This window comes from Pseudomonas sp. NPDC089407 (genome assembly GCF_044900445.1).
In the GTDB taxonomy this organism is placed as follows: Bacteria; Pseudomonadota; Gammaproteobacteria; order Pseudomonadales; family Pseudomonadaceae; genus Aquipseudomonas.
This window is the reverse complement of record NZ_JBJDNB010000051.1, coordinates 1-41927: the sequence shown is the minus strand read 5'-3', so window position 1 is coordinate 41927 and position 41927 is coordinate 1. Positions and strand designations below refer to the sequence as shown.

Here is a 41927-nt window from a genome sequence, read left to right as displayed (position 1 = left end):
ATTTTGGGCAGGTCACGCAAGGTTTTCTTTTTGGTTGGCATACATGCACCTCTTACTCATGTTATGCCCGAACACAAAATTTCTGACACCCTCGGTTTACCCGCCGCCCCAGCAGCACCACCGCAAACACCCCACGTTCGAACCCGCTGAACACCTGCCGCTGCTGCTCCATCCGCGCCTTGATATACAGCACCGTGCCCGGCCCGTAGATGACCGCTGACAGCAGCAGGTATTTCATGCCGCCCGCCCACACCATCAGTACCGCATACGCCGTGGCCAGCAGCGCCACCAGCAGGTCCTTGCCACGCTCGGGCGCACCTTGCACGGGTTTCTTCAACGATGTTCAGGGAGTAACCTCGGTACACTCAATCCCTCTGGCAAATCAGGTTATCAACCCTGTGCAAGCACCAGAGAGGCAAAAAAATCATCCAATCCAATAGAATCTCCATTGCCATGTCAGACGGTTTCACTGATTTACCTTCGCTAAATGCGTTGCGTGTTTTTGAAGTGGTAGCTCGTCACCTGAACTTCCGTGTGGCGGCCGAGGAACTGGGTGTGACCCAGGCGGCAGTTGCGCAGCAGATACGCGGGCTGGAAGCGAGCCTGGATCTGCGCTTGTTCGAGCGCTTACCCCGTGGCCTGGCGTTGACCGATGCAGGGCACAGCTACAGCGGCAGCATTCGCAGTGCACTCGCCATGATCGACGAGGCAACACGCCTGCTCAGGCCACAGGCTGCTCACCTGACGGTCAGCGTGACGCCTACCTTTGCTTCGAAATGGCTGATTCCCAGGCTCGGCAGCTTTGCACAGCGTTATCCAGATATCGATTTGCGTGTGCTGGCAACCGATCGGCTCTCTCACTTCAGTACCGATGGCGTAGACATCGCTGTTCGCTACGGCAAGCCCGATTTCGGCGCGGGTTTGAACAGCGAGTTGTTGATGGAGCAGCGCATCGTTGCGGTAGCCAGCCCACGGGTGTTAGAAGGAAGCGAAATGCCTGCCAGCTTTGAGCAGCTTCAGGATTTCATCATGCTTCACGATGCCCATAACTTCTGGCCTCAGTTTCTTGCAGAACTGTTCCCGCAGCACGCGCAACCTACGGCCAGGAACCTGCGCTTCAATCAGACCTCTCTGGCCATTGACGCAGCAATAAGTGGTCAAGGCATTGCGCTGGCCAGCCTTGCGTTTGTCGGTGATGACATTGCTGCAGGCCGGCTGATTCAGGTTTTTAACCAGCAACTCAAGCTCGACAAGTCGTTTTACCTGGTGTGGCCGCGCAAGATGAAACAGTCTGATTCATTAAGCATTGTCCAGAATTGGCTCAAGCATCAAGCTGTCGCGCGTTGATCTGCTGGAATATAGTGGCTTGTCATTTGCCCAGGCTTGAGGCAGGGTCGATACCACAGACATCCTTGGCGAAGGAATCACCCCATGTCGAAGCTCTATCCCGGTATTGATCCTGAGGGTTTGATCGAGTACTCGGTGGTCTACACCGACCGCTCGCTCAACCACATGTCGCAGGCATTTCAGGGGGTGATGAAGAACATCTCCAGCACCCTGAAACAGGTCTACAACGCCCAGGCTGTTGCGGTGGTGCCTGGCAGCGGTACGTTCGGCATGGAGGCGGTGGCGCGGCAGTTTGCCACCGCCCAGCAATGCCTGGTGATCCGCAACGGCTGGTTCAGTTACCGCTGGAGCCAGATTCTCGAGATGGGCCATATCCCGGCGGCCACTACGGTGCTGAAAGCCCGACCGGTCGAAGCGGGGCACCAGGCGGCCTACGCGCCACCCCCTCTGGATGAAGTACTGGCGGCCATTGAGGCGCACAAACCGCAGATCGTCTTCGCCCCCCATGTGGAAACTTCATCCGGGATCATCCTGCCCGACGATTACCTGCGCGCTGTGGGCGACGCCGTGCATGCAGTGGGCGGCCTGTTCGTACTCGACTGCATCGCCTCGGGCACGCTGTGGGTCGACATGCACAAGTGCGCGGTCGACCTGCTGATCAGCGCACCACAGAAAGGCTGGAGCGCGTCCCCTTGCTGCGCCCTGGTGATGTTCAGTGCCCTGGCCCTGGAGCGCATCGAGAACACGCAAAGCAGCAGCTTTGCCTGCGACCTGAAGAAGTGGCTGCAGATCATGCAGGCCTACGAACAGGGCGGGCATGCCTACCATGCGACCATGCCCAGCGATTCTCTTGCGCGTTTCAACGACGTGATGAACGAGATGCAGGCCTACGGCTTCGACAAGGTCCGCAGCGAACAACAGGCCCTGGGCGACCGGGTGCGCGCCATGCTGAGTGGCAAAGGCATCAAGAGCGTGGCCGCCGCCGGCTTCCAGGCCCCGGGCGTCGTGGTGAGCTACACCGATGATGCCGACATCAAGAACGGCAAGAAATTTGCCGAACACGGCCTGCAGATAGCCGCCGGCGTGCCGTTGCAATGTGACGAACCGGCCGACTTCCAGACGTTCCGCATCGGTCTGTTCGGGCTCGAGAAACTGCACAACATCGAGCGCACGGTCAGTACGCTCGAGCAGGCACTGGATGAAGTGATGGAGCAGCACTAACCTGGCCCATTGTAGGAGCGGGTTCACCCGCGAATGCGATGGTGATTCAACCGCCGCATTCGCGGGTGAACCCGCTCCTACAACGGTCACGCGGCCTTGGCTTTTCCGATCAGGATGTCTTCGAAAAACGCCCCGACCGGCTCGGTCGGGTGGCACAGCTGTACTTCCAGCACCCACACCACCTCGCTCGGAACAAACTCCACCTCGGCCAGTTCTCCTGGCTGTACAGCACATGCGGGAAATCGGCGATGCGATGCCCGGCCAGGTTACGCTCCAGCTGCCAGGCCTTGCCCCCGCGCTGGGCTTCAGGGGCGGCTGGTGTTTCATATTCGCACGGTCAGTGGCGTCCTGTGTCGGCAGGTTGGCAACGGAGAAGCAGCGGCTGTCACCCTTGTCGAGCAAAAACCGGACATATTGCCCGGCGCGTACATCCAGCGGCTGGGCAGGCTGCAGCACCAGTTCGACGATGTCCGCACTCAGCGCGCGCTTGCTGTGTACCTGTGCTTCGAACTGCAGGTCCGGGGCATCCAGTGACCAGCCGGGTATCTCCAGGCGCATGTCGCTGCAGGCGTGGCTCTGGCACAGCAGCATTTCATCGGCGGCCAAGGGATAGGAGGGCGCTGGCGTGTCGGCATCGCGCTGCTTGTCCTGGTAGTGCCCCGACACCACCTTGACCTTGCACGAACCGCAAGCGCCGCGGCGGCAAGAGAACGGAACCGGCAGGCCACTGGCGAGCATGGCATCGAGTAGCAATTCCTGGCTGGCGGAGAAGGTTTCGCCCGAAGGCGATAACTCAATGACATGGCGGCTTTGCATGAACACCTCGGGGCGATGGGAGGTTCGATTGTTGCTATAGTCCAGGACCAGCAGAACCTCCAGTTTTGGATACTTCACATGGTCCAGTTACGCAAAATGGCAACCGCTGCTCAGGCTTGAGGGCGCGCAGGCGTCGTACCGGCAGATTGTCGAAGGGTTGGTGGCGGCGATCAGCGAGGGCCGCCTGCGCCGCGAGACCTTGCTGGCGTGTTTGCATGAGGCGTTTGGCGAGCAGATCAGCGTGCGTGAGCCGGAAGGGGGGCTGGCGTTGTGGGTGAGGTTTGCCGGCTCGATCGATGTCGATCAGTTGGTCGACAACGCCTTGGCGCTGGACCTGGTAGTGCGCAGCGGGCGGCAGTCCAGCGCCTGGCGAAGGCGGCGAAATCTAAAAGCCAGGCGCGGTCCGTGTAGGAGCGGCCTTGCGTCGCGAAAGGGGTGCGAAGCGCCCCCGCAATCTCAGCTTTGTCGCATGAATTGCCGGGGCCGCGCCGCGGCCCTTTCGCGACGCAAGGCCGCGCCTACATGGACTGCGCTGGCTGTTGGGCCATTTACTACTGGCGGCGCCACACCAGGCCTTGCTCGCTGACCACCCAAGGCCTGTCAGCCGCATCGACCAGCACCCCGCCCACCCAACGCTGTGCCGGGCTGTGATCAAGCCAGTGCTGCTTGCCTGCCAACACCTGTTCAGCCAGTGCGGTCAGCCGCAATGGCCGTTGCGCCCAGGCCTCACCTGCGCCTTCCAGCAGCAGCGGTTGCGGCGCATGGATCAACGGCTGCAGCAGGGCACGGAACATCATGTCGCCCAGATAAGGCAGCGGGTCGTCCTGCATCATCAACTGGCCAAACACGCGCCCGGCGGGCAGCTCACCGCGTGACGCCAGCACGCGCATCAGCAGGCGTTCGGTCAGGCTCAAGCCATCGTTTGCCCCAGGCAATTCCTGCAACTGACGCGCCAGTGCCCGCCCCAGCAGCGGCAACGCCGGGTGCTGGCGGCCAGCAAGGTCGGCCCAGGCCTGCGGATCGGCGGCGGTGTAGGCTGCCCATGCCTGGCGTGCCAGGGCCAGTGCATCCTCACCCAGTGCGCGACGCTGCGGCCACAGCCACGCCAGCAGGTCGGGGGCCAGCTGGCCGATGCCGATGAAGCGCTCGATACCGGGCACCTGGTCAATTTCGATCAGCTCCAGCCGACGCGGGAGGCAGGGCAGGCTGGCGAGCACGCGGATCAGGAACAACTGGTCGTAAGCGTCGGCCTCGCACCACAGCACCAGTTGGCTGTCGCCGTTCAATCCGGCCAGTGCCGCCTGCTGTGCCGTCTGGCGAGCGGCAACCTCGGCGGCGTCGAGGTTGAACGCCTGTTGTACATAGGCGCCGCGCACTTGCCAGTACGGTTGCTCGGGCAGCGCTGGTACCGGGCCCATGACCATGGGGTCGTCGAACATCTGGAAGGCGCCGGCAAAGCCGGCAGTGCGCAAGCTGTGGGCGATGTCGTTGCCGCAACGCCAATGCTGCACGGCAGCCTCATCATCGGCGGCGAAACCGGGGTGGCGTGCGGCAAACGCCACGGCATCGGCATGCGCCTTCAGCCTGGGCCAGCTGGCAAAGCCGGCCTCGCGAGCTACCAGCCATTGGGTATCGGCAAGCCGGTAGTCGGGGCCGGGCAGGCCAAGGATGCGCAGTTGTTCGCGGGCGTCGTCGGCCTGGTGGTTTTTCAGGGCACTCAGCAAGCGCTTGGCGCGTTTGCGCAAAGCGGGCAGGTCGAGCAGGCCGTGGTGGCGGGATGAATTAGTGGCGGGCATGCCAACTCCTTTGGGGCTCGGTCCGCCGACAAGCCGGGAGCTGGTATGAGAATGTGTTGTCGCATGGCTCGGGTAACCCCTTCGCGCGGACCGCAGGCGCAGCCGGCGCCCAGGCCCCGACTGTAACGGTGCTGCGCCCCGGGTTGCAAACGATAGTTTTCCCAGGGGCTGCCCGGCACCTTATAGTGGCGGGCTTTTCTCCGTTGAAAGTCAAAGGAATGACCCGCATGCGTGTGCGTACCCTGCTTGCAGCCATCAGTACCAGCTTGTCGCTGACGGCGGCCTTAGCCGCGCCAAGCCAGCCCGCGCCAGTGGCGAATGAACGCATTTCGGTAACGGTCGAGGGCACTGGGCCGGACGTTATCCTGATCCCCGGGCTGGCCTCATCACCTGAGGTATGGGCCGGGCTTGCCAGCACCCTACGCCAGCAGCACCGCCTGCACCTGGTGCAGGTCGCCGGTTTTGCCGGAGCACCTGCCGTGCCCGCAGTCGACGGGCGCGTGGTTGCCCCGGTGGCCGAGGCGGTCGCGGACTACATCCGTAGCCAGCACCTGCAGGCGCCGGCCATCATCGGCCACTCGCTGGGGGGCGAGGTGGCGCTGATGCTGGGGGCACGCCATCCGCAGCAGGCAGGGCGGCTGATGGTGGTCGATGCGCTGCCGTTCTACACCTTGCTGATCAACCCTGCGGCCACCGCCGAAGCCGCGGCGCCGCACGCTGTGCAGTTCCGTGATGCGATGCTGGCAGCGCCGGCCGAGCAGGCCGAAGCGATGCAGCGCACGGCCATTGACCGGCTGGCCAAGACCGCGGCGGCCAGGCCTGCAGTGGTAGAGGCGGCGCTGCGCTCGGACCGCAGGACGGTAGCGGATGCCACCTATGAGCTGATGACCACCGACCTGCGCCCGGAGCTTGGCCGTATCCAGGTGCCGGTAGAGGTCGTGTATGCCTATGACCCTTCGTATGGCATGCCCGCTGCAAGCGTTGATGCGACCTTCCGTAGCGCTTATACCGGTACGCCGGATATCCGGTTCAAGCGTATCGATGGCAGCTTCCATTTCGTCATGCTGGACCAGCCGCAGGCATTCACCGAGGCTGTTACCGAGTTTCTCGGTCGGCATAAGCTGTGACCACACTGGCCCTGTAGGAGCGGCCTTGTGTCGCGATAGGGCCGCAGCGCGGCCCCGGCAATTTTGCATGATGCAAAAAGCGTGGGGGCGCTTCGCACCCCGATCGCGACACGAGGCCGCTCCTACAATCCAGCGCGTCTCATTCGGCAACATCCGTGCGGTTACCGCCCACAAGCATCATCCGCCACCTCAAGCCTGCGCCAGCCCCTCCGATAGCAGCACACCCACCGTCGAATCATCGACCAGAAGTGGTGCCAACAAGGAGTACTGCCCGCATGCTCGCCAACCTGAAGATCCGCACCGGAATGTTCTGGGTGTTGTCGCTGTTCAGCCTGACCCTGCTGTTTTCCACCCTCAGTGCCTGGCGGGCAGCCGTGGGCAGCGACCAGCAGATCACCGAACTGGACCAGACCGCGCACCAGTCGGACCGGTTGAACAATGCGTTGCTGATGGCGATTCGTGCCAGCGCCAACGTGTCGTCGGGCTTTATCGAACAACTGGGCGGCCATGACGACAGCGCAGCCAAGCGCATGGCGCTGTCGGTCGAGCTGAACGACAAGAGCCAGCAACTGGTCGCCGAGTTTGTCGAAAACGCCCGCACCACCTCGCAGACCACCAGCGAGTCCAACGAGCTGGCCGCGCAAAGCCGTCGCCAGGTCAACGACAACATCGATGGCACCGAGGCCATGACCCGCGAGATCCAGACCAGCAGTACCCACCTGGAGCAACTGGTGGGGCAGGTGCGGGATATCGGCAAGGTGCTGGAAGTGATCCGCTCGGTGTCCGAACAGACCAACCTGCTGGCACTCAATGCCGCCATCGAGGCTGCCCGTGCCGGTGAGGCCGGGCGCGGCTTTGCGGTAGTAGCCGATGAGGTGCGCACGCTGGCTTACCGCACGCAACAATCGACCCAGGAGATCGAACAGATGATCGGCCGTGTGCAGGCCGGTACCGAAGCAGCAGTAGCTTCGATGCAAGCCAGCACCAACCGCGCCCAGTCGACCCTGGATGTGACCCTGGCCTCGGGGCAGGTGCTGGAGGGCATCTACAGTGCGATCGGCGAAATCAACGAGCGCAACCTGGTCATCGCCAGTGCGGCCGAAGAGCAGGCACAGGTGGCACGGGAGGTGGATCGCAATCTGTTGAACATTCGCGAATTGTCGAACCAATCGGCGGCCGGGGCGCAGCAGACCACTGAGGCGAGCAAGGCATTGTCGGGGTTGGTGGGCGAGATGACGGCGTTAGTCGGGCGGTTCAGGGCCTGAGCTGCAAGGCCGCCATAACATTTTGATTTGACGCGGACTTTGTGGGAGCCGCGCTTGCCGGCGATGGGCTGCGAAGCAGCCCCAATACAGGCGACGCCATTCTGACCGATTGTAATTGACTTGAGACTTTGGGGCCGCTGCGCAGCCCATCGCCGGCAAGCGCGGCTCCCACAGCGAATGCGTCGGGCTTGCGGGCAGAGTTCTCTGCGCGATCTCCTACAGGTATTAAAACGCCTTTGCCGTGGGCAACCTCAGCCCGGCTGCGCCGCCAGGCTGTTGCTGACGTTGCGCCCCAGCACCAGCACCGTGACAAAGCCGCAGCCCACCAGCGCCGTGGCCAGGCTCAGCAGCACCGCCGTGCCCATATGGTCGACTACTTGCCCGCCAAAGAACGAGCCCACGGCAATGATCACCTGGAACAAGGCCACGAACAGCGGCATGCCCCGCTCGACATCCTTGGGCGCCACGACAAACATCCAGATATTGGCGCAGGCCGGGAACGCACCAAAGGCAAAGCCCCACAGCGCAATCAGCATTGCGGCGCCGGTCATGCCGGTGGCGAAGTGCGGGAACAGGGCGGTGCTGACAGCGATCATCAGCGCGACCAGCATCAGGGTATGCCGCACGCTGCGGTTGGCCGCATAACCGGCAAAAATGTTACCCATGAACCCGGCCACGCCATACAACAGCAACAGCGAGCCAATGGTTGGCCCATCAAAGCCTGCGTTCTGCTTGAAGAACGGCGCCACATAGGTATATGCGGCAAAGTGCGCCAGGCCGATTAACAGCACGGCAATCAGCCCGACCCGCGCCTGCGGGTTGATGAACAAGGCCGGCAGGTCGCGCACGCGAATGGCCTTCTCCGGCATCAGCCGTGGTAGCAGGAACACTTGGGCCAGCAGGACCGGGATACCCACCAGTGCCGTTACCAGAAAGGTCATGCGCCAGCCCATCAGGCCACTCAGCCAGGTACCCACCGGCACGCCCACCACCGTCGCCAGGGTGACCCCGGCCATGATGATCGAGTTGGCCTTGGCCACGCCAACCCCATCCGGTGCCAGGCGCCCGCTGAGGGCGATGGCGGTGGCCCAGAAGCCGCCGATACTCACGCCCAGCAGCACACGGCCGAGCAACAGCAGGTTGAAGTCGCCAGCGTAGGCGACGATGGCGTTGGCGATGATCATGATCAGGGTCAGGCCGATCAGCAGGTAACGCCGGTCCAGCGCACCAACGCCCACGGAAATGAGCGGCGCAGCCAGTGCGGCCATGATGCCGGGCAGGGTCACCATCAGCCCGGCGAGGCCGGCACTGATGCCGAGGTCGCTGGCCACATCGTTAAGTACGCCCACCGGCAGGAACTCGCTGGTGACCAGGGCGAAGGCGCCGACGGCGACCGAGAGAATCGCCAGCCACTGCTGGGCGACGCTCTGTTGATTATGTTCGGGACGGCCCCGTGGGGCCTGGCTGGCACTTGGCATGGTGTCGGATTCCAAGGAGGGATGTCGCCTGTAGCAGGCGCAAGAGGGGGGAATTTGCCGGCGATTATAGGCGGCGAGCTTGCCGGGCCGACAGGCGGCCCGCTTGATAGTAAACATCAGCGCAATCGATGAAAGGCCTTGTGCAGAGCGGCCGCTATCGACCGCGCCCCACCAGTGCCGCCCCTGCGCAGGCCAGGGCGATAGCGGCAATGCCCAGCCACTGGGTCACAGCCAGCACTTCATCGAGGATCAGCCAGCCGGCGATTGCCCCGGCAGCCGGCGAAGCACTGAGCAATACGCCGAAAATACTCGGCGGCAAGTGGCGCATTGCATACATGTCGAGCAGGAACGGGATGGTGCTGGACAGCAGGGCGACGCCCAGGCCTGCCATGAGCACCCAGGGTGCCAGCAAATCGACCCCGGCATGGCTGACGCCCAGTGGAACACCCAGCAACGCAGCGAACAGCATTCCACTGGCGACTGCCTGTTTGCCGTGCACCGCCACCTTGCTGCCGAGCAACACATACAGCCCCCAGGCCAAGGCTGCGGCGAGCGAATACATCACCCCGCGCGGGTCCAGGCCCTGGTTGTCCGTGCCCCACGGCAGCAACGTCAGGCCGGCAAGTGCCAGGGCGATCCACAGCAGGTCGATACGCCGCCGCGAAGTCAGCAACGCGGCGCCCAGCGGGCCGATGACTTCGATGGAAACCGCGATACCCACCGGGATGTACAGGAAGGCACGATAAATCAGGATGTTCATCAGCCCCATCATCAGGCCATAGCCCAACAGGTGCAGCCTGTTGGCCTGGCGCCAGATACGCCACGGCCGCAGAAGCACCAGCAAAATTACCGCAGACAGGCCCAGCCGCAAGGCAACCACACCTTCGGGGCCAACCAGTGGAAACAGGGTCTTGGCCAAGGCGGCACCGGTCTGTACCGACACCAGTGCGGCGATGGCAGCACCGACCGGGGCGAAGGTTCCAGCATTTTTTGCGTCCACACGTGGCTCCAGCAACAGTCAAGGCGCCATTTTAGTGCTCGGCGTGCGAAGCATTTGCTGTGAAAATGGCCTTCTGATGAGTGAACTGCTTGCTTTGGAAACCAAAAATGAGTGACTCCACCAATCGGCCGCTGGACGGCTTCGATCATGCGATCCTGCGGCTGCTGCAGCAAGACAACAAGACCTCGCAGCGCGCCATCGCCGAAGACATCGGCTTGTCTACGCCCGCCGTGCAGCGGCGCGTTGCGCAAATGGAGGCAAGCGGGGTGATTGCGGCAAACACCGCGGTGGTTGCCCCGGAAAGCGTCGGCCAGATGATTACCGCCATCGTCGAATCGCGCCTGCGCGACGACCGCTCGCAGGTGATGGACCGGGCCAAGCGCTATTTTGCCAATGTGCCGGAGATCCAGCAGTGCTACTTCGTCAACGGTGGGGTGTCATTCATCATCGTCATGCTGGCGCGTGACGTGGCGCATTTCGAAAAACTGGTCAGGCTGCACTTTGCCGATAACGAAGACATTCTTACCTACCGCACACTGATTGTGCTGGACAAGGTTAAGGTGGGCCTGGGTGTACCAGTCTAGCGGCTTGCAGATTTGAGGCGTTCCCTCTGTGGGAGCCGCGCTTGCCGGCGAGGGGCTGCGAAGCAGCCCTAATGCAGGCGACACCATGCTGACGGATTGTGAGTGATTAAGACTTTGGGGCCGCTGCGCAGCCCATCGCCGGCAAGCGCGGCTCCCACACCGTTTGCGGAGTTGCAGCAGAGTTTTCTGCCCGACCTCCTACAAGGCATCGCGTCAGGCGGGTTTATAACGAATTGTGATGCCAGGCATCATGACAATATATTTATCCTTATCAATGCCAGGCCCTAGCATCTGACACCCGCCATTGCCCATCACCATGAGGTCTTGATGAACAGTTCGCTCTTTGTGCCCCAACGTACCGCAGCCCTGTTATTGCAGCATTGGCGCAGTGGTGAGCTACTGACGGAACTGCCCGCCAGCCTCAAGCCCGAGACTTTGAAGCAAGGCTACGACAGCCAGGACCAGCTGTTTGCTGCCGCCGCCGGCCAGCGCGCCGGGTGGAAGCTTGGGGTCGGCAGCCCGGCAGGCATGCGAGCGGCCAATCTGTCCCGGCCGCTGATCGGCCAGTTGGAAGAAAAGCGCTGCCACGCAGACGGTGTGCACATACAGCTGCCTGCTGTGACGCCAGTGACCATCGAATGCGAAGTCGCCTTCGTGCTCGACCGTGATATCCCTCCCCAAGCCGGGCGGCAGCCGGTCAGCGAAGACATCCGCGCCACCTGCGTCACCTTCGAAGTGGTGCGCTCGCGTTTCGTCGACCGCAAGGCTGTCGGCTGGCCGAGCTTTGTCGCCGACAACGTCGGCTTCGAGGCACTGGTCGTCAGCCCCAGCCTGGGCGCAGGCATCGATATACCGTTGTTGGCCACCTTGGCCGAGACGACCGAGGTCTATGTAGACGGCGAATTACGGGCGCGTGGTCTGTCGGGTGATGCGGCAACCGACCCGCTGGTGTCACTGGCCCACTTGTATGCGCACGCTGCCGAGCGCGGGCAAACCCTGAAGGCCGGCGACGTGGTGACCACGGGCGCCATGTGTCAGCCGTTCGACCTGAGCGAGGCCGGGCACAACGTCTGCGCCAGGTACCTCGGCCATGCGTTAGGGTTCATGCTGTAACACCACGGCCTTGTTCACATCAAGCAGGCGCCAGCTCATTTGCAGGCAGTAGCGTTCAAGCCGTGACAGTGACCAGCCCGACGCGTTGCAACGCAGCGCGTCGGCAGTTTTAGTCAACGCCATGATCGCGAGCGCGGCGGGCTCGGCTTCGAACTCACCGAAAACACCTTGCTTCTGGCCTTTTTCCAGCAGTTTTTGCAGCTGCACGTGCAGGTTGCCCGGGCGGCGCGCAAGCCAGTCCTGCACAGGTGCTTGCAGATGACGCTGCTCATGCTCCAGCACCTTGGCTTCGAGGGGGTGCGAGGCCTGCCATGCCAGACAAAACCGTATGAAAGCCTGCAACTCACCGAGCACGCCCCTTCGCCGCGGGAAAGCCCGCCAGGCATTGTCGCGTGACGTCAGCAGGTCCATCAGCACGCATGACAGCAAGTCCTGTTTACTCGCAACGTGGTGATAGAGGCTGCCTGGCAACACGCCGGCGCGGCTTGCCAGCTGGCGCATCGACATGGCGCCATAACCCACTTCGCCAAGCAGCTCGGTGGCGGCAACAAGAATGTACCTTGCGCAGTCGGGGTTGACTGCAAGCGTGCCTGCCTCAGGCATAGGCGTCCACCCTTGCAAGGCCGTTCAAGTGCCGATAGGTGCGCCAGAGCAAGGCCATCGGTATGACGAGGGTGCTGCTGATCAACAGCAAGGCGTAGCGCAGTGATTCATCAGCAAACCATGGCATCAGCGCATCACTGAGCAAACCCGTTGCCAGCGGGCCGATACCTACGCCACAAAGGGTGGAGACGATGGTTTGCAAGGCCACGGCGGTTGCGCGGCGGCAGGCAGGCACCAATTGCGTCAACAGGGAGTATGACGGGCCAACCCACCACACCGAGAAGAAACTGGTCAGCGCGCACCAGAGCATCGCGCTGGGTACCGGCACGCCTTTCACCTGCATCAGGACATCGCCGGGCCACAGCAGGTAGAGGATGAGTGTGCTACCGCCAAGCAAGTGGCCAACGAGCGGAATGCCGATCTGCCAGCGTGGGTTCTTGCCGGCCAGGTGGTCGGTAAGCCAGCCACTGAACAGGGCCCCGACGCCTGCGCAAATGCCACCCACCAGGCCGGCAAGGAAACCGGCGTACTGCAACGGCATACCATGCGAGCGAACCAGAAAGCTGGCGTTCCACATCGCATAGGCGTAGGCACTGAACGTGGTGATACCGCAAGCCAGTACCAGGCAGCGGTACGCCGGTTGCGCCCAGAGCTCGCCAGCACTGGCCAGCAGGCCCACTGTCGGCTGCGGCGCGCGCGGCGGGGTCAGGTCAAAACGCCCTCGCGGCGGATCGCGCACGATGAACGCACACAGTGCACTGATCAGCAGGGCGGGCACGGCAACGGCGAAGAAGGCGCTGCGCCAGCCATATTCGTTAACCACCCAGGCACCGACGCACAGCGCGATGATCGTGGAAAAGGTGGGGGCAGCGGTGTAACAGGCTATGGCGAACGACCGCCGCTGCGGTGGGTAGATGTCGGCAATGATCGACATCGAGGTCGAAGTGCTGGGCGATTCAAACACCGCCACGGCCATGCGCGCGACCACCAGCATCGCAAAGCTGCCGGCCAGCCCGCAGGCCACGGTGGCCAGCGCCCACAACAATGAAGAAACTGCCAGCAGGCGGGTGCGTGGCAGGTGGTCGGCCAGGCGCCCGGCAGGTAGCCCGAGCAGCACATACACCGCCGCAAACGCCAGACCTGACACTAGCCCCATGGCGGTATCGCTGACGGCGAATTCCTGCTTGAGGGGCTCGATCATGACCGCGATGACCTGTCGCCCGACAAAGTTGTCGGCATACATCATTGCAAGCAGAAACAGCAGACCATGGCTGCGCCAACCAATGGGCGAAACAGGCGGAGTACGCATGCAGGGCTCCTGCAGGTGCCGGGGGCGAGGGCCCAGGCCATGCCTGGGCTTGCGAGGACGATCAGGCGAGGGCCTGGCGTTGTCTGGCCAGTGTCATGGCGGTGTCTTCAATCATGTCTTCCTGGCCGCCTACCATGCCGCGGCGGCCCATCTCGACGAGGATTTCCCGTGCAGATACCCCGTACTTCTGCTCGGCCCGTTTGGCAAACAGCAAGAATGAGCCGTACACACCGGCGTAGCCCATGGTCAGGGCATCCCGGTCGCTGCGAATGGGGAAGTCCATGATGGGCACCACCAGGTCTTCGGCGACGTCCTGGATGCCGAACACACTGACACCCGTCTGTATGCCCATGCGATCACACACGGCAACCAGCACTTCCATCGGCGTGTTGCCTGCGCCTGCACCCAGGCCGGCGCAGGCGGCATCGATGCGCGTGGCGCCTGCGGCGATGGCCGCGATGGAGTTGGACACACCCATCGACAGGTTGTGGTGCCCATGGAAGCCGATTTCGGTATCGGGCTTGAGTGCAGCGCGCAGGGCCGTCACGCGTGCACTGACATCGTGGGGCAACAGGTAGCCGGCAGAGTCGGTGATGTAGATGCAATTGGCACCGTAGCTTTCCATCAGCCTGCCTTGCCGGGCCAGGCCTTCGGGGCTGTTCATATGGGCCATCATCAAAAAGCCGACGGTGTCCATGCCCAGGGTGCGTGCTGCAGCGATGTGCTGCTCGGCAACGTCCGCTTCCGTGCAATGGGTGGCCACCCGAATGGTGCTGACGCCCAGCTCGAACGCCATCCGCAGGTGATCGACCGTTCCAATTCCGGGCAACAGCAGGGCCGAGACCTTGGCTTTGTTCATCAGCGGGATCACCGCCGACAGGTACTGCTCGTCGCTGTGGGCCGGAAAACCGTAGTTCACCGAGCTGCCGCCCAGGCCGTCGCCATGGGTCACTTCGATAAGGGGGACGCCGGCAGCGTCCAGGCCACAGGCGATGTCCTTCATCTGCTGCAGGGAAATCTGGTGGCGTTTGGGGTGCATGCCATCGCGCAGGCACATGTCGTGGACGGTGATGCGTTTGCCGTGAAGGTCCATGGCGTGCTCCTCAGACGGTGGCGGGTTGTGGGGCAGGGGTGGTGAGCTGGAGTTCACCGTTGAGCAACGCTTCGGCGAACATTTCGGCCGTGCGTGCGGCTGCGGCGGTCATGATGTCCAGGTTGCCTGCGTACTTGGGCAGGTAGTCGCCCAGGCCTTCGACCTCCATGAAGATCGATACCCGATTGCCGTCGAATACCGGGCCGTTGACCAGCTTGTACCCCGGTACATAGCGCTGTACCTGTTCGATCATGTGGTCGATGGCCGCGCGGATGGCGGGCTGGTCGGGTTCGCTTTCGGTCAGGCAGTGCACGGTGTCACGCATGATCAGAGGCGGCTCGGCGGGGTTGACGATAATGATCGCCTTGCCTTTTTTCGCCCCGCCCACCTGTTCTACGGCGGCAGCGGTCGTGCGGGTGAACTCGTCGATGTTCTTGCGGGTGCCTGGCCCTACCGACTTTGACGCTGCGGTGGCGATGATCTCGGCATAGGCCACCGGCTGCACGCTGGAAACGGCCGCCACCAGGGGAATGGTCGCCTGGCCGCCACAGGTGACCATGTTCACGTTCATCGCACCCAGGCCAAGGTTGTGCTTGAGGTTGACCGGCGGCACACAGTAAGGCCCGATGGCGGCTGGGGTGAGGTCGATCATCAGCACGCCCAAGGCATTGAGCTTGCGGCTGTTTTCGGCATGCACATAGGCAGAGGTTGCGTCGAAGGCGATCTGCACGCCGTCTTCTAGCACGTGCGGCAGCAAGCCGTCGACGCCGTCGCTGGTGGTTTTCAGGCCCAGCTCGGCGGCCCGTGCCAGGCCCTCGGAAGTGGCATCGATGCCTACCATCCATACCGGCTCCAGCACGGTGCTGCGCTTGAGCTTGTACAACAGATCGGTGCCGATGTTGCCTGGCCCGATCAGGGCGCATTTAATCTTTTTACTCATGGCGGTGCTCTCGATCAGAAAGGGTGGGCCAGCGGTTCAGGGCACGAAGTTCAGGTGCAGGCTGCCCATGCCGCTCAGTGACAGGCTGACGAAGTCACCCGGGGCCACCGGCACCAGTGGGGCCAGCGCGCCGGAGAGGATGATTTCGCCTTTGCGAAAAGGGATGCCCAGCTTGCCCAGGGTGTTGGCCAGCCACGCCACGGCAGCACAGGGGTGGCCTTGCACTGCAGCGCCCAGGCCACTGCCCGCGTGGTGGCCGTTCTTGAACAGCTGCAGTTCGACCTGGGCCAGGTCCAGCGTCCGCGGGTCGACACTTTGAGTGCCCAAGGCGAACACCCCGCAGGAGGCGTTATCGGCGACGGTGTCCTGAATGCGTATCTGCCAGTTGTCGATGCGCGAGTCGACAATTTCGAAGCACGGCAGCACCCATGCGCTGGCCGCCAGTACGACGTCCGCGCTGACCTCGCCGCCTTGCAGGTCTTCGCCCAGGACAAAGGCAATCTCGCCTTCGGCGCGTGGCTGCAGCAGGCGGTGCTCGGCAAAGCTGACGTCGCTGTCAGCGGCGACCTGCATGCGGTCAGTGAGAAAACCGAAGTCGGGCTGATGGACATCGAGCATTTCCTGCACGGCGCGGCTGGTAACGCCGATTTTTTTGCCGATCACCTGCTCGCCCAGCGCTTCACGCCGGGCCAGAAAGCGCAGGGAAATACGGTAGGCCTCATCGAGGCTGAGTGCGGGATGGCGTAGGGTCAGCGGTGCCACGCTCTGGCGTGTTTGCAGGGCGTGGAACAGCTCGTCGCCCAAGGCTTGGATCAGGTGGGTATCCATGAAGAGCTCGCTCTGTGGCAAGGGGATCAAGACGGCGACCAAGGCTCAGCCCGGCCAGACACTGGAGTCGGCACCACCATCGACATCGATGATCTTGCCGGTGACCCAGGCCGATGCGGGGCTTGCCAGGTACAAGGCTGCGGCGGCAATGTCCTCGGGTTGCCCCAGGCATTTGAGCGGGGTGTTGGCCTCCATGGCACTGCGCATGGCTGCGGGCATCACACCGGCCAGGGCGTCGGTCAGAATGGGCCCGGGCGCCACGGCATTGACCCGTATCTGCGGGGCAAAGTCCTGTGCCAGCAGCCGTGTCAGCTGCGTCAGTGCTGCCTTGGCCGTGCCATAGGCACTGAAATGGCGTTGCGCATAACGTGCGGCCACCGAGGTGATGTTGACGATGTTGCCGCCTCCGGCATCGCGCATCAGCGGTACGCACAACTGCGCCAGGGCGTAGGCGGCACTGACATTGAAGCTGAGCACCTGTTCGAAGGCGTCCGGGCTCATCGCCAATGGGTCGTTCGGGCCGCCGCCGCCGGCGTTGTTGACCAGGTGGGTGATACGCCCCAGTTGCTCCTGAGCGGTGCTGACCAGGGCCATGCGCTGCTGGCTGTCGGTAACGTCGCAGCTCAGGGCCAGTGCCCGGCAGCCACGGCGACGCACTTCTTCAGCGACGGCTTCGACATCTGCCAGCGAGCGGGCGCTGCAGACCACGTCGGCGCCGGCATCGGCGTAGGCCAGGGCGATGGCGCGGCCAATGCCGCGGCCGCTCCCCGTGACAATGGCGACACTGCCAGCGAGGTTGAAACGTTGCAGAATGCTCATGGCTGTCCTTGGGTGGTGAAAGGGGCAGGGGCCTGCGGCGGCGGGCGGTGTTGGCGCACAGGGCTCAACGGGGCGCCCAGAGGTCCGGCAAACCCGGGTCTGAGGTGGCGATCAGGCGCTTGAGCAACACTTTCAGCGCCTGGGCATCACCGGCGCCCAGGCGCGCGGCAATGTCCTGCTCAACCGCTTTTGCCAACGCCACTTCCTGTAGCGAGGCTGCTCGGCCATCGGCAGTCAACACATAGCGCACCTGATTATCGACAAACTCCCGGGCAACCAGGTTTTGCCGTTCGAGAAAGCGCATGCTCGCTGCGCTGACCACATGCCCGGTATAACCGACGAAGGCGTTGATCTCGTCCAGGCTCAGGTTGTCGCGAATGCACAGAGTGGAAAGGATGAAGAAGGCATGCTCATCCAGCTGCTGGTTTTTCAGCAGTTGGCGCAAGGCGTACAGCATCTGGTAGTGCGAGCGACCCAGCAGGTAGCCCAGCAGGTCTTCGGTGTAACTGCAATCGGGCGGTGGCGGGGTGGTTGCCAGGCGTAACTCGCTGCGCGGCTTGCGCATGGCCAGGGCGTACTGGCCACTCTGGAAGGCCAGCGGTGCGCGGTCACTGTGGTCGAATGCAAGCACTTCACCCACAAAGATCACATGGTCGCCGCCTTCGTACTGGAAGGCGGTGCGGCACTGAAAGCGCGCGGTGCAGTCCTGCAGCAGCGGTGCAGCACTGATGCCGGTATCAAGCTCGATCTCGGCAAACTTGTCCTCGCCCTGGCGTGCAAAGCGCCCGGACAGCGACTCTTGTTCGGTGGACAGCACATGCACATTCCAGTGCCGGCCACCGCTGAACACGGGCAGGCTTCTGGCGCTCTTGGCCAGGCTCCACAGCACCAGCGGCGGGTTGAGCGAGACCGAGTTGAAGCTGTTGGCAGTAATGCCGATTGGCGTACCGTCTTCAGCCTGAGTGGTGATGATGGTCACCCCTGTGGTAAAGGTGCCGAGCGCGGCGCGGAACGCTTGGGGGTCGAAGCAGGCGTGCGATGCCATGATGGGCCTCATGGAGTGGTTGTGCGTGCCTGCAGTATCGCCAGCGTCACAAGGCTTCACATCGTCTCAACGGACTAACGATTTTGCTTCAATCGTCCACTTGGACGAGGCGCCCGGCGTGGCTGTGGCGCTAGCGTGCAGTCAGGGCGTTGACCCTGAACGGCCGTATCAATGCTGGCCTTTGAACAGTTGAGGAGGCACCAATGAGTTGTGCAGGTTCATCCGTCGAAGGGCTTACGGCCCTGTTGTCAGAGCAGAAGATGGCGTTCAATGCAGCAGGGGCGGTCAGCGCCCAGGTACGTCGAGTGCGCATCCAGCGTGTGATCGACCTGCTGGTCAAGCACCACATGGCGTTGGCCGAGGCAATGGATGCCGACTTTGGCGGCCGCCCGGCGGGGTTTTCCCTGATGAACGATGTGCTGGGCTCGCTGGGTTCGCTCAAGCACGCGCGCGACCACCTCGAAGGGTGGATGCAGGATGAGCCGCGCCCGGTGTTCTCGCCTTACGATCAGTTGGGCGCCGAAGCCTGGGTGATGTACCAGCCCAAAGGCTCGGTGGGTATCCTGGGCACCTGGAATGCCCCCGTCTACACCTTGCTCAGCCCGCTGGCCTCAGCCCTGGCGGCAGGCAACCGGGCGATCCTGAAACCCTCCGAGGTGGTGCCGCGTACGGCCTCGCTGATTGCACAACTGATTGGCGAACACTTCGACCCGCTCGAAGTGGCAGTGGTCACCGGTGGCGAAGAGCTGGGCAAAGCCTTTACGGCGCAGCCGTTCGACCACCTGGTGTTCACCGGCGGCACCGAGGTGGGCAAGTCGGTGATGCGCCATGCCGCCGAAAACCTCGTGCCGGTTACCCTGGAGCTGGGTGGCAAGTCGCCGGTGATCGTGGGGCGCAGTGCCGACATTGCGACGGCGGCATACCGCATCGCCGTGTCCAAGACCACCAACAGTGGCCAGGTGTGCATCAACCCTGACCTGGTCTATGTCCCGCGTGAATCGCTGGATGCGTTCGTCGACACCTTCGCGCGTACTTACCGCGAGCTGATCCCGGAGGTGCGCGACAACCCGGACGTAGTGGCGGTGGTCAATGCCCGGCACCTGGCCCGCGTGCAAAGCCTGGTCGAACAAGCCAAAGGGGCCGGTGCCCGGGTGGTGAGCCTGCCCAACGAGCAGCCGGTCGATGCGCAGAACCGCAGGCGCCCGCTGCAACTGGTGATCGACCCGCCAGGCGACAGCCGTATCATGCACGAGGAAATCTTCGGCCCGGCCATGGTGCTGTTGCCGTACGACGAAGTTGATCAGGTGCTGGCCCAGGTCAACGCCCGGCCACGGCCGCTGGCCCTGTACTACTTTGGCACCGACCCCGAAGAGCAGCGCCATGTGCTGGCGCACAGCCTGTCGGGCGGCGCCACCCTCAACGATGTGATGATGCATGCCGCCTTGCATGACGCGCCGTTCGGCGGCATTGGTGGCTCGGGCATGGGCCATTACCATGGCCGTGAGGGTTTTCTCGAATTCAGCCACACGCGCACGGTGCTCAAGGCGCCTGAGCATGACCCGCGCCGCGAATGGGGCTTGTTGCCACCGTACAGCGAGCAGTTCCTGGCCGCGATGGTGGCGCAGATCACCGCGGATTGAACCGCGCGCCGGCTTACACGCGTGTCGGTCGGCATCACAACTACAACAAGAAAGTGGAATTCAGCACATGGAAAACAACGCACTATCCGGCGCCGACGGCGCTGTGGACGGTTGGCCGCGCCGCCAGGTTCTCAAGGCTGGCGCCGTGGCGTTGGGGGTGGGCCTGCTGGGGCGTTTTGCCGATGCCCGTGCGGCGGGCCTGTCTGCCAGCGATTACCAGGCCCTGGATGCCTGGGCGATGGTCAAGGGCCTGCAGGCGGGGCAGTTCAGCAGTGAAGATTTACTGGCTGCGGCCATTGCCCGTTGCGAGCAGGTCAACCCGAAGCTCAATGCTGTGAACATGCGCCACGATGATTATGCGCGGGCGCTGCTGGCCGCCAGGCGCAAGGCCGGGACCTTGAACCTGGGCCCGTTGGCCGGCGTGCCGATTCTGCTCAAAGACCTCAACACCTTTTTGCAGGGTACCTCCACCAGCAATGGCAGCCGGTTGTTCAAGGACGCGCCACCCGCAGCGGTGACCAGTACCCTGATCAGCCGATATGAAGCGGCGGGTGCAGTGCCGTTCGGCAAGACCACCAGCCCTGAGTTCGGCCTTACCACCACCACCGAGTCGCTGCTCTGGGGGCAAACGCGCAACCCATGGAACCAGGCGATGAGTGCCGGCGGGTCTTCGGGCGGCGCCAGCGTGGCGGTGGCCGCCGGCATCGTGCCGGTCGCCCATGCCACCGACGGCGGGGGCTCGATCCGTATTCCGGCCTCCTATTGCGGGGTGGTCGGCCTGAAACCGACGCGTTACCGCACCCCCAGCGGCCCGTTGCGCCTGGAAGCCTCGTTCGGTGCCAGTGTTGCCAACGTGGTGTCACGCAGTGTGCGCGACACGGCGTTGTTCCTGGATGCAGGGCAGGGGCACGAGCGCGGCAGCCCCTATTGGGCCCAGCCACTGCAGCGGCCTTACGTGGATGAGCTCGGCCGCGACCCCGGCCGCCTGCGCGTCGGCCTGGTGCGCGACTCGATGACCGGGGCTCCGCTGGACCCTGCGATTGCCAAGGTGCTGGAACAGACCATCAAGCAACTGCTGGGCCTGGGCCACGAGATTGAAGAGCTGCGCTTGCCCATCGACCCTCGGCAGCTGTTCGGCTCGCACGGAGCGGCGATGGGCAATGCCGTGCTCGCCATGGTCAATGACCGGGAAAAAGCGCTCGGCCGTAGCCTGGGGCCGCAAGACCTGGAGCTGATCACCTTTGGCGTGCTGGAACGTGCAGGCAAAGTAACGGGTGAAGGCGTGGTGCGCGCCCGGCAATCGTTTGAAGACATCAGCATGGCGATGGAGCAGCAGTTCGAGCGTTTTGATGTCCTGCTTTCCCCCGTCACCTCCAGCCTGACACCGGCTTTGGGAGAGCTGTCGCTGAACCAGCCGTACGAGAGCTATGCGCAAAAAGCCATGGGCAGTGCCGGTTTCACGGTGCTTGCCAACGTCAGTGGCCAGCCGGCGATTTCCTTGCCGCTGGGCATGAGCGACTCAGGCTTGCCGGTGGGCATGATGTTCACTGCCCGGCTGGGTGGCGAAGACCTGTTGCTACGCCTGGCTGCGCAACTGGAGCAAGATCGCCCGTGGCTTGCACGGCGCGCCCCGGTGTAACACAAGGCGCCAGGGAAGGCGCCGGATTGCTGCATCCTAGTCCGCTTTGACGATGAACAGACTTCCATTGCATTCGATCATCCATCACGGCCCGCGCATTCGCGCAACCAGATTGGGAGAACGAACGGATGGACAGCATGCGAGTAGAGACGCCCGAGGAAGTCGAATTGCTGGAGCGCGCCCGGCGCATGGTGCCCGCGCTTAAAAGCCGCACGGCGCGGGCAGATCGCGAGTTCCGGGTGCCTGACGAGACCATTTTCGAGCTGCAGCAAGCCGGTTTGTTGCGGGCGCTCCAGCCCAAGGCGTTCGGCGGCTATGAAGTGGACCCGCGGACCTTTTTCGAAATCCAGATGACCCTGGCCGAGGGCTGCATGTCCACGGCCTGGATCTACGGCGTCATCGGGGTGCACCCCTGGCAGCTGGCGCGCTACCCGGTCGAGGCTCAGCGCGATGTCTGGGGCCAGGATGCCACCACCCTGATCTCGTCCACCTACATGCCTGTGGCCAAGGTGGTGCCTGTCGAAGGCGGCTACCGCATCAGCGGGCGCTGGGGCTTTTCCAGTGGCAGCGAACACTGCCAGTGGTGCTTCCTGGGCGGCGTGTTGCCGGCCAGCGCAGAGCAGCCGGCCGAGCATGGTACGTTCCTGATCCCGCGCAGCGATTACCGCATCGAGCATAACTGGGATGTGCTGGGCCTGCGCGGTACCGGTAGCCACGACATCATCGTCGAAGATGCCTTTGTGCCGGCGCACCGGGTGCAGCGCACCAACAACTGCACGGTAGAAGCCACGCCGGGGCGCCTGGTCAACACCAACCCGATCTACGCCATTCCGTTTGCCCAGGTGTTCACCCGTGCCGTGTCGTCCTCGGCCATTGGTGCCCTGCAGGGGGCGATCAACGAGTTTCGTGCCAACGCTGCCGCGCACATTGGCAAGCACGGCATGAAAACGGCAGACGACCCGGTAGCGCAAACCACGGTGGCCGAAGCCACCATCACCGTCGACAGCCTGCGCCTGGTGCTGGAGCGCAACTACGCGCACCTGATGGCGCTGGCCGAGGCCGGTGAGTACCCGGACGTCGAAACCCGCCTGCTGTACCGCTACCAGTCTTCCTACGTCACCAACATCTGTGCCGAAAAGGTCAACGAGCTGCTGCGCTGCATGGCCGCCTCGGGGTTGTACAACACCAACCCGGTGGCCCGGCTGTTCCGCGACCTGCATCAGGCGCGGGGGCACATCGCCAACAACTACATGGCCTTCAGCCGCAGCCTGGGGGCTGTGCAGATGGGCTTGCCCAACCCCGACCCCTACGTGTGAGCCGTGCCCGGGCCGCCAGGTTGCGCGCCCGGGTTTGCCAACCCTGGCGGTCGCGCCGGGGCCTTTCCGATCACTGCCAAGGCTTAACGACAATGACAGCTAACGCTCAGCCTGTTTCCTGCTACGACGTGATCGTCGTTGGCTCCGGCGCCGGTGCGATGACCTCGGCGCTGTTTGCGGCCGACCAGGGCCTGTCGGTACTGGTTATTGAAAAAAGTGACAAGTTCGGGGGTACATCGGCAATTTCCGGTGGTGGTATCTGGATCCCCAACAACCACTACTTCGCGGCCAAGGGTGGCCGCGACAGTTTTGAGCTGGCGCTGCAATACCTCAAGGCGGCCACGGCTGAGCATGGCGATGAAAAACGCCTGCGAGCCTACCTTGAGCATGCCCCGCACATGATCCAGGCGCTGGAGCACAACAGCCATGTGCGCTACGCCGTGGCCGAGAAATACCCGGATTACTACCCCGAACTGCCCGGTGCACTGGCGGGTGGGCGTACCCTCGACCCGCAGCTGTTCGACACCAGCGTGCTCGGTGACGAACTGGACAACCTGCGCAAACCCTCGCCCTCGACCCTGCTCATGGGGCGGGTGGCCTGGACTGCACGGCATGCCCACAAGGTCATGTCGCGCTCGCTGGGCTGGCGCTTGTTGATCGTCGGCCTGCTGTTGCGCTACAAGCTCGACTTCAAATGGCGCCGCAAAGGCCGACGCGACCGTCGTGCCGCGCTGGGCAGCGCACTGGTCGCTGCGTTGCGCCGGTCGCTGATGGACCGCAACATCCCGCTGTGGCTGAACACCGACTTTGAAATTTTGCGCACCGAAAACGGCAGGGTCAGCGGTATGCAGGTGCGCCGTGCGGGCCAGGTACTGGAGCTGCAGGCTCGGCGTGCGGTGGTGTTCGGCTCCGGTGGTTTCGAGCAGAACCAGGCACTGCGTGAGCAATACCTGCCGCAACCGACCCTGCGCGCCTGGAGTGCCACACCCCCCGGCAACAACACCGGCGCAGCGCTGCAGGCCGGCCTGGCGCTGGGGGCGGCCACCGCCCTGATGGATTGGGCCTGGTGGGCGCCAACCATCGCTGTACCCGGTGAAGAAAAGCCGCGCGGGGTGTTTGCCGAGCGCGCCTTCCCGGGGGCAATCGTGGTCAACAGCCTGGGGCGGCGCTTTGTCAACGAAGCGGCGCCGTACCTTGAGTTTGTCGACGCGATGTACCGCGACCATCACCGCAGCGGTGGCAAGAGCATCCCGGCCTGGGTGATCTTCGATGGGCATTTTCGTTTCAACTATGCCATGGGCCCGCTGATGCCGGCACAAGTGATGCCCGACAGCCGCCTGCGCAAGGAATGGCTTGGCACCCTGTACTTCAAGGCCGATAGCCTGGCAGCGCTGGCAGGGCAGATCGGTGTCGATGCAGCCGGCCTGGCGCAGACGGCAGAGCGCATGAACGGGTTTGCCCAGCGTGGCGTCGACCTGGACTTTGGCCGGGGCGGCAACGTGTTTGACCGCTACTACGGCGACAGCAACGTCAAGCCCAACCCTTGCCTGGCGCCGCTGAGCAAGGGCCCGTTCTATGCCATGCGCCTGGACGCCGGAGACATTGGCACCAAGGGTGGCTTGCTGACCAACGAACATGCGCAGGTGCTTAGCCAGGATGGCGTCGCGATCCCAGGGTTGTATGCCATTGGCAATTGCTCGGCCTCGGTGATGGGTACCAGCTACCCCGGTGCCGGCGGCACCCTCGGCCCGGCCATGACCTTTGGCTACATCGCGGCCCGGCACATTGCCGCAAACGCGTAAGGAGCTGCCATGTCTGCTGCTGAAAAATCAACGTGCACCGATATTCAACCGGTGCTGCAGGTCGCCCACGCTGGCGCGTTGCACTGGGACGATCAGTGTGACGTGCTGGTGATTGGCTGGGGCGCGGCAGGTGCCTGCGCGGCCCTCGAAGCGCGTGCCCAAGGCGCCGATGTGCTGGTTGCCGACCGCTTTCAGGGCGGAGGCGCCAGCGCCAAGAGCGGGGGCGTGGTCTATGCCGGCGGCGGTACGCGCCAGCAGCGGGCTGCCGGTTTCGAGGACACGCCCGAAGCGATGTTTGCCTACCTCAGGCACGAGACCCAAGGCGTTGTGGCTGACGCCACCTTGCAGCGTTTTTGCCAGGCCAGCGCCGGCAACCTAGCGTGGCTGGAAAGCCATGGGGTGCCCTATGCCCACAGCATGCCGCCCGGTGGCAAAACCAGTTATCCCCCCGATGGCTGCTTTCTGTATTACTCGGGCAACGAGATGGTGCCCTCCCACCGGGGTGCGCTGGCACCTGCACCGCGCGGCCACCGTACCGTGGGCAAGGGGCAATGCGGTGCGGTGCTGTTCGCACACCTGAAGTCGGCGTGCCTGCGCAACGGTGTGCGGGCCCAGCTTCATGCTGCGGCCCGCCGCCTGGTGGTCGACAGCCGTGGGCGGGTACTTGGCGCCGAGTTGTGGTGCCTGCCCGCCGGCAGCAAGCAGGCGCAGTTGCATGCAACCTGGGCGGCACGTGCCGAACGCCTGCAAAACCTTGCGCCGCGATACAGCGAGACACTGCGCAAACGCCTGCGCCAACTGGAGCGCGATCATGCACGGCCGCGGCTGGTTCAGGCCCGGCGCGGCGTGGTGTTGAGCACGGGCGGGTTCATCTTCAATCGCGAGCTGATCGCCCAGCATGCCCCGAAATACCGGCGTAACTTCAAGGTCGGCGCCACGGGTTGCGATGGCAGTGGCTTGCGCCTGGGCCTGGCGGCCGGTGGCGTGGCCGACCGCCTGGCACGGGTTTCGGCGTGGCGCTTCATCAACCCGCCGTTATGTTGGCCCAAGGGCATCGTGGTCAACACGCTGGGGCGGCGCTTTGTAAACGAGGAAGTCTATGGCGCCACGCTGGGCGAGCCCCTGTGCGAAGAACAAGGCGGCAAGGCATGGCTGGTGCTGGACGCCCGCTTGCGCCGGCAAGCGATCAGGCAGGCACTGTTTGCGGGGTACTGGTGGTTCCAGAGTTTGCCAGCCTTGGCCCTGATGCTGTGGCGCGTGCGCAAGGGCCAGAGCATCGAACAGCTGGCTTACGCCACCGGGATGCGCAGTGATGAGCTGCGCAGTGCCCTGGGGGCCTACAACGCCGCAGCGCGCGGCGATGCCGCAGACCCCTTCGGCAAGTCTGCCGAGAGCCGCCAGGTGCTCGCCAAGGGGCCGTTCTACGCCTGTGACATTTCGGTCGGCAACCCGCTGTTCCCAATGGGCGCCTTGACCCTCGGCGGGCTGAAGGTCGATGAAAGCAACGGTGCCGTGCTGGATGCGCAGGGGCTGGCCATTGCCGGGCTTTATGCGGCGGGCCGCACGGCCATCGGCATTCCGTCGCACCTGTACGTCAGCGGCTTGTCGCTGGCCGATTGTGTGTTTTCCGGCAGGCGCGCAGGGCAGGCGGTAGCTGCAGCCCTGACGCCTGCGGTAATCGAAACCTGCGAGCAACCGACATGAGCCTGGACTACCAGACAGTGCGCGTAACCCGCGTGATTGAAGAAACCGCTGACAGCCGGTCGCTGGAGTTCGACCTGCCGGACGCGCTGAAGGCCCGGTTCGCCTATCAGCCGGGGCAGTTCCTGACGTTGCGGGTGCCGTGTGGCGACGGCTGGTTGCCGCGCTGCTATTCCCTCTCCAGTACGCCACTGGTAGATGAACCCCTGCGTGTCACCATCAAGCGGGTGCGCGATGGCCGCGCGTCCAACTGGCTGTGTGACGACGTGCAACCGGGTGACCACTTGCAGGTACTGGTGCCGGCCGGCGTGTTCGTGCCCCGGCAGCTGGACACCGACCTGCTGCTGTTTGGCGCCGGCAGTGGGGTAACCCCGGTGCTGTCGATTCTGCGTTCGGCGCTGTTGGCCGGGCACGGGCGGGTGCTGTTGGTTTATGCCAACCGCGACGAGGGCTCCGTGATTTTCCGCGACCAGCTCAAAGCCCTGGCCAGTGCGCACCCGCAGCGCCTGCAGGTGATTCATTGGCTCGACTCGGTGCAGGGCACCCCGTCAATTGACCAGTTGGCCGAGCTTGCGCGCCCGTTCGCACACGCCGAAGCGTTCATCTGTGGCCCTGGGCCATTTATGGATGCTGCGGTCAAGGCATTGCACAACCTGGGAATGCCGGGCGCCAAGGTGCATGTCGAGCGCTTTGTCTCCTTGCCCGAAGAAGGAACGGTCAGTGCGCCGCAGGTGCTGGATACCTCGCGGCCTTGCAGCCAGCTTTCGGTGCGCCTGGATGGCGAGGAGTTCGAAGTGCCCTGCGCCGAAGGCGAGACCCTGCTCGATGCCATGCGCCGTGCCGGCCTGAAACCGCCAAGCTCGTGCCTGGTCGGTGCCTGTGCCACGTGCATGTGCACGGTTGAAAGCGGTGTTGTGCAGATGCTGCGTAACGATGCCCTGGATGCCCATGAAATCGAGCAGGGCTGGGCGCTGGCGTGCCAGTCACTGGCCCGCAGCGAACACCTTCGTGTGATTTTCCCCGAATAACCTGACTGGCGAGTTTGTCACCATGACCTCAACTACCGCACTGCCGGGCACCGTCAATGCCTGGAACCCATTGCCCCTGTCGATTCCGGCCATGCTATTTGCCAGTGCCGAGCGCCACGCCGGCCGGGTGGCAATCGAGGAAGAAGGCGTTGCCATCGCCTACCGTGACCTGCCTGACCTGGCCCTGGGGGTGTGCCGTAGCCTCATGGCAGCCGGCGTGCAGGCGGGCGACCGCGTGGCCATCTGGGCACCCAACTGCCGCGACTGGGTCATTGCTGCGCTCGGCGTGCATTGTGCTGGCGCGGTACTGGTACCGATCAACACCCGTATGAAGGGCGCCGAGGCGGCCGATATCCTGCAGCGCAGCGAAGCCCGGGTGTTATTGATGCAGGGGCAGTTCCTCGGCGTGGACTACCCGGCGATGCTGCAACCGTGGCGCCCGGCCAGCCTGGAGCAGGTGGTGGTGTTCGGTGCAGCGCCCGCGCCCGCAGCGGCCGACCTCGACTGGCCCACGTTTATCGGCAACGGCGCCGCTGTTAGCGAAACACAGGCCAGGCAGCGCGCTGCGGGGGTAGGGCCGCGTGACTTGTCCGACCTGCTGTTCACGTCAGGTACCACCGGCAAGCCCAAGGGCGTGATGAGCGCCCACGGGCAAACCCTGCGGGCCTTCAACGAATATGTGAAGGCCATTGGCTTGCTGCCCGGTGATCGCTATCTGATCATCAACCCGTTTTTCCATGCGTTTGGCTACAAGGCGGGTTGGTTGACCTGCCTGCTGGCCGGGGCGACTATTTTGCCGCATGCCGTGTTCGACGCCGAGGTGGTATTCCAGCGCATTGCCGCCGAACGCATCAGTGTGCTGCCGGGGCCGCCAACCTTGTATTTGTCGATGCTTGCGCACCCGCGCCTGGCCGAGACCGACCTGTCGAGCCTGCGCATTGCCGTGACCGGCTCTTCGACCATACCGCCCGTGCTGATCGAGCGCATGCGCGTTGAACTGGGTATCCGCGTGGTGACCACTGCCTACGGCCTGACCGAATGCGGCGGGCTGGCGACCATGTGCAACCCTGATGACCCTGCCGACGTGGTTGCCGGTACCAGCGGCCGGGCGATTGACGACACCGAGGTGAGCATCCGTTCGGCGCTCAATCAGCCAGTGGCGACCGGTGAGTCCGGGGAGATCTGCCTGCGCGGCTTTCATGTGATGCGGGGCTATTTCAATGACCCGGAAGCCACCGCACAGGCGATAGATGCCGATGGCTGGCTGCACACCGGCGACATCGGCAACCTGGATGCGGCCGGCAACCTGCAAATTACCGACCGGCTCAAGGACATGTTCATTGTCGGTGGCTTCAACTGCTACCCGGCAGAAATCGAAGCCGGGTTGATTCAGCACCCGGCCATTGCCCAGGTGGCGGTCATCGGGGTAGCGGACGAGCGCATGGGGGAGGTGGGGTGTGCCTGCGTGGTACTGCGCCAAGGCCAGCAACTGGACGCGTCAGCCCTGATCGCCTGGGCACGGGAGCGCATGGCCAACTACAAGGTACCGCGGCATGTGCGGTTTTTTCAGGCGTTACCCGTCAATGCTTCGAACAAGGTGGTCAAGGGCGAGTTGCGTGACGCTGTACATGCATGAGCAGGCAGGGGCGGCTTTGCACCGCCCCTGCCCGTGCAGGCGCCCGCTTCAGTGGCCTTCAAAGCATGCAGGGCGCTTTTCGATGAAGGCCTGCATGCCTTCTTTCTGATCCCGTGACGCAAACAGCAGTGCATTGGCCTTGCGCTCCAGCGCCAACCCCGCCTCGAGCGGCGCATCCATGCCGGCCAGGATCACTTCCTTGATCTGTTCGGCCGCCAGCGGCGGCATTGCCGCGATCACCTGCGCGAGTTGCAGCGCCTGAGCCAGCACCTGGTCATCGTCCACCACCTCGCTGACCAGCCCGGCCAGCCAGGCTTCCTCGGCGCTGATCGGTTGCCCGGTCAGCGCCATACGCATGGCTTTCGCCTTGCCCACCGCCCTCACCAGGCGTTGGGTGCCACCAATGCCCGGCATGATGCCAATGCGAATTTCCGGTTGGCAGAACCGTGCACTGCGCCCGGCGACGATGATGTCGGCGAGCATCGCCAGCTCGCAGCCACCGCCGTAGGCATAGCCGCACACGGCTGCAATCACCGGTTTCGGGCAATGCTGGATCGGCGCCCAGACCCGCTCGGTGTGGCGCTGGTAAATATCGATCGGGCCTACCCCGGCCAGGCTATTGATATCGCCACCGGCAGCAAACACTTTGTCGCCTCCGGTCAGCAGAATGCAGCGTACCTCCGGGTTGCTGGCCAGCTCGGCAAAATGCTGCGACAGCAAGGCTTGCAGCTCCAGGCTAAGGGCGTTGGTCGCGTGTGGGCGGTTGAGCCGCACCAGGGTTACACCCGGCGCCGGGTATTCCAGCAGCACCGGGGCGGTCAGTGAGTCAGACATGGTCAACCTCAGGCATGGGGCGCCTCCGGGTGGGCGCCGTTGCGCGGATTGTTGCGGTCACTACCCCGGTTTTCATCGTCCGTTCAGACGACGAGGCTTGCGCGCATTGCCCCTAGAGTGACCCTCAACACAAGCATGAGGGGCACGCCATGAGCGGTCACGCGGGGCTGGATTACAACGGCAAGGTGGTGCTGGTCACGGGCGGTACCAAGGGTATTGGTGCAGGTATTGCCCGCAGCTTTCTGGCGGCGGGTGCCAGGGTGGTCGTATGCGGGCGCACGGCGCCCGAGCAATTGCCGCAGGTGGGGGATGCGCAGGCAGCGTTCATTGCGGCCGATGTCCGTGACCAAGGTGCGCTGCAAGGGCTGTTCGACACCTTGCGCCAGGACTACGGCCGCCTCGACGTGCTCATCAACAACGCCGGTGGTAGCCCCACGGCTGACGCGGCCAGCGCTTCGCCACGCTTCCACGAAGGGGTCATCCGCCTGAACCTGATTGCCCCGTTGAACGTGGCCCAGCAGGCCAACCTGCTGATGCAGGCGCAAGCCGGCGGTGGCTGCATCGTGTTCATCGGCAGTGTCAGCGGGCTGCGGGCCTCGCCAGGCACCGCCGCTTACGGTGCAGCCAAGGCCGGGGTAATCGCCCTGGTGCAATCGCTGGCTGCCGAATGGGCGCCCAAGGTGCGGGTTGTGGCGGTCAGCCCAGGGCTGGTTCGCACCGAACTTGCCCACCTGCATTACGGCGACGAGGCCGGTATCGCCGCAGTCGGCGCTGGCATTCCGGCCGGGCGCCTGGCCGTGCCCGAAGACATTGGCAACGCCTGCCTGTACATCGCCTCACCGCTGGCCGGCTACGCCAGTGGTTGCAACCTGTTGTTGCATGGCGGCGGTGAACGCCCGGCTTACCTCGGCGCGGCGCAGGTCGCGCCGCACTGATAGACCCACCTCGGCGTTGCAGTCGCGGGCGCCGCTTTGAACACGCAGGAGACGAACGTGGCTGATCCACAATTGCTATCCAAAGTGCGCGCCCTGATCGGGCGCCAGTACGGGCGCGTGAATGCCTGGGATGAGGTCAACGCGCCGATGATTCGCCATTGGTGCGAAGTCATCGGCCTGGACAACCCGCTGTACACCGACCCGGTGGCCGCTGCCGGCAGTTGCAATGACGGCATTGTCGCCCCGCCGCCCATGCTGCAGATCTGGTGCATGGAAGGCTTTCATATCAACAACTATGCCCCAGGCTCGACCACAGACAACCCGTATGAAGTGCTGGGCCTGATCGAAAGCTACGGCTACCCCTCGGTGGTGGCGGTGAACTCGGAGCTTACCTTCGAACGCAACCTGCGCCTGGGCGAAAAGCTGTACTACACCACGCGGCTCGAATCGGTCGGTGATGAGAAAACCACCGGGCTGGGCACCGGCTTTTTCGTCACCCTGATCATGGAGTACTTCGCGCAACACACCAGCGGCGACGAAAAAGTCGGTGAGTTGCTGTTCCGCGTGTTCAAGTTCCGTGCCGCCAACGTGCACGCGGCCCAAGCCCAGGTCGTATCCGAGCCGGTGCAGGCCAAGCGGCCAGCGCCCGGGGTCAGCGACGACACGCGCTATTTCTGGGAGGGCTGCGAGCAAGGCCAGTTGCTGATTCAGCGCTGCACGCAATGCGCCACCTTGCGTCACCCACCCGCACCAGTGTGTACCGCTTGCCACAGCTTTGACTGGGACACCCTGCAGGCCAGCGGCAAAGGCCAGCTTTATTCCTTTGTGGTCATGCATTACCCGCAGGTAGCGCCGTTCGACCACCCCAACCCGATTGGCCTGATCGAACTGGATGAGGGCGTGCGCCTGATTGCCGGGCTGGTCGGTGTTACGCGCGAACAGTTGCAGATCGGCCAGCGCGTCCAGGTCGAGTTCCAGACCTTCGACGACAACCTCGCGTTGCCGTTGTTCCGGCCATTGGCAGAGTAGGGGGCAGCATGGATTTCGAACTCAATGAAGACCAGCGCGCCATTGCCGAAATGGCCGGCAGCCTGATGAGTGACTATTGCACCGACGAATGCCTGCGCGACTGGGACCTGTCCGGCCAGCCCTACATGCAGGCGCTGTGGGCCAGCTGCATCGAGACCGGCCTGCACGCACTGGCCATTCCGGAAGCGGCTGGGGGCAGCGGCCTGGGCATGACCGAACTGATCCAGGTACTGGATGCACAGGGCGGCGCCCTGGCCCAGGTGCCGCTGTGGCGCCACCAGTTGGCAGCCGCCACGCTGGCGCAGTTCGGTGGCACGGCCTTGCAGCCATGGGTGGAGCAAGCCGCCGCCGGCACCGGGCTGTTGACGGTGACACTCGACGGCTTGACCAGCGTACGCGGCATCGAGCTGCAGGCATCGGCCGAAGGCGCCGACTGGCGTTTACGCGGGCGGGTTGCGGCGTTGGCGCTGGCCGAGCAGTCGGCAGCGGCGTTGGTACTGGCGTTGGTCCAGGGGCAGCCACGGCTGGTGCTGTTGGACCTGGCGCAGGCGGGCATCAGCCGTGTACCGGGCACCATGACCCACGGCGAGGCGTTCGCCGACCTGCACCTTGATGGCGCCTTGCTGAGCCATAGCCACGTACTGCCAGAAGCCGCGCTGGGCTGGCTGGCGCCTCGTGCGATCGCTGCATTGGCAGCGTTGCAGTTGGGGGTCAGTGCCGAGCAGGTGCACCGCACGGTGGCCTACATCGGAGAGCGCCAACAGTTCGACCGCCCGATTGGCAGCTTCCAGGCGGTGCAAATGAGCATGGCCGACAGCCACGTGCAGCTGGAGGTATTGCGCAGTGCCCTGTGGCAGCTGTGCTACCGCCTTGACGCAGGCCTGGCAGCGCCTAGCGAAGCCTTGGCCACCGCCTACCTGGCGTGCGAGGCCGGGCACCGTATTGGCCATGCCGCACAGCATGTGCACGGCGGCATTGGTGTCGACCTGACGTACCCGATCCACCGGTTCCTGTATTGGAGCCGCGGCCTGGCCAGTGCGCTGGGCGGGTCGTCGGTGATCCTGGAACGTCTTGGCGACTGGCTGAACGATAACGACACCTTGGGATGGAAATATGACCTTGAAGAACACCAAGCGCTTTGAAGACGTAGGCCTCGGCGAGCAACTGCCGGAGCTGACGATTCCAATCACGGTCGGCCTGATTGCCGGCGGGGCGATAGCCACCCGTGACTATTTCCCGGGGCATCACGACCTGGAAGCGGCCCAGGCACTGGGTTCACCGCATATTTTCATGAACATCCTCACCACCAATGGTTTGGTGCAACGCTTTGTGGAGCAGTGGAGCGGCCCGCAGGTGCAGTTCAAGGCCCTGAAAATCAAGCTGGGCGCACCGAACTACCCCGGTGACAGCATGACCTTCAGTGGCGCAGTGACACATCAGGATGCGGCCACACGCAGTGTGGAAGTGACCCTCAAGGGCCAGAACGCCATGGGTAATCACGTGATCGGCACGGTCTCGCTGGTACTGCCTTAATTTGCTGGAGACAACACAAATGACGCATTCGACGCTATCCGGGCGCGCCGCCATTGCCGGCTTGGGCGCGACCGAGTTTTCCAAGAACTCCGGGCGTACCGAGCTGCGCCTGGCCATGGAAGCCACCTTGGCAGCACTCAAAGACGCTGGCATCGACCCCAGTGAGGTGGAAGGGTTCAGCTCCTACTCGGTGGACAAGGTGCCCGAGTACGAGATCGCCCGCTTGCTGGGCTGCAAGGACGTCAAGTTCTTCTCCCAGGTGCCGCACGGTGGTGGGGCTGCCTGCGGGCCGGTGATGCACGCGGCCATGGCCGTGGCGACTGGCGTGGCCAAGGTGGTAGTCGTGTACCGGGCCATGAACGAGCGTTCCTGGTACCGCTTTGGTACCGGCAGCTACGGCTTTGCCTCGACCCCCACCTTTGAAAACGTCAATTACGGTTGGTACATGCCCCATGGCTTTCATACCCCCGCGGCCTGGGTCGGCATGTTTGCCCAGCGCTACATGCACACCTATGGCGCCACGTCCGAAGACTTTGGCCGGGTAGCCGTGGCGGTGCGCGACTTTGCCGCCACCAACCCGCAGGCGTTTTTCCACGGCAAGCCGATCACCCTCGAAGAGCACCAGGCTTCGCGCTGGATCTGCGAGCCTTTGCACCTGCTTGATTGCTGCCAGGAGTCCGACGGGGCGGTGGCCATGGTCATCACCTCGGTGGAGCGTGCCAAAGACCTGAAGCAGAAGCCGGTGCTGATCAAGGCCGGGGCGCAAGGTATCAGTGCCGGCCAGCAAGTGATGACTTCGTATTACCGCGACGACATTACCGGCCTGCCGGAAATGGGCGTGGTGGCCAAAGAGCTGTATCAGCAGTCGGGGTTAGGCCCGGAGGCCTTCCAGACGGCGATCATCTACGACCATTTCACCCCGTTCGTATTGCCACAGCTGGAGGAGTTCGGCTTCGCCAGGCGTGGCGAGGCCAAGGACTTCATCCGTGCCGGGCACCATGCCCGGGGTGGCAAGCTGCCGATCAATACCCACGGCGGGCAGCTGGGGGAGGCATACATCCACGGCATGAACGGCATTGCCGAAGCCGTGCGCCAGGTTCGCGGCACGGCAGTGAATCAGGTGGCGGACGTTGAAAACGTGCTGGTTACCGCCGGAACCGGCGTGCCGACCAGCGGCCTGATTCTCGGCACGGTATAAGGAGCGCCCCATGTTCGTCGACCTCACCCCCGAGCAGCGTGCCCTGCGCCTGAAGGTTCGGGACTATTTCCAGAACCTCATGACCCCTGAACTGCGCCAGCAGATGCGCGGTACCGAAGGCGGCGAGCTGTTTCGCCGCACCATCGTCCAGATCGGCCGTGACGGCTGGCTGGCGGTTGGCTGGCCGAAAGCCTATGGCGGGCAGGGCTATGCGGCCACCGAACAATTGATCTTCTTTGAAGAGGCCAACATTGCCGGGGCACCGCTGCCCTTCGTGACCATCAGCACGGTGGGCCCGGCGTTGATGGCACATGGTTCGGCGCTGCAGAAGGAAAAGTTTTTGCCGGGCATCGCTGCAGGCGAAATCAACTTTGCCATTGGCTATTCCGAAGCCAGCGCAGGCAGCGACCTGGCGGTGCTGAAAACCAGCGCCCGGGAAGAGGCCGACGGGTTTGTGGTGAATGGCAGCAAGTTATGGACCTCGGGTGCCGATTCGGCGGACTACATCTGGCTGGCGGCGCGCACCGACCCCGAACGGCCACGCCACAAGGGTATTTCAATCCTGATTCTCGATACCCAGGCCGAAGGTTTTTCCAGCACGCTCATCCCGACCTCCGGAAACCCCACGGCGGCCACGTATTACGATAACGTACGGGTCCCGCGGGACATGCTGGTGGGTGAGCTGCACGGTGGCTGGAAGCTGATCACTGCACAGCTCAACCATGAGCGCCTTGGCCTGGGTGCCTGGTCAGACAAAGTGGTCAGCCTGTTCAGCCGCGTCTATCTATGGGCACGTTGTGCCGACGAACAGGGCCATCGTGCCACTGACCATGCCTGGGTGCGCCGCGATCTGGCAGAGTGTTACGCAAGGCTCGAAGCCATGCGCCTGATCAACTTCCGTATCGCTGCCGACCTTGAGCACGACCGGGTTGATGTGGCCCTGGCGTCGACGACCAAGGTCTACGGCTCGGAATCGGCCATCGAGATCTTGCGCAAATTGTCGGCCATTGTCGGCGCCAGCGGCTTGACCCGCGCCGGCTCGGCCGCCGCGTATCTGCTGGGTGAACTGGAGTACGAAGTACGGGCCTCGGTCAACCTCACCTTCGGCGGGGGCACCAACGAGATCCAGCGAGAACTGATTGCCCAGTTTGGCCTGGGCATGCCACGCGCAGCGCGTTGAAGCACGAAGCAGGGGCACTGCGCCCCGCGTGACAATAACAATAACGTCCCTTTCAGGTGAACGAATGAGCGCAATCGAGCAATTCAGGCAAGAGACGCGTGACTGGCTGCAGGCAAACTGCCCGCCGTCAATGCGCACGGCCACTTCCGAAGGCGAGATCGTCTGGGGTGGCCGGCAGGTGGAGTTTCCCAGTGCCGACGCCCGGGTCTGGTTCGAGCGTATGCGTGACAAAGGCTGGTTCTGCCCGCAATGGCCTGTGGAATATGGGGGCGGTGGCCTGAGCGATGCGTTCAACGCCGTGCTGGAAAGCGAGCTGCGCAAGCTCAAGTGCCGCCCGGCGCAAATCAACCTGGGCATCTGGATGCTTGGCCCGGTATTGCTGGAGTTTGGCAGCGAAGCGCAAAAGCTGGCGTTGCTGCCACCGATGTGCCGCGGTGAAGTGCGCTGGTGCCAGGGCTTCTCCGAGCCCAATGCCGGCTCGGACCTGGCCAGCCTGAAAACCTCGGCCACTGTCGATGGCGATGACTTCGTCATCAACGGGACCAAGATCTGGACCTCCTACGGCGACAAGTCCGACTGGATGTACGCCCTGGTACGCACTGACCCCAAGGCGCCCAAGCACGAAGGTATCAGCCTGATCGTGCTGGACATGCAAAGCCCGGGGGTGAGCGTGTCGCCGATCGACCTTATCAGCGGCAAATCAGCCTTCTGCCAGGTGTTTTTCGACAATGTGCGGGTGCCGCGCAGCCAATTGATCGGGCCGCTGAACGGTGGCTGGAACCTGGGCAAGCGCCTGTTGCAGCATGAACGCAAGGCGATGTCCAAGTTCGGCGAGTTCAGCCTGCCCACGCACTTTGATCTGCTGGCGCTGATTGAGCAGTACCTGCCCGACAGCCAGGCCCCTGCCGACCAGGCACTGCGAGCACGTGCCCAGGCCTGCGCGATGAACGAACAGGCCTACAACCTGACCGTGCAACGCCTGGGCGAGGAAGCCCGGGCTGGCATGGACACCAGCGCGCTCATGGCAATCATGAAACTGGTGCATACCGAGCAGGAACGCGAAAAGTTCGAGATCTTGCTCGATGCCCTTGGCTACCGCGCACTGGGTGCTGCAGGCGAGGCATTCGCTGAGCAGGAGTTGGCGATTACCCGTGGCTGGCTGAACAGCTATGCCTTGACCATCTCGGGTGGCTCGTCGGAAGTGCAGCTGAATGTAATCGCCAAGCGGGTCCTGAACCTGCCAAGCGCTTGAGGGAGTGTGATCATGAGTCTGGTGTATAGCGAAGAGCAACGCCTGCTGGCCGACAGCGCCCGTGAGTTTCTTGCCGCGCGCAGCCCAGTGGCGGCGCAGCGGCGGTTGCGCGACACGGCACAACAGCCGGGTTACGACCCGCAGCTGGGGCAAGAGGCCGTGGGGCTGGGCTGGAGTGGCATACCGTTCCCTGAGGCGCTGGGTGGCCTGGCGTTTGGTTGCATGGGCCTTGGGCCGGTCTTTGAGGCGATCGGTGGCAACCTTGTGGCGACACCCTTGTTGTCCAGTGTCGTGCTCGCGGGCTCGTTGCTGCACTTGGCGGGTTCGCCCGCCCAGCAGGACCAGTGGCTGACTGCGTTGATCAGCGGTGAGCGCCGGTTGGCCCTGGCGCTGGACGAAAAACCGCGACACGACCCGGCGCAGACCGCACTGGCGGCAACCAAGGTAGCGGGTGGCTACCGCCTTGAGGGCGACAAGTGCTTTGTCATCGATGGCCTGGGTGCCGATGCCTACCTGGTTGCGGCGCGTACCGCCGGGCAGGCCGGCGACGAGCAGGGCATCAGCGTGTTTCTACTGCCGGCCGCTACGCCGGGGCTGCACATCAACACGCTGGCCCTGATCGATTCACGCAATTGTGCCTGGCTGCGCCTGCGTGATGTACAGGTGCCGGACGCAGCCCTGCTGGGCAGTGCCGGCGCGGCCTGGTCGGCGCTGGAAGAAAGCCTCGATCGCGGCCGCGCATGCCTGGCCGCAGAGCTGCTGGGCGCTGCCGATCATTTGTTTGCCATGACCCTGGGCTACCTCAAGACCCGTGTCCAGTTCGATGCCCCGATCGGCTCGTTCCAGGCCCTGCAGCACCGCGCAGCGCGCCTGCATGTGGAGCTGCAATTGGCCCGTAGTGCGGTGATGGCAGGCTTGTCAGCACTGGAAAACCAGCACTTGAGTGCGGGCGAGCGTGGTCGCCTGGTCAGCCTGGCCAAATGGAAGGCCGGCGAAGTCGCGGCGCAAGTCAGTAATGAGGCGGTGCAGATGCATGGCGGTATTGGCGTCACCGATGAGCTGGATGTCGGCTTGTACCTCAAGCGCATAAGGGTTGCCCAGGCATGCCTGGGTGACAGTGACTTTCAGTGCGCACGCTATGGCGCCCTCAAGTCCTCGGAGAACTGAACGATGAAGCTGGAACAGTGGCACAGCGCGTGGCAGCAGTTGATTGGCCCCGGCTCGCCGTACGAAGTGGCAACTGCGCCCGAGGGTGGGCTGCGGTATTTCCGTCATGCCGCGGCCAACCTGCTTGAGGCAATCGATGCCGGCCGGGTGCATGGCGAGCGTGAGTTTCTGGTGTGGGAACAGCAACGCCTGACGTTCGATGGGTTTTTCCAACAGGTCGACCGCCTGGCGGGGCAACTTTCACAACGGTTTGCTGTTGCCCAGGGCGACCGGGTGGCCATCGCCATGCGCAACCAGCCTGCCTGGCTGGTGGCGTTCGTGGCGATTCAACGCTGCGGCGCGGTGTGCGTACCGCTAAATAGCTGGGGCCTGCGTGACGAGCTGTTGCACGGGTTGCAGGACAGCGGCGCGCGGGTGCTGGTGTGTGACCTGCAGCGCCTGCAGTTCCTTAAAGGTGACCTGATCGACGAGCGCTTGCCTGCCATTGTGGTCGGCGCGGCCGGGCAGGCGTTGCCGTCCAATTGCCAACCTTACGAGGCGCTGGCAGAGGCGCCGTTGCTGGCACTGCCGCCCATCAGCATCGCGCCTGATGACCCGGCGCTGATCCTTTACACCTCGGGCACTACCAGCCGCGCCAAGGGTGTGTTGTCCAGCCACCGGGCCATTTGCCAGGCACTGGCAGCGCTGGAATTCCAGGGGGCATTTTGCGCGCTGAGCTCGCCCGAGCGGATCAAGGCGGTGATCGACAGCGGCTTGCCGCCGACCAACCTGATGGCGGTGCCGTTGTTCCATGTCAGTGGCCTGCATGCACAATTTCTGTTGGCGCTACGCAGTGGCCGGCGTTTGCTGCTGATGTACAAGTGGGACGTGGACAAGGCGTTCGACCTGATCCGTGACGAGCGCTGCACCCAGTTCAACGGTGCGCCGGTCATGATGCAGCAGTTGCTCAACTCGCCGCGTTTCGCCAGCAGCGACAGCGACTCCCTCCATGGCCTGGGCCTTGGCGGGGCGGCAGCTTCCAGCCGGTTGCTGGCCCATATCACCCGGCTCAAACCCCTGGCCATTGGTGGCAGTGGTTATGGCCTGACCGAGAGCAACGGCATTTGCGCCGCCGTGGGTGGCGATCAGTTCGCCTACAAGCCCGACTCGGTCGGCTGGCCGCTGCCGATTGTCGATGTGTGCATTGGCCCTGACCCGGGTTCGCCGCTGCCGGCCGGGCACAGTGGCCTGATCTGGTTGCGCTCCCCGACCCTGATGAATGCCTACTGGCAGTTGCCGCAGGCCAGCGCCGAGGCGGTGCAGGACGGCTGGCTGGATACCGGGGATATTGGCCACCTGGATGATGAGGGTTTTCTCTACATCACCGACCGGGCCAAGGACCTTATCAACCGTGCCGGCGAGATGATCTCCGCCAGCGAGGTCGAGTCGTGCATCTGCGAAATGCCTGGCGTGGTCGAAGCCGCTGCCTTTGCAATTGCCGACGATGACCTGGGTGAACGGTTGGCGCTGGTATTGCGCTGCGAGCAGGTACCGGCGCCGTCCAGCGAGCAGGTATGCGCCTTTATCGGGCAGCGGCTGGCGGCTTACAAGGTACCGGCCGAGGTGCACCTGCTGCACACCCCTTTGCCGCGCAATGCGTCGGGCAAGCTGATCAAGGCGCAGCTCAGGGAATTATTGGTCGACGCCTGACCGCGTAGTCTTTCCGGACGATGTTCTCCCCGGCAGATCAGGAACAATGGAGTACCCCAGTAGTCCTGGTCTGCGAAGGAGTCAACCGATGAAAACAACAACAGGCGTGATGTTCGTAGCAGCAGTGGCCGTCAATATCGGCCTGCAAGGCAACGCACTTGCGCAAGTCTCGCCAGAAGAAGCGGCCAAGCTCGGTAATCAACTGACCTGCGTCGGTGCTGAAAAGGCCGGCAATGCCGAGGGCACCATTCCACCCTACACCGGCAAGTACCTGGGTGAAGTGCCGGGCTGGAACCACGTGAAGTTTTCCGGTGATCAGCCGGTTGACCCTTACGCCAACGAAAAGCCGGTACTGGTGATTACGGCGCAGAACATGAGCCAGTATGAAAGCCACCTGACCGAAGGCCAGAAGGCATTGTTCAAGCGTTATCCCACCACCTACAAGATGAACGTCTACCCGGGGCACCGCGACTTTCGCTACCCGGACTACGTTTGCGAGCGGGTAAAACACAACGCCTTGCATGCCAGGCTGGTTGATGACGGCATGGGCATCGAGGGCCTTGGCCAGGTACCGTTCCCGATCCCGAAGAACGGCCTGGAGCTTTTGTGGAATCACCAGTTGCCAGCCCGTGCCTATACCGAAGAAAAAGTCAGCGACCTGGCGTCGGTATTGCCCAACGGCAGCATTGGCTGGGGGCGTGCGCACGCCCGCAACATGTCCCAGGCCAACTCGCCGACCGTCGAGCCGAAGACCGAAGATGGCGTACAGGCGATGAGCTGGAACACCACCTTGAAGCCTGCGCGGGACAATGGCGTGGTGAGCATTTCGCATGAGCCCTACAACTTCCTGGCCAACCCGCGTCAGGCCTGGAGCTACAGCCCATCCACCCGCCGCGTGCGGCAGCTGCCCGGCTACGGCTATGACCAGCCGATGATTGGCACCAACGGCACCATGACCGTGGACGAGGACCGCCTGTACAACGGCTCGCCCGAGCGCTTCAACTGGACATTGATCGGCAAGCGTGAAATCTATGTGCCAGCCAATGCCTACAAGCCCAATGCCGGTGATGTGAAATACGCCAGCATATTGACCCCGAATCACCCCAACCCCGACTACATGCGCTATGAACTGCGCCGGGTGTGGGTGCTTGAGGCGAAGTTGAAGGAAGGCTATCGCCATGTCTATGGCAAGCGTGTGCTGTTTATCGACGAAGACACCTGGAACTCGGTGCTGGCAGACAACTACGACAGCCGTGGTGCCCTGTGGAAGCATGCAATGATCAACTACTACTACCACCCGGACATGAGTGCCTGGCAGGCTGGCTCGCAGTTTTTCATGGACCTGAACTCTGGCCAGTACACCGGTTACGGCATGACCAACGAAGCGAAGAAAGGGCCGATCCTCAACGAAGCCAAGTTCACACCGGACATGTACACCGCCGATGCCGCGCGGGCGATGGGGCGTTAACGGCCTCGATCAGCGGTATGTAGCAAACCAGGTCGGTTGCCTGCAAGGCAGCCTACCTGGGCATCGGGCCGCTATGCGGCCCTTTTTTATTGGCCGGTGCCATGCAACGCGTTGCCCAGGTGTTCGCCGTGCCTTTAGCATCGCCTATGCGATCGAGCGCCGCCCGCGCGGCGCTTCGCGGCACAAGGCCGCTCCCACATCTGTTTCGGGCCAATTATGCCTGTGCCTTTTGCGCGCGCACCCTGGGTGCATGGCTGGAGATTGATGAAAAGCGGCGGCGTCCCCTTCAATATCGAAGGGAACAAACAAGGCGGGCAGAGGTGACCTCACAGAAGTAATTGGCCCGAAACAGACTGTGGGAACGGGCTTGTCCTAATGCCAGTCAGTTAAGAAAAGACAGAGTGTTCTCCATGCTTTTAGCAGCGCCTATTCGATCGCGCGCCGCCCGCGCGGCGCTTCGCGGCACAAGGCCGCTCCCACATCTGTTTCGGGCCAG

35 protein-coding genes and 2 pseudogenes are annotated in these 41927 nt (G+C 63.6%); 24 read left to right on the top strand and 13 right to left on the bottom strand.

Features of this window, described 5'->3' with window-relative positions; translation table 11 throughout:
* Positions 1-61: 61 nt before the first annotated feature.
* Positions 62-337 carry a hypothetical protein gene (locus ACI2KG_RS27600; protein ID WP_404664055.1) on the bottom strand — a complete coding sequence of 92 codons (276 nt, stop codon included), beginning with the start codon at positions 335-337 and terminating at the stop codon, positions 62-64.
* 116 nt (positions 338-453) lie between these two features.
* Here ACI2KG_RS27600 and ACI2KG_RS27595 point away from each other — a divergent pair, with 116 nt between their 5' ends.
* Positions 454-1347: a LysR substrate-binding domain-containing protein gene (locus ACI2KG_RS27595; protein ID WP_404664054.1), complete on the top strand. Its 894-nt coding sequence runs from the start codon at positions 454-456 to the stop codon at positions 1345-1347.
* Positions 1348-1431: 84 nt separating this feature from the next.
* Positions 1432-2568, top strand: a complete 1137-nt coding sequence (locus ACI2KG_RS27590; protein ID WP_404664053.1) for an alanine--glyoxylate aminotransferase family protein — start codon at positions 1432-1434, stop codon at positions 2566-2568.
* A 345-nt stretch (positions 2569-2913) separates the two neighbouring features.
* Here ACI2KG_RS27590 and ACI2KG_RS27585 read toward each other — a convergent pair.
* Positions 2914-3462: pseudogene (locus ACI2KG_RS27585) on the bottom strand (2Fe-2S iron-sulfur cluster-binding protein); the annotation flags it as partial.
* Between the two features lie 97 nt (positions 3463-3559).
* Here ACI2KG_RS27585 and ACI2KG_RS27580 point away from each other — a divergent pair.
* Positions 3560-3769: pseudogene (locus tag ACI2KG_RS27580) on the top strand (PLP-dependent aminotransferase family protein); the annotation flags it as partial.
* 166 nt (positions 3770-3935) lie between these two features.
* Here the strand turns inward: ACI2KG_RS27580 and ACI2KG_RS27575 are convergent.
* Positions 3936-5180 carry a DUF1835 domain-containing protein gene (locus tag ACI2KG_RS27575; protein ID WP_404664052.1) on the bottom strand — a complete coding sequence of 415 codons (1245 nt, stop codon included), beginning with the start codon at positions 5178-5180 and terminating at the stop codon, positions 3936-3938.
* A gap of 227 nt (positions 5181-5407) precedes the next feature.
* On the opposite strand from ACI2KG_RS27575, the gene ACI2KG_RS27570 reads away from it, so the two are divergent.
* Positions 5408-6307 carry an alpha/beta fold hydrolase gene (locus ACI2KG_RS27570; protein WP_404664051.1) on the top strand — a complete coding sequence of 300 codons (900 nt, stop codon included), beginning with the start codon at positions 5408-5410 and terminating at the stop codon, positions 6305-6307.
* Positions 6308-6582: 275 nt separating this feature from the next.
* Positions 6583-7572, top strand: a complete 990-nt coding sequence (locus ACI2KG_RS27565; RefSeq protein WP_404664050.1) for a methyl-accepting chemotaxis protein — start codon at positions 6583-6585, stop codon at positions 7570-7572.
* Between the two features lie 251 nt (positions 7573-7823).
* On the opposite strand, the gene ACI2KG_RS27560 is transcribed toward ACI2KG_RS27565, so the two are convergent.
* Together ACI2KG_RS27560 and ACI2KG_RS27555 are read right to left on the bottom strand one after the other, a co-directional pair.
* Positions 7824-9050, bottom strand: a complete 1227-nt coding sequence (locus tag ACI2KG_RS27560; protein WP_404664049.1) for an MFS transporter — start codon at positions 9048-9050, stop codon at positions 7824-7826.
* Positions 9051-9204: 154 nt separating this feature from the next.
* A complete protein-coding gene (locus ACI2KG_RS27555) occupies positions 9205-10050 on the bottom strand; it encodes an EamA family transporter (RefSeq protein WP_404664048.1) in 846 nt (281 codons plus the stop codon).
* A 107-nt stretch (positions 10051-10157) separates the two neighbouring features.
* Here ACI2KG_RS27555 and ACI2KG_RS27550 point away from each other — a divergent pair, with 107 nt between their 5' ends.
* Complete coding sequence (locus ACI2KG_RS27550; RefSeq protein ID WP_404664047.1) at positions 10158-10634, top strand: Lrp/AsnC family transcriptional regulator; 477 nt, start codon at positions 10158-10160, stop codon at positions 10632-10634.
* A gap of 327 nt (positions 10635-10961) precedes the next feature.
* Positions 10962-11747, top strand: coding sequence for a 2-keto-4-pentenoate hydratase (locus ACI2KG_RS27545; protein WP_404664046.1), 786 nt, complete (start codon positions 10962-10964; stop codon positions 11745-11747).
* Here ACI2KG_RS27545 and ACI2KG_RS27540 read toward each other — a convergent pair.
* From ACI2KG_RS27540 to ACI2KG_RS27510, 7 genes are all read right to left on the bottom strand, one after another.
* Positions 11730-12350: a TetR/AcrR family transcriptional regulator gene (locus ACI2KG_RS27540; protein WP_404664045.1), complete on the bottom strand. Its 621-nt coding sequence runs from the start codon at positions 12348-12350 to the stop codon at positions 11730-11732. The genes ACI2KG_RS27545 and ACI2KG_RS27540 overlap by 18 nt on opposite strands.
* A complete protein-coding gene (locus tag ACI2KG_RS27535) occupies positions 12343-13659 on the bottom strand; it encodes a spinster family MFS transporter (RefSeq protein WP_404664044.1) in 1317 nt (438 codons plus the stop codon). Before ACI2KG_RS27535 ends, ACI2KG_RS27540 begins: the two co-directional genes overlap by 8 nt.
* A 61-nt stretch (positions 13660-13720) precedes the next feature.
* Entirely contained in the window at positions 13721-14752 is a 1032-nt protein-coding gene (gene dmpG / locus ACI2KG_RS27530; RefSeq protein WP_400622170.1) for a 4-hydroxy-2-oxovalerate aldolase, read from the bottom strand.
* A gap of 10 nt (positions 14753-14762) precedes the next feature.
* The gene (locus tag ACI2KG_RS27525; protein WP_404664043.1) at positions 14763-15692 is read right to left on the bottom strand and encodes an acetaldehyde dehydrogenase (acetylating); all 930 of its coding nucleotides are present in this window, start codon (positions 15690-15692) and stop codon (positions 14763-14765) included.
* Between the two features lie 36 nt (positions 15693-15728).
* The gene (locus tag ACI2KG_RS27520; protein ID WP_404664042.1) at positions 15729-16520 is read right to left on the bottom strand and encodes a fumarylacetoacetate hydrolase family protein; all 792 of its coding nucleotides are present in this window, start codon (positions 16518-16520) and stop codon (positions 15729-15731) included.
* Between the two features lie 45 nt (positions 16521-16565).
* Positions 16566-17339 (bottom strand): glucose 1-dehydrogenase, encoded by a 774-nt coding sequence (locus tag ACI2KG_RS27515; protein ID WP_400622180.1) that lies wholly within the window; start codon positions 17337-17339, stop codon positions 16566-16568.
* 64 nt (positions 17340-17403) lie between these two features.
* Complete coding sequence (locus ACI2KG_RS27510; protein ID WP_404664041.1) at positions 17404-18384, bottom strand: flavin reductase; 981 nt, start codon at positions 18382-18384, stop codon at positions 17404-17406.
* Between the two features lie 203 nt (positions 18385-18587).
* Here ACI2KG_RS27510 and ACI2KG_RS27505 point away from each other — a divergent pair, with 203 nt between their 5' ends.
* The 7 genes from ACI2KG_RS27505 to ACI2KG_RS27475 all read left to right on the top strand — a co-directional run bounded on the left by ACI2KG_RS27505 (position 18588) and on the right by ACI2KG_RS27475 (position 29146).
* A complete protein-coding gene (locus ACI2KG_RS27505; protein WP_404664040.1) occupies positions 18588-20024 on the top strand; it encodes a coniferyl aldehyde dehydrogenase in 1437 nt (478 codons plus the stop codon).
* A 67-nt stretch (positions 20025-20091) separates the two neighbouring features.
* Complete coding sequence (locus ACI2KG_RS27500) at positions 20092-21663, top strand: amidase (protein WP_404664039.1); 1572 nt, start codon at positions 20092-20094, stop codon at positions 21661-21663.
* Between the two features lie 128 nt (positions 21664-21791).
* Positions 21792-22979, top strand: a complete 1188-nt coding sequence (locus tag ACI2KG_RS27495; RefSeq protein ID WP_404664038.1) for an acyl-CoA dehydrogenase family protein — start codon at positions 21792-21794, stop codon at positions 22977-22979.
* A 92-nt stretch (positions 22980-23071) separates the two neighbouring features.
* Positions 23072-24781: an FAD-dependent oxidoreductase gene (locus tag ACI2KG_RS27490; protein ID WP_404664037.1), complete on the top strand. Its 1710-nt coding sequence runs from the start codon at positions 23072-23074 to the stop codon at positions 24779-24781.
* Positions 24782-24790: 9 nt separating this feature from the next.
* Complete coding sequence (locus ACI2KG_RS27485) at positions 24791-26485, top strand: FAD-binding protein (protein ID WP_404664036.1); 1695 nt, start codon at positions 24791-24793, stop codon at positions 26483-26485.
* The gene (locus ACI2KG_RS27480) at positions 26482-27510 is read left to right on the top strand and encodes a 2Fe-2S iron-sulfur cluster-binding protein (protein ID WP_404664035.1); all 1029 of its coding nucleotides are present in this window, start codon (positions 26482-26484) and stop codon (positions 27508-27510) included. Before ACI2KG_RS27485 ends, ACI2KG_RS27480 begins: the two co-directional genes overlap by 4 nt.
* Positions 27511-27601: 91 nt before the next feature.
* Positions 27602-29146, top strand: a complete 1545-nt coding sequence (locus ACI2KG_RS27475) for a FadD3 family acyl-CoA ligase (RefSeq protein WP_404664057.1) — start codon at positions 27602-27604, stop codon at positions 29144-29146.
* Positions 29147-29194: 48 nt separating this feature from the next.
* Here ACI2KG_RS27475 and ACI2KG_RS27470 read toward each other — a convergent pair whose 3' ends face one another.
* Positions 29195-29980, bottom strand: coding sequence for an enoyl-CoA hydratase (locus tag ACI2KG_RS27470; protein WP_404664034.1), 786 nt, complete (start codon positions 29978-29980; stop codon positions 29195-29197).
* 149 nt (positions 29981-30129) lie between these two features.
* Here ACI2KG_RS27470 and ACI2KG_RS27465 point away from each other — a divergent pair, with 149 nt between their 5' ends.
* The 10 genes from ACI2KG_RS27465 (at position 30130) to ACI2KG_RS27420 (ending at position 41431) form a co-directional block, all read left to right on the top strand.
* A complete protein-coding gene (locus ACI2KG_RS27465; RefSeq protein ID WP_404664033.1) occupies positions 30130-30915 on the top strand; it encodes an SDR family oxidoreductase in 786 nt (261 codons plus the stop codon).
* 57 nt (positions 30916-30972) lie between these two features.
* The gene (locus ACI2KG_RS27460; protein ID WP_404664032.1) at positions 30973-31944 is read left to right on the top strand and encodes a bifunctional MaoC family dehydratase N-terminal/OB-fold nucleic acid binding domain-containing protein; all 972 of its coding nucleotides are present in this window, start codon (positions 30973-30975) and stop codon (positions 31942-31944) included.
* A gap of 8 nt (positions 31945-31952) precedes the next feature.
* Entirely contained in the window at positions 31953-33086 is a 1134-nt protein-coding gene (locus ACI2KG_RS27455; RefSeq protein ID WP_404664031.1) for an acyl-CoA dehydrogenase family protein, read from the top strand.
* Positions 33058-33477 carry a MaoC family dehydratase gene (locus ACI2KG_RS27450; protein ID WP_404664030.1) on the top strand — a complete coding sequence of 140 codons (420 nt, stop codon included), beginning with the start codon at positions 33058-33060 and terminating at the stop codon, positions 33475-33477. The genes ACI2KG_RS27455 and ACI2KG_RS27450 overlap by 29 nt, the downstream gene beginning before the upstream one ends.
* A gap of 19 nt (positions 33478-33496) precedes the next feature.
* Positions 33497-34675 (top strand): lipid-transfer protein, encoded by a 1179-nt coding sequence (locus ACI2KG_RS27445; RefSeq protein ID WP_400622218.1) that lies wholly within the window; start codon positions 33497-33499, stop codon positions 34673-34675.
* Between the two features lie 10 nt (positions 34676-34685).
* The gene (locus ACI2KG_RS27440; protein ID WP_404664029.1) at positions 34686-35855 is read left to right on the top strand and encodes an acyl-CoA dehydrogenase family protein; all 1170 of its coding nucleotides are present in this window, start codon (positions 34686-34688) and stop codon (positions 35853-35855) included.
* A 64-nt stretch (positions 35856-35919) separates the two neighbouring features.
* A complete protein-coding gene (locus ACI2KG_RS27435) occupies positions 35920-37107 on the top strand; it encodes an acyl-CoA dehydrogenase family protein (RefSeq protein WP_404664028.1) in 1188 nt (395 codons plus the stop codon).
* 12 nt (positions 37108-37119) lie between these two features.
* Entirely contained in the window at positions 37120-38274 is a 1155-nt protein-coding gene (locus ACI2KG_RS27430) for an acyl-CoA dehydrogenase family protein (RefSeq protein WP_404664027.1), read from the top strand.
* Between the two features lie 3 nt (positions 38275-38277).
* A complete protein-coding gene (locus tag ACI2KG_RS27425; protein ID WP_404664026.1) occupies positions 38278-39963 on the top strand; it encodes a class I adenylate-forming enzyme family protein in 1686 nt (561 codons plus the stop codon).
* 109 nt (positions 39964-40072) lie between these two features.
* Positions 40073-41431, top strand: coding sequence for a DUF1329 domain-containing protein (locus ACI2KG_RS27420; RefSeq protein WP_404664056.1), 1359 nt, complete (start codon positions 40073-40075; stop codon positions 41429-41431).
* Positions 41432-41927 lie beyond the last annotated feature (496 nt).

Excerpts from the sequence above, each read along its gene's own strand:
- ACI2KG_RS27490 (WP_404664037.1), top strand. The coding sequence starts at position 23,072 with ATGACAGCTAACGCTCAGCCTGTTTCCTGCTACGACGTGATCGTCGTT.
- ACI2KG_RS27520 (WP_404664042.1), bottom strand. The coding sequence starts at position 16,520 with ATGGATACCCACCTGATCCAAGCCTTGGGCGACGAGCTGTTCCACGCC.
- ACI2KG_RS27435 (WP_404664028.1), top strand. The coding sequence starts at position 35,920 with ATGAGCGCAATCGAGCAATTCAGGCAAGAGACGCGTGACTGGCTGCAG.
- ACI2KG_RS27575 (WP_404664052.1), bottom strand. The coding sequence starts at position 5,180 with ATGCCCGCCACTAATTCATCCCGCCACCACGGCCTGCTCGACCTGCCC.
- ACI2KG_RS27470 (WP_404664034.1), bottom strand. The coding sequence starts at position 29,980 with ATGTCTGACTCACTGACCGCCCCGGTGCTGCTGGAATACCCGGCGCCG.
- ACI2KG_RS27455 (WP_404664031.1), top strand. The coding sequence starts at position 31,953 with ATGGATTTCGAACTCAATGAAGACCAGCGCGCCATTGCCGAAATGGCC.
- ACI2KG_RS27495 (WP_404664038.1), top strand. The coding sequence starts at position 21,792 with ATGGACAGCATGCGAGTAGAGACGCCCGAGGAAGTCGAATTGCTGGAG.
- ACI2KG_RS27565 (WP_404664050.1), top strand. The coding sequence starts at position 6,583 with ATGCTCGCCAACCTGAAGATCCGCACCGGAATGTTCTGGGTGTTGTCG.
- dmpG (WP_400622170.1), bottom strand. The coding sequence starts at position 14,752 with ATGGACCTTCACGGCAAACGCATCACCGTCCACGACATGTGCCTGCGC.
- ACI2KG_RS27560 (WP_404664049.1), bottom strand. The coding sequence starts at position 9,050 with ATGCCAAGTGCCAGCCAGGCCCCACGGGGCCGTCCCGAACATAATCAA.
- ACI2KG_RS27535 (WP_404664044.1), bottom strand. The coding sequence starts at position 13,659 with ATGCGTACTCCGCCTGTTTCGCCCATTGGTTGGCGCAGCCATGGTCTG.
- ACI2KG_RS27465 (WP_404664033.1), top strand. The coding sequence starts at position 30,130 with ATGAGCGGTCACGCGGGGCTGGATTACAACGGCAAGGTGGTGCTGGTC.
- ACI2KG_RS27545 (WP_404664046.1), top strand. The coding sequence starts at position 10,962 with ATGAACAGTTCGCTCTTTGTGCCCCAACGTACCGCAGCCCTGTTATTG.
- ACI2KG_RS27570 (WP_404664051.1), top strand. The coding sequence starts at position 5,408 with ATGCGTGTGCGTACCCTGCTTGCAGCCATCAGTACCAGCTTGTCGCTG.
- ACI2KG_RS27420 (WP_404664056.1), top strand. The coding sequence starts at position 40,073 with ATGTTCGTAGCAGCAGTGGCCGTCAATATCGGCCTGCAAGGCAACGCA.
- ACI2KG_RS27500 (WP_404664039.1), top strand. The coding sequence starts at position 20,092 with ATGGAAAACAACGCACTATCCGGCGCCGACGGCGCTGTGGACGGTTGG.
- ACI2KG_RS27425 (WP_404664026.1), top strand. The coding sequence starts at position 38,278 with ATGAAGCTGGAACAGTGGCACAGCGCGTGGCAGCAGTTGATTGGCCCC.
- ACI2KG_RS27590 (WP_404664053.1), top strand. The coding sequence starts at position 1,432 with ATGTCGAAGCTCTATCCCGGTATTGATCCTGAGGGTTTGATCGAGTAC.
- ACI2KG_RS27430 (WP_404664027.1), top strand. The coding sequence starts at position 37,120 with ATGAGTCTGGTGTATAGCGAAGAGCAACGCCTGCTGGCCGACAGCGCC.
- ACI2KG_RS27595 (WP_404664054.1), top strand. The coding sequence starts at position 454 with ATGTCAGACGGTTTCACTGATTTACCTTCGCTAAATGCGTTGCGTGTT.
- ACI2KG_RS27440 (WP_404664029.1), top strand. The coding sequence starts at position 34,686 with ATGTTCGTCGACCTCACCCCCGAGCAGCGTGCCCTGCGCCTGAAGGTT.
- ACI2KG_RS27525 (WP_404664043.1), bottom strand. The coding sequence starts at position 15,692 with ATGAGTAAAAAGATTAAATGCGCCCTGATCGGGCCAGGCAACATCGGC.
- ACI2KG_RS27510 (WP_404664041.1), bottom strand. The coding sequence starts at position 18,384 with ATGGCATCGCACGCCTGCTTCGACCCCCAAGCGTTCCGCGCCGCGCTC.
- ACI2KG_RS27450 (WP_404664030.1), top strand. The coding sequence starts at position 33,058 with ATGACCTTGAAGAACACCAAGCGCTTTGAAGACGTAGGCCTCGGCGAG.
- ACI2KG_RS27540 (WP_404664045.1), bottom strand. The coding sequence starts at position 12,350 with ATGCCTGAGGCAGGCACGCTTGCAGTCAACCCCGACTGCGCAAGGTAC.
- ACI2KG_RS27515 (WP_400622180.1), bottom strand. The coding sequence starts at position 17,339 with ATGAGCATTCTGCAACGTTTCAACCTCGCTGGCAGTGTCGCCATTGTC.
- ACI2KG_RS27550 (WP_404664047.1), top strand. The coding sequence starts at position 10,158 with ATGAGTGACTCCACCAATCGGCCGCTGGACGGCTTCGATCATGCGATC.
- ACI2KG_RS27505 (WP_404664040.1), top strand. The coding sequence starts at position 18,588 with ATGAGTTGTGCAGGTTCATCCGTCGAAGGGCTTACGGCCCTGTTGTCA.
- ACI2KG_RS27445 (WP_400622218.1), top strand. The coding sequence starts at position 33,497 with ATGACGCATTCGACGCTATCCGGGCGCGCCGCCATTGCCGGCTTGGGC.
- ACI2KG_RS27480 (WP_404664035.1), top strand. The coding sequence starts at position 26,482 with ATGAGCCTGGACTACCAGACAGTGCGCGTAACCCGCGTGATTGAAGAA.
- ACI2KG_RS27485 (WP_404664036.1), top strand. The coding sequence starts at position 24,791 with ATGTCTGCTGCTGAAAAATCAACGTGCACCGATATTCAACCGGTGCTG.
- ACI2KG_RS27475 (WP_404664057.1), top strand. The coding sequence starts at position 27,602 with ATGCTATTTGCCAGTGCCGAGCGCCACGCCGGCCGGGTGGCAATCGAG.